The sequence below is a fragment of the Streptomyces africanus genome, from assembly GCF_002150735.1.
Taxonomy (GTDB): domain Bacteria; phylum Actinomycetota; class Actinomycetes; order Streptomycetales; family Streptomycetaceae; genus Streptomyces; species Streptomyces africanus.
This window is the reverse complement of sequence record NZ_MUKA01000225.1, coordinates 1-48256: the sequence shown is the minus strand read 5'-3', so window position 1 is coordinate 48256 and position 48256 is coordinate 1. Positions and strand designations below refer to the sequence as shown.

Here is a 48256-nt window from a genome sequence, read left to right as displayed (position 1 = left end):
GGTTTGGCGGCGGACGGGGGTGGGCTGGGTCACGCGGCCCGGGCCACGTGACCCAGCCCACCCCCGTCCGCCGCCAAACCGCGCGCTGACGTGACGTTCGTCATCCCCGCAGCATCCCGGCGGTGTCCAACTGGGGCGCATATCGCGGCATATGACACTGGCCGATGGCCCAGCGGCGTGGCTCACACCATTCCAATGGGGCGCCGACACCCGCTATGGTCCCGGTCGGTGGGTCGAGGTCCCTCGCCCCCGCCATGCCCTCGGGGGGAGGGAAGGAACCCAAGACGATGCCCGTACCCATACCGCGGCAGAGAGCGATCCCGGCCGTGGAGAGTGGTCAGGCGCAGGCCGAGTCCCGCTGCGACGGCACCGCCGAGCAGTCCGCCAAGGACGCCTCGGCAGCCGCCCCGCGCACGCCGGACACCGCCGGGAACATCACGGACAAGGTGGAGAACAACACCGCCCACACGAATCTGACCCTGCTGCTGATCGAGGACGATCCGGCCGGGTCTCCGATCGTGCCCGACATGCTCGATCAGGCAGGCAAGCCGATCCGCGTCCGCACGGCCCGCAACCTCACCGAGGCCGGGCGGCTGCTGACCGACGACGTCCACTGCATCCTGCTGGACCTCGCCCTGCCGGCGCCGGGCCGCAGCGACTCCGACGACGAGCTCGCCGTGCTCAAGCACGTGCTGGAGCTCGCGCCCCGGCACGCCGTCCTGGCGCTGACCGCCTCGGGCGACGCCGAGCGCGGCGCGGAAGCGGTGCGCGTGGGCGCCCAGGACTACCTCTTCCGCGACGAGCTGGACGGCCGGCTGCTGAGCCGGGCGATCCGCTACGCGGTGGAGCGCAAACGCTCCGAGTCGGCCGAGCGCCGGCTCGCCGAGGGCCGGCTGCGTGCCCAGGAGAACCGCCGCCTGGAGCGCGGTCTGCTGCCGACCCCGCTGCTGGACGGCTCCCCGCTCCGGTTCGCCGCCCGCTACCGCCCGGGCCGCTCGCGCGCCCTGCTCGGCGGCGACTTCTACGACGTCGTGCGCACGCCGGACGGCACCGTCCACGCCATGATCGGTGACGTCTGCGGTCACGGCCCGGACGAGGCCGCCCTGGGCGTGGAGCTGCGGATCGCGTGGCGCGCGCTGACGCTGGCGGGCCTGTGCGGCGACGAGCTGCTGGGCACGCTCCAGCAGGTGCTGGAGCACGAGCGGGCCGACGACGAGATCTTCGCGACCCTGTGCACGGTGGACATCGCACCGGACGGCCGCCGCGCCGGCCTGTGCCTGGCGGGCCACCCGTCGCCGCTGCTGGCCCGCCCGGGCAAGCCGGCCCGCCTGCTGCCGTACGACAACAACGGACCGGCGCTCGGGCTGCTGCCGGGTGCCCGCTGGCCGCGCATGCAGGTGGAGCTGGGCGCCGAGTGGAGCCTGATGCTCTACACCGACGGCCTGATCGAGGGCCATGTCGGCGAGGGCCGGGAGCGGCTCGGCCAGGAGGGCATGACGGAGATGGTGCGCCGCCAGATCGCCGAGGGACTGCGAGGCGAGGAACTGCTGCGGGCGGCGGTGAACGAGGTGCGCAAACTCAACGGTGGCGAGCTGACGGACGACGTGGCGGTACTGCTGCTGGACCGGGTGCCGTAACCCGGCCGGCCCCGAGGTGCTGCCCGGGGAGGGCTTACCGGCCGCCGTTCCAGGGGCCGTACGGGCCGTCGCTGCTGGAGCCGCGGCGGCTGCGGCCGCCGCCGGGGAGGGCGCGGATGGCGGGGCGGACGTCGACCATGTACACGATCGTCGCGATGAGACCGATGATCGGCAGGAACGACAGGATCGGGAAGAGCAGGTTCACCACGAAGGCCAGCGCGAGGACGATCATCCAGAACGGCTTGGTCTTCTTGTCGGCCGCGCGGTAGGCGTCCTCACGCCGCACGGCGGCGTCGAACAACGCGAAGCCGCTGAAAATGATCAGGGCAATGCTCAGAAGCCACATGAACCCTGCGAAGCCCTGCATCAGCACTACGTCCACCACCTGACTCGGCTCGTCCCTACGCGGTCACCGTACCCGTACAACGGGCCGGACACCCCCAGGGTGCCCGGCCCGTTGCGGTCGCTCTGCGCCCTCGGCCGTCCTACTTGGCCGGCGGGGTGCTCTTCTTGGCGGTGCTGGTCTTGCGCGCCGGGGCCTTCTTCGCCGCGGGGGCCTTCTTCGCCGGGGCGGCCGTGGCGGCGGGCTTCGCCGGCTCCGTCCTGACCTCGACCGGCTGGGCCTTCGGCTCGACGGCCACGGCGAGCTCCTCGACGCCCTCGGCGACGTCCTCGATGCCCTCGGCGGCCTCGCCGCGCCAGGTGCGCACGGCCTGCTCGCCGTGCTCGGCGACCTTCTCGTAGGTCTCGCGGGCCTTGACGGCGTACTCGGCGGCCACGCCGACCCCGCGCAGCGCGAAGTCCTGGGCGGTCTCGCCGATCTTCTTCAGATCCGCGTCGATCGTGCTGCCGAGCTTCTTGATGTCGACGTCGATCGAGCCGATGAACTCCGTGACCTTGGTCTGGAGGGTCTCCTGCGTCTCCTTGACGCGGGCGGAGGCCTTCTCCTGGACGGCCTTGGGGTCGGTGTTGCGTACGGCGTCGATCCGCGCGGGGGCCTCGGAGCGCAGCTGCTCCACCAGGGCCGGCACCTTCTTGGCCTGCTGAAGGGCGAGGTCGGCGGTGCCTGCGGCGAAGTAGAGCGGCGTCGGGTCGCTGAAGGTCTTGCGCAGGTCGTCGGTGATGGCCATGGTGATGGTCCTCCCGGATTCTTTTTCGCTTGAGGGTTCGGCTGAGGGTGGTGTGATCCGCAGCGGTACGGCCGGTGCCCTGGTCCGGCTCAGCCGGCCGTCTGCTGCGGGTCGGTGTCGCTGCCGCCGGTGGTCTTGCGGGTCCGGCGGGCGGCGGACGTACCGCCGGTGGTCTTGCGGGCGCGACGGGCGGGCGACGGTGACGTACCCGGTGACGCGGGCGCGGCGCCGTCGCCGCCGTCGGCCGTGCGGGTCCGTGGTATCCCGGTGCCGGCGTGCGGGGCGTCCCCGTCTCCGTCTCTGTCCGCCGCGTCCTCGGCGACCACGAGGTCGACGACCGCGGAGCCGTCGCCGGTCCCGAACCCGTTCTCCTTGCGGAAGGACTCGTAGATCTGCAACAGCACCTGCTTCTGCCGCTCGTTCAGCGTCGGGTCCGCGAGGATGACCGCACGCGTCTCCACCTCGTCCCGGTCCCGCTCGGCGTCGAGGATGCCGGCCCGGACGTACAGCGTCTCGGCGGAGATCCGCAGGGCCTTGGCGACCTGCTGCAACACCTCCGCGCTCGGCTTGCGCAGCCCGCGCTCGATCTGGCTCAGATACGGATTGGACACCCCGGCGGCGTCGGCGAGCTGCCGCAGCGACAGCTGCGCGTTGCGCCGCTGTTCGCGCAGGTAGTCACCGAGATTGCCGACGTTGAGCGATGCCATGACTCCACAGTGCCGCACCCCGCTAACTATTGCAAGCACCTGCTTGCAATAGTGCGCCACACCACCCTGACAGCCGCCTGAGGCGGGGACGCCACCCCGGCGTCCCGTCAGCCCGTGGCGAGCAGCTCAAGCGTGTCGATCACGCGGTTCGAGAAGCCCCACTCGTTGTCGTACCACGCGACCACCTTGACGTGGCGGCCGTCGACGCGGGTGAGGGCCGAGTCGAAGATCGACGAGGCGGGATTGCCCGTGATGTCGGACGACACGAGCGGGTCCTCCGAGTACTCGAGGACGCCGGCGAGCGGCCCCTGAGCCGCGGCGCGGTACGCGGCCAGCACGTCGTCGCGTGTCACGTCGCGGGCGACGGTCGTGTTGAGTTCGACGATCGAGCCCACCGGCACCGGGACGCGGATCGAGTCGCCCGACAGCTTGCCGTCGAGGTTCGGCAGCACCAGGCCGATCGCCTTGGCGGCGCCGGTCGTGGTCGGCACGATGTTGACGCCGGCGGCCCGGGCACGACGGGCGTCGCGGTGCGGACCGTCCTGCAGGTTCTGCTCCTGCGTGTAGGCGTGCACCGTCGTCATGAACCCGTGCTCGATACCGGCGAGGTCGTCGAGCACCTTGGCCAGCGGCGCGAGCGCGTTGGTGGTGCAGGAGGCGTTCGAGACGACCGTGTGCACGGCCGGGTCGTAGGCGTCGGTGTTGACGCCGAACGCGAGCGTGACGTCGGCGCCGTCCGACGGGGCGCTGACGAGTACCTTCTTCGCGCCCGCGTCGAGGTGGGCCCGGGCGGCCTTCGCCGAGGTGAAGCGGCCGGTGGCCTCCAGGACGATGTCCACGCCGAGTTCGGCCCACGGCAGCTGTGCCGGTTCGCGCTCGGCCAGCACGGCGATCCGGCGGCCGTCGACGACGAGGGCGTCCCCGTCGGCGGTCACCGGGCGCCCGAGCCGGCCGGCCGTGCTGTCGTAGGCGAGCAGCCGGGCGAGCGTGGCGGGCTCCGTCAGGTCGTTGACGGCGACGATCTCCAGGGCGCTGTCGCGCTCCAGCAGGGCGCGCAGCACATTGCGTCCGATGCGGCCGAATCCGTTGATGGCGATGCGAGTCATGAGCGATGTCCCTTCCCTCCCCACCAGGCTCGCCCGCGGCCGGCGCCCCTGACAGTGGCGGGATCGCCACGGTTCAAAAGGATCCCGCCACACGCTGCCCCGGGGCTACTCGCCCCGGGTGAAGGTGCGCCGGTACTCGCTCGGTGTGGTGCCGAGGATGCGCTGGAAGTGCAGGCGCAGGTTCGCCCCGGTGCCGAGCCCGATGTCGGCGGCGATCTGCTCCACGCTGCGCTGCGAGCGTTCGAGCAGTTCGCGGGCCAGGTCGATGCGGGCGCGCATCACCCACTGCATCGGCGTGTAGCCGGTCTCCTCGACGAAGCGCCGGGAGAACGTGCGCGGTGAGACGCCGGCCTGCCGCGCCAGGATGTCGAGGGTGAGGGGCTCGCCGAGCCGGTGCAGCGCCCACTCGCGGGTGGCGGCGAACCGTTCGCCGAGCGGCTCGGGGACGCTGCGCGGCACGTACTGGGCCTGGCCGCCGCTGCGGTAGGGGGCCGCGACCAGACGGCGGGCCGCGTGGTTGGACGCGGCCACGCCGAGGTCGCCGCGCAGGATGTGCAGGCACAGGTCGATGCCGGAGGCGGCGCCGGCCGAGGTGAGCACGCTGCCCTCGTCGACGAACAGCACGTTCTCGTCGACCTTGACGAGCGGATGCCTGGCCATGAGCGCCCGCGTGTAGTGCCAGTGCGTCGTGGCGCGCCTGCCGTCGAGCAGGCCGGTGGCGGCGAGCGCGAAGGCGCCCGTCGAGATGGCGGCGAGCCGCGCGCCCCGGTCGTGGGCGGCGATCAGCGCCTCGACGACGGCCTGCGGCGGGTCGTCGCGGTCCGGGAACCGGTAGCCGGGGACGAAGACGATGTCGGCCCACGCGAGCGCGTCCAGCCCGTGGGCGACGGAGTACGCGAGGCCGTCACCGCCGGTCACGAGGCCGGGTGTCGCCCCGCACACCCGCACCTCGTACGGCATGCTCGCGCGGGTCGTGAACACCTGCGCGGGAATGCCGACATCGAGCGGCTTCGCACCCTCCAGCACGAGGACGGCGACGCGATGCAGGCGGGGCGCGGGCACAGGAAGAGGTTACGTGGATGTGCCTTGGACACGCCCGTCAGCCGCTAGCGTGGGGCCGCATGATCGTATGGCTCAACGGCACCCACGGCGCGGGCAAGACGACGACCAGCGCGCTCGTGCAGCGGCTGCTCCCGGATTCGCGGGTGTTCGACGCCGAGAAGGTCGGCGAGACACTCATGGACATCAAGCCGGGGCTGCCGGAGACGGACAACTTCCAGCACTGGCCGCCGTGGCGGCCGCTCGTGGTCGAGACCGCCCGCCGCGTCCTCGACTACACCGGCGGCACCCTGGTGATACCCATGACGGTCCTGGTCGAGCAGTACTGGCGCGAGATCAGCGAGGGTCTGGCCGAACACGCCATCCCGGTACGGCACTTCGTCCTCCACGCCGACCAGGACACCCTCCGCGCGCGCATCGCCGGCGACACCGTGGTCGGCCCCAACTCTTCGTTCCGTCTCCACTACCTCGAGCCCTACGCCGAGGCGGCCCGCACCTGGCTGCACGCCGAGGCGGAGGTCGTCGACACCACGCACCGCACGCCCGCCGAGGCCGCCCAGCTGATCGCGGAGGCCGTCAAGAACTGACACGCCGGCCTCAGCCTCCGACGATGCAGAAGGGGTGCCCCGCCGGATCCGTGAGCACGCGCCATCTGCTCTCGTTCGGCTGCTGCTCCGGCCGGCCCGCTCCCAGCTCCAGCAGCCGGGCCTCGGCCTCCTCCAGATCCGCGACCCGGAAGCAGCAGTGCAGTTGCTGGGGCACGTCCTGACCGGGCCAGTCGGGAGCCCGGTAGTCGTCGACCCGCTGAAAGCCGAGGGAGAGCCCGTCCCCGCCGCCCAGTGAGGCGAACTCGGCGTTCGACCTCGGGTGCGGTTCGAGGCCGGTGGCCGCCTGGTAGAACGCCGCCAGCGCGAGCGGATCAGCGCAGTCCAGGGTTATGGCGCTCAACTTCATCTGTACGGACATGCCGCCTCCTGGCCGATCATCGGGTGGACACACGCGATCACCTTAGAAGCGTCACCGCTCCAAAATCGTTCGACTGACACGCCGTTCACGGCCATGATCCGCACCCATGACGATGTCACCGCGGTTCCTGGTCCGGGCCGCCGCCCGCAACAACGCCGAGTGGTGTGCGGCGATGTGCCGGGCGCACGGCGTGGCGGGTGAGTTCGGGGAGGAGGCGTGGGCCGCGGCGGGGCGGGCGCCGGTCCACTACCCCGACGCGGTGACGCTTGAGCCGGGCGTCGACCCGGACGCGCTCGTGGCACGGGTCGACACGGGCGCGCCCGGTGCCTCGGTCAAGGACAGCTTCGCCGATCTCGATCTGACGGGGGCCGGTTTCCGGGTGCTGTTCGAGGCGCGGTGGATCCGTCGGCCCGGGGGTGCGGCCACGCCCGCCCGCACCCCCGGGCCGACGGATCTCGCGTGGGACGTGGTGCGCGACGCCGGCGCCCTGCGTGCCTGGGCGCCGGCCTGGGACGACGGCGCCGGGCACGCGGGCCTCTTCCGGGACGGGCTGCTCGCCGACCCGCAGACCTTCGTGATCGCGGGACGGTCCGGTGACGGGCGCGTCGTCGCCGGGGCGGTGGCCACCCGTAGCGCGCACGTGGTCGGCGTCTCCAACGTCTTCGGGCGGGACGGCGGGCCCGACGCGGCCTGGCCGGGCGTGCTGCATGTGCTCGGCCGGCGCTTCCCCGCCCTGCCCGTGGTCGGGTACGAGAGCGGCGACGACCTGGAGACCGCCGTCCGGCACGGCTTCGAGCCGGTCGGCCCGTTGCGGGTGTGGCTGCACGGCGCGTAGCGGCGGGCCCGCCCGCGGCTACCGCGGCTTGTACGCCAGGAACGTGCCAATCTGCCGCTTGGTCCCCTCCTCCGGCTCCTGCACCACACGCGTCGTGACGACCAGCCCGGCCCGGTGGAGCAGTTCGGCGATCCGGTCCGGCGGCAGCAGGTACGACTCGTAGGACACCGGGTGGTCGCCGTAGGCGTGCGAGGGGCGCAGGTGCTCGCCGCCGCCCACCGGGCCGGCCAGCATCAGCCGGCCGCCGGGCGCGAGGGTGCGGTGGAACTCGGCGAACACGGTCGGCAGCCACTGCGGCGGGGTGTGGTGGGTGGAGTAGTACGCCAGGATGCCGCCGAGTTCGCCGCTGCCGGTCTCCAGTGCGGTCATCGAGCCGACGGTGAAACGGAGATCCGGGTACGCCTCCCGGGCCAGTCCGACCATCTCCGGCGACACGTCCACGCCGAACACCGGCACGCCCAGGGCGGCCAGATGAGCCGTCACCTTGCCCGGTCCGCAGCCCAGGTCGGCCACCGGCCCGGGGTGCGGCGGCCGGACGAGCTCGGCGAAGGCGGCCAGCATCGCGCGCGACACCGGGTCCAGCTCGGCCGGCTCCTTGACGAGCCGGGCGTAGTCGGCGGCGACGGTGTCGTAGGACTCTCGTACGGCGGTGAGGTGGGAGGGCTCGGTCATGCCGCGAAGGTAGACGACGGGGCTGACAGGGCCGGGCCGTCACGCCGAGCGAGCACCTGCCGGTCCCCCGCCCGTACTCCGACGCCAGTACGCCGCTTTACTCCTGCCGTCAGACGCCACCGCCACCCCCCGCCCGGCACGGTGGCAGCGTGAAGCCGAAGCAGAAGTCCCCCTCGATTCCGACACTCGGCCGCCCGGCGCGCAGGGCCGTTCTCGTCGTCCACGTCACCGCCTCCGCGGCCTGGCTCGGGCTCACGCTCGGGCTGCTCGCCCTCGGGAGCACCGCGGCCTCCACCGGGTCCGCCGTGACCGTGGAGTCGTCCGTGCGGGCCATGAAGCTCTTCGCCGACTGGCTCCTGCTCCCCGTCGCGTTCCTCACGCTGCTCAGCGGACTGGTGCTGTCCCTGGGCACGCCGTGGGGACTCGCCCGGCACCGCTGGGTCTGGACGAAGTTCTGGCTGACCCTCGCCACGACCACCGCCACGGTGTTCGCCCTGCGCCCCGCGGTGAACTCGGCGGTCACCGCCGTCGCCGCGGGCGGGCCCCTGCCCGATGCCGGTGACGTGCTGTTCGGGCCGGTCGTCTCGCTGTCCGCCTACGTCTTCATGACGGTGATCTCCGTCCTGAAGCCCTGGGGTCCGACCAGGCGGGGCAGGAGGCTGCGGGCACCCGTCGGGCGTCCTCTCCAGGACGCCTGAGCCAGCATTCGACCTTCCTAACAGCACTGAGATTTGCCTAATACTCTTAGGCAAGTGCACACTACCTTCTGGCAGAAGGGAGTGGCCGTATGGCGCGCGTAGGACTGACACCGGAACGCCTGACACAGGCAGGTGCCGAGCTGGCCGACGAGGTCGGCTTCGATCAGGTGACCGTCTCGGCGCTCGCCCGCCGGTTCGACGTCAAGGTCGCGAGTCTGTACTCGCACGTGAAGAACTCCCAGGACCTCAGGACCCGGATCGCCCTGCTCGCGCTCACGGAACTCGCCGACCGGGCCGCCGACGCCCTGGCCGGGCGGGCCGGCAAGGAAGCCCTGGCCGCCCTCGCGAACGTCTACCGCGACTACGCCCGGGAGCACCCCGGTCGTTACGCCGCCGCCCAGCTGCGGCTCGACCCGCAGACGGCGGCGGCCAGCGCGGGCGTCCGGCACGCGCAGATGACCCGGGCGCTGCTGCGCGGCTACGACCTGACGGAACCGGACCAGACCCACGCGGTCCGGCTGCTGGGCAGCGTCTTCCACGGGTACGTCAGCCTGGAGATGGGCGGCGGGTTCAGCCACAGCGCTCCCGACACCGACGACACCTGGGCCCGGATCCTCGACGCCCTCGACACGCTGCTGCGGAACTGGCCCGCACCCCCCACCGACCCCCGAGGCTGACACCATGCACTCCGAGCACGACTGGATCACCACCCCCCTCACGGCGGACCTGCTGCGCGGGGCCCTCGACCTGGAGCGCACCGAGCACGGGCTGCTCCCGCACCGGCTGCCCGCCCGGGCCCGCGCGCAGAACACCAACGCCCAGCTGGCCATGGCCGAGGCCCAGCCGTCCGGCGTACGGCTGGCGTTCCGTACCGCCGCGACCGCCGTCGAGCTGGACACGCTGCGCACCAAGCGCGACTACGCCGGCTTCCCGCCCCGCCCGGACGGCCTGTACGACCTGCTCGTCGACGGCCGCCCGGCCGGCCAGGCCACGGGGACGGGCGGCAACGTCCTCACGATCGACATGGCCACCTGGGACGGCGAGGTCACGCAGGGCCCGGTCGGCACCGTCCGCTTCACCGGTCTGCCCGCGCGGGAGAAGGACGTCGAGATCTGGCTGCCGCACAACGAGACCACCGAGCTCGTCGCCCTGCGCACCGACGCGCCCGTCGAGCCCGTGCCGGACCGCGGGCGCAGGGTGTGGCTGCACCACGGCAGTTCGATCAGCCACGGCTCCGACGCCGCGAGCCCGACCGCCATCTGGCCCGCGATCGCCGCGTCGCTCGGCGGTGTGGAACTGGTCAACCTCGGTCTGGGCGGCAGCGCGATGCTCGACCCGTTCACCGCGCGCGCCATGCGGGACACCCCGGCCGACCTGATCAGCGTGAAGATCGGCATCAACATCGTCAACGCGGACGCGATGCGGCTGCGCGCGTTCGGTCCGGCGGTGCACGGTTTCCTCGACACGATCCGCGACGGGCACCCCGACGCCCCGCTGCTGGTCGTCTCCTCGATCCACTGCGCCATCCACGAGACCACGCCCGGCCCCACGGCCCCGGACATCAACGCGCTCGGCGAGGGCCGGCTGCGGTTCGCCGCGATGGGCGACCCGGCGGAGGTGCCCGCCGGGAAGCTGACGCTCGGCGTCATCCGGGAGGAACTGTCCCGCATCGTCCGGCAGCGCGCCGCCGACGACCCGAACATCCACTACCTCGACGGCCTCGACCTCTACGGCGCGTCCGACGCGGCCCGGCTCCCCCTCCCCGACGAGGTCCACCCGGACGCCGCCACCCACCGCCACATCGGCGAATGCTTCCACGCACTGGCCTTCACCGAGGACGGCCCCTTCGCCCAGCGCTCCTGACCTCCCGCGACGGCGTCCCCACCCTGGGGACGCCGTCGCGCCCGGCGGGTCAGAACGGCAACGGCCGCCCCCGCACCACGTCCAGCCGTGTCACCGCCCGCGTCAGCACCACGTAGAGCCGGTGCAGCCCCCGTTCCTCCGCCTCGGCGATCGCCGCCGGCTCGACGGCCACGACGTGGTCGTACTCGAGGCCCTTGACGACGCTCGCCGGTACCAGGGACACCCGCGCACCGAGTTCCTCGGGTCCCGCCGCGTCGAGGCCGGCCGCGTCCAGGGCCGCCCGGATCCGGGGCACGTCCGCGTCCGCCGCGACGATCCCGACCGAGCCCTCCCGCCCCACTGCGTCCCGGACCGCGTCCACGACCGCGCGGGGCACCCCGTCCGGGTCCGTCTCGCGCATCCGCAGCTCCCCGTCCCCGCGCAGCGAACGGGCGGCCGGTACGTCCACGTCCAGCCGCTCCAGCAGCCGGTTGGCGAGGCCGACGACCGCGCGCGGCACGCGGAAGCCGGTGGTCAGCTCGACCACGGCCGCGTCCGGTTTCCCCAGGTGCGCCAGGACGGCCCGCCACGACCGGGCCGCCCACGGTGTCGTCCCCTGCGCCAGGTCGCCCAGGACCGTCAGCGAACCGAAGGGCGCCCGGCGGGCGATGGCCCGGCACTCCATCGGGGACAGGTCCTGCGCCTCGTCGACGACGACATGCCCGTATCCCTCCGGGTGCTCGATCAGCCCGGCGACCTCGTCGAGGAGCACCAGATCGGCGGCCGACCAGCGCGCCGACTTCCACGACCGGGGCGGTTCGTGCCACAGCAGCGCCCGCTGCTCGCCGGGGTCCAGCAGCCCGTCGGCGGCCTCCGCCAGCGCCCCGGGGTCGCCGAGCAGTGCGGCCACGACCTCTTCGGGCCGCACCCGGGGCCAGACGGCGTCGACGTACGCGGACACGGGCCGCGCCCGCTCGATCCGGCGCACCCAGGCGTTGGGGGGCGGCCCGGCCCGCCGTTCGGCCTGCTCGCGCAGGCACCGCACGATCCGCGCCCGCACCCGCTCCCGCCCGACCCCGTACGGCGGTTCCTCCTCCCGCACGTCCGCCACGATCCCCTCCAGGGTCCGCGCCGGCACCCGCCAGCGGTACGACCCGTCCGGCACGGCGAGGGAGCCGGCCCCCTCGGCGCGGACGCGCGCGTACAGCGCCCGCCGCAGCACCTCGGCCATCCGGGCGTCGTGCTTGACGACGGCGGCCGCCGGCTCGTCATGGCCCCTGACCGGATGCCGCGCGATCTCCTCGGCCGGCGTCGACTGCCGCACACCGGTCTCGCCGAGGGACGGCAGGACCTCCGCGATGTACGACAGGAAGGTGCGGTTGGGCCCGAGGATCAGCAGACCGCCGCGCCGGATGCGCTGCGGGTGCGTGTAGAGCAGATACGCGGCCCGGTGCAGCCCGACGGCCGTCTTGCCGGTGCCGGGCGCCCCCTGCACGCACACCGACGCCGCCAGGTCCGCGCGTACGAGGTCGTCCTGCTCGGGCTGGATGGTCGCGGCGATGTCCCGCATGGGCCCGACGCGTGGCCGTTCGATCTCCCGGGCGACGATGTCGCTGGTCCGCGTCTCGCCCTGCCCCAGGTGCTCGTCCTCCAGGCCGGTGAGGTCGGCGGAGTCGCCCCGGCTGCCGGGCGCCCACCCGAACCGGCGGCGCACGGCGACGCCCTGCGGGTCGCGGGCCGAGGCCTGGTAGAAGGCGCGCGAGACGGGCGCACGCCAGTCGACGACGAGGGGCGGCTGTGCCGGATGCTCGGAGATCCGCAGCCGCCCGATGTGCAACTGCCCGTCCTCCCCCCGCAGGGCCCCGAAGAACAAGGGCCCCTCGGGCAGTTCGCGCAGCGCCTTGGCCTGGCTGCGCAGCCGGTACCCGAGCACCTCGGCATCGGCGCCGGACGCGGAGACGTCCTCCCCGATGACGACCTGCTCGTCGGCCCCTTCGACCATCGCGGCGAGGGCGGCCCGGCAGCGGTCGTGGTGGGCGCGTTCACGGTCGAGGACATGCTGAAGGGCAGGCTCGGTCGACGTCATTCCACAGAGCGTACCGGGAAAACGCAACCAAGTTAAATTTATTACTCGGTATCACCCCTGAGACTGGGCGGCAGCCCGGCCGCCAGCCACCCGAACGCCCGCTCCGCCGCCGCCACCGCGTCCGCCCGTACGTCCTCCACCGGCTCCCCCGCCGCGATCCGCCGCCAGTTCTCCATCGCGAGGATCCGCCGCACGGCCATGATCTGACCGGCCGCGAGCCGCGCGTCCAGATCACCCCCGAGCGCCTCGGCGAGCGCGGCCTCGGACCGCTCCTGGTGCGTGTGCGCCCGGGCGACCAGGGAGGGCGTCCCGTAGAGCAGCCGGTGGAAGGCGAGCACCCGGGGATCGTCGTTGAGCCCGGTCACGGGATCGCACCGCTCCAGCCCCTGAAGGAAGTGCCGCCGCAGCGCCTCCACGGGCTCGTCCTCCGCCTCGGCCACCACCCGCGCGGCCTCGCCCTCGTGGTCGGCGATCCGGTGCAGCACCAGATCCTCCTTCGCCGGGAAGTACCGGAACAGCGTCGGCTTGGAGATCTCGGCCGCCGCCGCCACCTCGGCGACGGACACCGCGTCGAACCCCTTCTCCAGGAAGAGCCCGATCGCGATGTCCGACACGACCTGGTACATCCGCTGCTTCTTGCGCTCCCGCAGCCCGATCTCACTCATGCGGCGAGCCTACGCAGAAGGACCCTGGACCGGAGTCCGCCTCAGGACGTCTGCCAGCGGATCAGCGCGGCGATGATCTGCGAGCGGCTCGGCACCTGCGCCAGGCCGAGCGGCCGTGCGGCGGCGGTGAGGATCTTCTGGAGCTTGCCGGCCGCCACGGGCAGGGCCACCCAGTTGAAGGCCGCGTCCTCGCGCAGGGACAGCGAGACCCGGATGACATCGGTGAAGACCGACTGCGCCCGCTTGAAGTCGAGGATCAGCGGCAGGTCCCGCTCCCACCCGGCCGAGCTGCCCGGCCGGATCCCCTCGACCAGGTCGCACCACTCACGGACCATCCGGTTCTCCTGATCGCCCGGGTAGCGCATCAGGTACAGATGGGTGGCCAGGTCGTAGAGCGGATCGCCCAGCATGGCCAGCTCCCAGTCGATGGCCCAGAGCCGGCCCTCCGGGTCGAGGACGAAGTTCTCCCGGTGCAGATCCGCGTGCAGGAGACAGAACGGGCGCTCCTGGAGGCCCAGGACGTGCTTCCTCAGGAGGGTGAACGATTCGTCCGAGATACCGAGCGCGTGGAACAGGCCGGCGAACTCCGTGTGGTTCTTCCGGTAGACCTGCTCCTCGACGAAGACGATCAGACGCTCCAGAAAGCCGTCGCTGTCCCCGTTCTCGGCCCGGTCGCGGTCCTCGCAGCGCCGCTCCACCCGCAGCATGTCCGGCGTGACCCGCACCATCTCCCGGAAGAGGTCGACGATCTGCGCGAACACCGGGTCGGGAACGCGCCGCCCCGGCCGCCGCTGCTCACCGAGCGTCCGCCCCTCGATGAAGCCCTGGAATCCCATACCGGCGACATCGACGATGGCGGGGACGCGGCTGATGTGCTCCTGGAGGGCGCGCAGCAGCGCCTCCTCCGACCTGAAGCACCTTCGGTCGAACCACAGGATCTCGGAGCGCGGCTCGCGGACCTTGACGGTCCGTGTCCCGCCGGGGAGCGCGAGGACATAGGTCTCGTGGTGGTACCCCTTGAGCGGCCCCGTGACCAGGCTCGGGTCGCCGCTCATCTCGACTGCTCGCTGCCGAGCACCGGAGACCGATGGGGGTGTCATTGGGTGGTTCAGCCTGCCCCGGTGGTGCGGATGGTGTAAGGGGGAAGGCACGTTACTCCACCGGACGCCGTGATCAGGGGAGAACCGGGCTATCGATCCGAACTCCCCCCTCCCAGGTGAACACCCCTAGCCGCGCAGCACCCGCAGTACGGGCTCCAGGGATTCGATCACGGTCTCGGCTCCCGCTTCCTTGAGGATCTTGGCCTTCCGCGGGTTGCTCGCGTACCCGAGGAACGGCACTCCGGCCCGGGCGGCGGCCTCGTGGTCCGGAGGGGTGTCGCCGATCATCAGGGCGTCGGCCGGGGCCGCGCCCATGGCGTTCAGCGCCCGGTTGAGGCAGTGGGGGTCCGGCTTCAGGTGGTGGAGTTCCTGGGTGCGGCCGTAGATGTGCGGGGCGAAGCAGCCGGCGATGCCCCGGCCTTCGAGGTACGTGCGCACCACCCGCGGGGAGTTGTTGGTGGTGATCGCGAGTCCGGAGCCCACCGCGGACCAGGTGCGTATGAGCGGATCCGCGTACGGGGTCGGCATCGCCGAGGACGCGGCCCGCAGCTCTTCCTGGGTGAGACGTTCCTCCAGCTCCGCGACGAGGTCGCTGCCGGGGTGCCGGCGGTCCACGGCGCGCAGGACGACCTGCGGGTCGAGCGACTCGCGTTCCTTCTCCGTCAGCAGGCCGTGCAGGCCCCGGCCCTCCAGCCAGGACACCAGGTCGCCCGCCACCCCGGCCGCCGAGTGCCGGGCGAACAGCCGGCAGATGGGACCGTCGAAGTCCCACAGCACGACACGGGCGCCTTTGATCAGAGTCGGAAGGTGGTACTGATCGTTCTCGTTCTCGACTGTCGTCGAACCAGTCTGTGTCGTATCAGGAGTCACTAGGAGAGTGTCAGGTCCGTGGTGATGGTTTCCCAGAGGGCGTCGAACCACTTCTGGGATTCCTGGACGAACGCCGCGTCCCGCAGGCCCGCCCGTTTCACGAAGGAGAAGAGGAGCGACTGGGAGCCGAGGACGTCGTACATGTCCAGCGTCTGGCTGCCCCATTCCTCCGCGCGCCTGGTCAGCATGTAGTAGCCGATCAGCGCCTCCTCCTGGTTGAGCAGGTACAGCTTCACCGGCGGGGTGAAGGGCAGCGCGCGGAACGTGACGTGCACGTCGATGCCGTGCGTGGAGCGCAGGGCGAGCAGGTTGTGCTGGAGGACCTGACCCTGGGCGTTGCGCATCGTCAGCCAGCGCTTGTGGACCGGATTGTCGTCGCCGTGCGCCTCCACCGGTACCGGGAAGGCCAGCTCGATGTCCCGGGAGGGCACCAGGATGCGGACGTCGATCGACTCGGGGTGGATACGGCCCTCGTGGATCAGGCGGAGCGGCTCGCCGATGGCGACCATCAGGGTCTCCGCGGTGTGGCAGACGACGTCGACACGGACCCGGCGGGCCGAGAAGGCCTCGGTGAGCCGCGGTGCCAGGCCCACCATCGTCGGCTGGGGCTCGCCGCGGGCCGGGGCGGGCGCGGCGATCCGCGGCGGGCTGCCCTTGCTGACGTTGGTGAGCAGGCCGTCCTCCTGGAGCGCCCGCAGGGCCTGACGCACGGCGCCGCGTTCCACGCCGAACTCCTCCGCCAGTTCGGCCTGGGTGGGCAGGCGGTCGCCCGGCTTGAGCTCCCCGGCGCGGATACGTTCCCGCAGGATGTCGGCGATCTTCTGGGGCGACTGCCTGCTGCTGCCGTTCACTGCCACGCTCTCCTGAGTCACGACCAAACGCTACAACTTTGATCCATCTGGCGGGAGTTGCTTGAAAGTTGTTTATTACTAGTAGCCAAGTGGGGACAACTTAATCAGAGTTGGTTGCCAACTTGCTTGAGTTGGCGGAAGTTTTGCTTCCGAAGGGGGAACCCAGATGCCCGCCCTCGCTCTCCTCTCCGCTGCCTTCGTCGTCGCCTTCGAGCAGCTCGTCCAGTGGAAGTACGGCCCGGCCGGAATCGTCGGGCTGATCCTTCTCACCGTGGGCATCAAGGCCAAGAGCCCGGCCGTCAGCTCCGCGGGAGCGGTCGTGCTCGCGCTGCTGATGACGGGCCCCGTCCGTTGACGTCAGCTCGTCAGCTCGTCAGCACCAGCTCCGAACTGATCGTCTCCCACAGTGCGTTGAACCACAGGTGCGACTGCTCGACGAACGTCGTGTCGCGCAGGCCGGGGCCCTGCTGGAAGGAGAACAGCATCGACTGGGTGCCCTGGGCGTCGTACATCTCCAGGTGCTCATGGTCGATCTCGGCCTCCCGGCGCATCAGCGTGTAGTACGCGAACAGCGCCTCGGTGTTGTTGAGCAGGTACAGCTTCACCGGCGGGGTGAAGGGCAGCGCGCGGAACGTGACGTGCACGTCGATGCCGTGCGTGGAGCGCAGGGCCAGGAGGTTGTGCTGGAGGACCTGGCCCTGGGCGTTGCGCATCGCCAGCCACCGCTCGTGCACCGAGTCGTCGCCGTGCCCCCCGACCGGCACCGGGAAGGCGAGGTCGATGTCCCGGCTCGGCAGCAGGACCCGGACGTCGACCTTGGCCGGTTTCAGCCGTCCGGCGTGGATCTGCCGCAGCGGCTCACCGATGGCGAGGGTGAGGGAGATGGCGGTCAGGCACACGGCGTCGATCTCGACGTGCTCCGCCGCGAAGGCCGTCGCTATCCGGGGCGCGAGGGCCACCGTGGTGGGCAGGGGCGGGGCTTGTGGGCCGGTCAGCGCCCTGGCGGGATCGGGGGCGACGGTCGCCGGGCTGCCCTTGGACACGTTGGTGAGCAGCCGCTCGGACTGAAGGGTGCGCAAGGCTTGGCGGACGGCACCGCGCTCGACGCCGAACTCGTGTGCCAGCTGGGCCTGGGTGGGCATGCGTTCACCCGGCCGCAGCGCTCCTGACCTGATCCGGGCGCGCAGTTCGTCGGCCACCTCGTGATGTGTCCTCTGTGGCCGTTGCGACCTCTTCCGTCCAGTGACGGGGGCGTGTTCCGGGTCCACAACCAAACAGTACAACTTCCCGCCATCTTCCGGCAGTTCATCACTAGGTGGTTATGAGCCGCTTCCAAGCGGAGATAAGTACAGTGAAGTTGGTCACCAACTTGGGTGACATGGTCAGGCCTTCACGAGGTTGGCCATCCATCATGGGGCTCCCTTCCGGAGGGGAGCCGGGAGCCCCGGACAGCTCGCTACGGATGCGGGATCCCTGTCGCCGGCGGAAGGAGGGCAGCTCAGAACATGTCCGGGCACCAAGGCCGCCTGGACGTACGCAGCAGGGCGTCGGCCTTCCGGGCGGCGCCCGCTCGTTCTTCCTGCACCCGGCCCAGCGCCGCCAGCCGCACCGCCGACTCGTCGCCGAGCCACAGCGCCGCCAACTCCCCCAGTCCAATTACCACGTCCGCGCTCCGCGTGGTCGGCGCACAGGACGCCCCGGCCGCCGAGGCCTCCAGACGGTAGCGCCCCCCGGTCAGCCCGTCCACGCTGGCGACCTCCAGCACCAGCGCCCCCTCCCCCTCGTACGTCCGCGCCTCAAGCGCCCGTTGGACGTCGAGGATCCGCACCCACAGCCAGTCCGCCAGCGAGGTGATCCTGGCCGCCCGCGGATCCGGCAGGAGGAGCGGGAGCAGGTCGTCGGGCGCCCGCCAGCCGCTCTTGACCGTCACGACCCAGTCGATGGAGCACAGGTACCGCCACAGGGCGTGCTCCGCGGCCGGTGTCGCGCCGAGCAGCCACTGCACGGTGGCCGTGTTCAACGGCTGCTTGGCGTCACCCCAGTTGTCGTCGACCTCGTAGGCGGCCATGCCCTCGACCTCGCCGGACGCCGAGCGGTACACGGCGAAGAAGGGCAGCTTCCACGACGGGTCGAACCGCAGGGCGCCGGTGTTGAGCTGCCACCACATCTCGTCGCGGGTGATGACACCGGGCCGGGTGCGGCGCAGCCGCTCGTGCAGCTCCGGGCCGAGCTTGCGGACGTCCTCACCGTCCACCAGGTCGATCCGCCCGCCGTCCGCCGGGCCCGCCCAGCGGGCGTCGAGACCGGCGCGCGGCACGTCGACCGTCCACTCGGACGTCCAGGTCGCCGGCCCGAAGCCGTACCGGCCGTATATCGGGTACTCGGCGGCGATCAGCGTCGCGACGACGTCCCCGCGCTCCTTCGCGGCCGCCAGGTCCTGCGCCATCATGCGGCTGAGCAGCCCGCGGCGGCGGTGCGTGGCGGTGACGGTGACGCCCGAGACGGCGTCGGCCGGGACACTCGCCCCGCCCACCACCGTGAGCTCCTGGTCGAAGGACCGGAAGGTCGCCACACACCGGCCGCCGTCGAAGGCGCCGAGGTAACGGCCGGGGACGAACCGCCGGCGACGCCCCTCGATCTCCTCCTCGGACAGGGCCGACGCCCGCAGGAAGCCGGTGTTCACGGCACGCAGCCAGTCGGCGAACTCGGCTTCCGTAACGGGGCGTACGTCGATGCCGTCGGCGCGGGGAGCGGTGGTCATGGCATCACGCTAGGCGGAGGGCCGGTCGGTGTCGCGTCAATATCCGACCGGCCCTCCCCGGACACCCCCCGGCACCTCATACCAGCAGGTCGTCGACCTGGGCCTCCCCCTCGCGGTACCGGCGCGCGATCTCCGCGCTGCACTCGTCGGCCGTGCGCTGGAGCCGCTGCCGCCGCCGGGAGACCTGCTGCTCGTAGCGCACGAGCCGGCCCATCGCGGTGTTCAGCTCCAGGTCCGTGCGGGCGTCCAGGTCGGACAGCTCGACCTCGGCGAGCATCTCCGCGGCCAGCCGCCGGTACTCCTCGCCCTGCGGTGTCCCCAGGGTCAGATGACGGGCCGAGGAGCGGTGCCGGGCCGGGGCGTCCCGCAGGATCTCCGCGAGCCGCTCGACGACGGACGCCTCCGCGGGTACGGCGACGGAGGCCGCGCCCACCGGGGTGCGCCGGGCCAGCTCCGCCCGCAGGATGTCGATCCGCCCCTGGAGCAGCCGCCGCACGTAGCTGAGGTCGGCTTCGTCGCGCTGGGCGTCGCGGCGCAGCGTGCGCAGTTCGGGCAGGCTCAGCGTGGTCAGACCGTGCTCGGGAGCGTCCGAGGGCAGCGGCGGGCTGTCGGTGCGCTGTGTGGGCGGCCGGTGGTACTCCGCCCCCGTGTGGCTGGACCAGACGGTCCCCCGCGGATGTCCGGTACTGGATGTGCTCATGTGCCTCAACCGTCCCCTCGACCGGTGTGTGAAAGCATCGTGCCACCCCAAGTGGCCGCTATGGGAACGAGTGCCCCCGATAGACCCCAGATGGGCGGTTAAGCAGCAAAATACGGCCGTGCGCGGCCTGTTGGCCTCCGGGCAAACCACCCTTTCGGGCCATGCGCGAACCGCGCGAAGCGCGAAAGTCACCGCCCTGCATGATGGACGTATGCGAGCAGTGGTGCAGAGGGTGGACGGCGCGAGCGTCGTCGTGGACGGCGAGACCGTAGGGGCGATCGAGGGCGAGGGGCTGTGCGTCCTCGTCGGCGTCACGCACGAGGACACCAAGGAGAAAGCGGCCCAGCTGGCCCGCAAGCTCTGGTCGGTCCGCATGCTGCACGACGAGAAGTCGTGCAGCGACATCGACGCCCCACTGCTGGTGATCAGCCAGTTCACCCTGTACGGCGACGCCCGCAAGGGCCGCCGCCCCACCTGGAACGCCGCCGCCCCCGGCGATGTCGCCGAGCCGCTGGTCGACGAGGTGGTCGCCCAGCTGCGCGCGCTGGGCGCGACGGTGGCCACGGGCCGTTTCGGAGCGGCGATGCGTGTATCACTGACGAACGACGGCCCGTTCACCGTGCTGATCGAGATCTGACCCGAAAGAACGACAAGCCTTACGGCTCGACGACGACTTCCTGGGCCGCGGCGGTGTCGCCGGCTACGAGCGGGGCGTCCACGGCCACGTTCCGCTTCACCAGGGCGAGGGCGACCGGGCCCAGCTCGTGGTGGCGTGCGGAGGTCGTGATGAAGCCGACCTTCCGGCCGTCGGGTCCGTCGTCGGCGAGCCGGACCTCGGTGCCGGCCACCGGCAGGTGGACCTCGCTGCCGTCCAGGTGCAGGAAGACCAGCCGGCGCGGCGGCTTGCCCAGGTTCTGCACCCGGGCCACCGTCTCCTGACCCCGGTAGCAGCCCTTCTGGAGGTGCACCGCCGAGCCGATCCAGCCCAGCTCGTGCGGGATGGTGCGGTGGTCGGTCTCGAAGCCGAGCCGGGGCCGGTGCTGCTCCACGCGCAGCGCCTCGTAGGCGAGGATCCCGGCGGGCGGCCCGGCCTGCTCGGCGTACGCCTCCAGGCCGTCGCGGGGCAGGAACAGGTCCCGGCCGTACGGCGTCTCCCGTACGACGACGCCCTCGGGCACCTCGGTGATGGAGCCGGCCGGCAGGTGCACGACCGCGATGTCGGCCGTCCGGTCGGCGACCTCGACCTTGTAGAAGAACTTCATGGACTCCAGGTACGCGATCAGCGCGTCCTGGGTGCCCGGCTCCACATGGGCCCAGACGGTCTCGCCGTCGTCGACGAGGTACAGCGCGTGCTCGATGTGGCCGTGCGCGGAGAGGATCAGCGCCTCGGTGGCCTGGCCCGCCGGGAGGTCGCTGACGTGCTGGGTGAGCAGCAGGTGCAGCCAGGCGAGCCGGTCCTCGCCGGTGACGGCGACGACCCCCCGGTGCGAGAGGTCCACGAAACCGGTGCCGTCGGCGAGGGCACGCTGCTCGCGGAACAGATCCCCGTAGTGGGCGGCGACGCCTTCGTCCACGCCCTCGGCGGGGACGGCGCCGGGCAGGGTCAGCAGGGGGCTCTTCATATCCGTAAGCCTACGACTCGGTAGTTGAAGCCTTGAGCGCGCAGTCCTCGCACCGGCCGAAGATCGCGAAGTGCTTCATGTCGGTGTCGAACCCGAACGTCTGCCGCAGCTTCGCGGTGAACTCGGCGGCCACGGAGACATCCGCCTCGATGACGTTCTGGCAGTCACGGCAGACCAGGTGGAGGTGATGGTGCCGGTCCGCGAGGTGGTACGTCGGCGCCCCGTGCCCCAGATGGGCGTGGCTGACCAGGCCGAGCTCCTCCAGCAGCTCCAGCGTCCGGTACACCGTGGAAATGTTGACCCCCGACGCCGTCTTCCTCACTTCCACGAGGATGTCGTCGGGGGTCGCGTGCTCCAGGGTGTCCACGGCTTCGAGCACGAGTTGCCGCTGCGGGGTCAGCCGGTAGCCGCGCTGCCGCAGATCGCTCTTCCAGTCGGTGCTCACCACACCGGCCAGTCTAGGACTACTTGAAGAAAGCGATCCCGTCGTCGGGCATGTCGTCGGGCAGGGCCTTCGCCCAGCGCTCGACCTCCTCCGGGGTGACGACCTTCTTCAGGTGGGCCGACATGTAGGGGCGCAGCTCCACCTCGGGGGTCTGCTTCTCGCCCACCCACATCAGGTCGCTCTTGACGTAGCCGTAGAGCCGCTTGCCGCCGGTGTACGGCTGGGAGGCGGCGGTGCGGGCCACCGCGTCCGTCACGAGGTCGATCTGCGGCTTCTTGTCGGCCAGCTCGCCGTACCAGATCTCGATGACACCGTCGTCGCGGGTCATCGTCACCTCGACCTTGCGCTCGGCGTCGATCCGCCAGAAGCCGTGCTCGGACTCCAGCGGCCGGACCTTGTTGCCGTCCTTGTCCAGCACCCAGCTGTGAGAGCGGTACTCGAGGAAGTCCCGGCCGTCGTGGGTGAAGGCGACCTCCTGCCCGAAGTTGCACTTCTCGGAGCCGGGGAAGTCGTGCACACCGGCCCCGGCCCAGTTGCCGAGCAGGAAGGCGAGCGGGACGAGGTCCTTGTGGAGGTCGGACGGGATCTCGATCATGGGAACTTCCTAGACGTGGGTCAGCGCTGGCCCTGGTACAGCTTCTTCACGGTCAGTCCGGCGAAGGCGAGGACGCCGACGGCGACCAGGACCAACAGGATTTCGAAGAAAAGCTCCACGGGGTGCTCCTTGAGCGGGGTGCGGTTGTGTGCACAGGGCCGCGCCCAGCTTACGCGGGCGCTTTCGGCACTACGATTCCGGCTATGGCGAAGAAGCTGGTGATCAAGGTGACGGCGGGGGCGGACGCCCCCGAGCGGTGCTCCCAGGCGTTCACGGTGGCGGCGGTGGCCGTCGCCAGCGGCGTCGACGTCTCCCTGTGGCTGACCGGCGAGTCCGCCTGGTTCGCCCTGCCCGGCCGCGCCGCCGAGTTCGAGCTGCCGCACGCGGCCCCGCTCCCCGACCTCCTCGACTCCGTCCTGGCCGCCGGCCGCGTCACCCTGTGCACGCAGTGCGCGGCCCGCCGCGAGATCACGGAGCAGGACGTCCTGAAGGGCATCCGCATCGCGGGCGCCCAGGTCTTCGTCCAGGAGGCCATGGCGGACGAGACGCAGGCGCTCGTCTACTGAGACGCCTCCGTGGCCTCCGTGTAGAGGCAGAACGGATGGCCCGCCGGGTCGAGGAGCACCCGGACATCGGCCTGCGGCTGGAAGGCGGCGAGACGGGCCCCGGCGGCGACGGCCCGCGCGGTCTCGCGTTCCAGGTCGTCGACCTCGATGTCGAGGTGGATCATCATCTGCTGCCGGTCCGGCGTGCTCGGCCAGACGGGCGGCCGGTAGCCGGGCTCGGTCTGGAAGGACAGTCCGGTACCGCCGTCCGGCGGCCGGATGTGCACCCAGTCCGGCCCCTCCTCCCCGCGCCACACCCGCCACCCGGGCAGCAGCCGCAGGTAGAAGGCGGCCAGCTCACGGGCGTCCGGGGCGTCCAGAGTCGCCGCCGTCAGGCGCACGGTTCCTCCCCCACGTGCCTTCAGTAACGGCGCCTCTTGCCGTCCAGTTCGTCCCACCACTCGTCGGACTTGGGGTCGCCGGACGGGTCGTCCCACCAGCGGTCCTCCGGCCCCCGGCGGTTCGCGACCATCGCGGCGACGGGCGGGATGACCATGGCCACCACGCACATCCCCACGGCCACGGGGATGGACCACAACCGCACCACACCCCAGGCCAGGACGAAGAGGCCGATGCAGAGGCCCATCATCGCGAAGTACGTATGCCGCCGTCGTGCGTACATACGTCCAGCGTAGGTCCGGGCAGGCCGAAGGGCCGCACCCCAGGCGTCCAACCCGTGGGATGCGGCCCCTCCTGGCACTGTCGCCGTCAGACGGCGATCGCGACCTCCGCCAGGCCGCCCTGCTGGGCGACGACCGTGCGGTCGGCGGTGGCGCCGGGCACGAGGGCGCGGACGGTCCAGGTGCCCTCGGCCGCGTAGAAGCGGAACTGTCCGGTCGCCGAGGTCGGCACCTCGGCCGTGAACTCGCCGGTCGAGTCCAGCAGACGCACGTAGCCCGTCACGGGCTCGCCGTCCTTGGTCACCTGACCCTGGATGGTGGTCTCACCGGGCTTGATCGTCGAGGCGTCCGGGCCGCCGGCCTTCGCTCCACACATGTCGTACTCCTGAAGAGAGGTCTTGAGAGGTCGGTCGGTTTGCTTACTTGTTGGCGCCGAGCTCGATCGGCACGCCCACCAGGGAGCCGTACTCGGTCCAGGAGCCGTCGTAGTTCTTGACGTTCTCCACACCGAGCAGCTCGTGCAGCACGAACCAGGTCAGCGCGGAGCGCTCACCGATGCGGCAGTAGGCGATGGTGTCCTTGGCCAGGTCGACGCTCTCCGCGGCGTAGAGCTCCTTGAGCTCCTCGTCCGACTTGAAGGTGCCGTCGTCGTTGGCGTTCTTGGACCACGGGATGTTGCGGGCGCTCGGCACGTGGCCGGGGCGCTGGGACTGCTCCTGCGGCAGGTGGGCCGGGGCGAGCAGCTTGCCGGAGAACTCGTCGGGCGAGCGCACGTCGACGAGGTTCTGCGAGCCGATGGCCGCCACCACGTCGTCGCGGAAGGCACGGATGGACGTGTCCTGCGGCTTGGCCTTGTAGTCGGTCTTCGCACGCTCCGGCACCTCGTCGCCGGCGACCAGCTCGCGGGCGTCGAGCTCCCACTTCTTGCGGCCGCCGTCGAGGAGCTTGACGTTGTCGTGGCCGTACAGCTTGAAGTACCAGTACGCGTACGAGGCGAACCAGTTGTTGTTGCCGCCGTAGAGGACCACGGTGTGGTCGTTGGCGATGCCCTTCTCCGACAGGAGCTTCTCGAAGCCCTCCTGGTCGACGAAGTCACGGCGGACCGGGTCCTGGAGGTCCTTGGTCCAGTCGATCCGGATGGCGTTGCGGATGTGGTTCTTCTCGTAGGCGGACGTGTCCTCGTCCACCTCGACGATGGCGATGGTCGGGTCGTCCAGGTGCTCCTGGAGCCAGTCGGCGTCGACCAGGACGTCGCTGCGGCTCATGCTCTTTCTCCTCCGGGGCAGTTACGGCGGGGCGTGCGAGGTCTGCGGGGCGCGCCCATGACGAGGGCGGCGCACGGGTGCCCTTGGTACGGGGCGGCGGGGATGCGCGCGCCGGCGCATGGGCCGACGCGGTCGCTCAGAAGGTGCGACAGAGCATGGCGGCGACGCGGCACAGGTCTACTGCCCGCCGCTTCGTGAGATCCGCCTGTCGCTTCATGTCGTCGATCGTAGGGACGGTCGGGCACGCGTGTCACCGGGGTGTCGCATGCTGAGACGAGAAAATCCACGATGTGGGATCACGGACGTTCGCGGAGGTGCGGGACAAGGCTTGTGCCCCCATGTATCCGCCGTCACAGCTGCGCTACGGACATCGCCGTCTCGCCCACCGGACATGCCGGGCCCGGTCCGTCTGGCGGCTTGCCTACCCGGCCAGGCGGACGTTGGAACCCTTCACCGTGATCTCGACGCCGTTCGGCGCGGCCTGGACCTTGTCCAGCTGGATGCCGCCCGGCAGGCCGTCGATCTTCTGCTGGAAGTCGGTGATGGCCCGGACGCGGGACTCGGCGATCTCGACGCCGCCGAACTTGGGCAGGCCGTCGGCCTTCACCCGCACGGTGCCGTCGATCACCGTCACCGAGCTGAGCACGGAGACCGGTTCGGGCAGCTTGGTGCCGAGGACGGTGGCCTCGACGGTGACCTTGATCTTGCCGTTGCCGCCGTCGGAGAGGCCGACGACGTTGGCGGTGACGCCCGGGGCGACCTGGGTGGGCTCGGACTTCGCCGTCTTCAGCAGCTCGTCGTAGGCGATGGTGGCGGTGCCGGTGGCGCTGGTGGCGGTGGCGGAGCTGTAGTCGCCGGAGAACTCGACGCCCTGCATGTCGGCCTGGAGGTCGTCGATACGGATCTTCTGGGCGTCATTGCCCGCGGCGGCCTCGTAGTTCTTGATCCCGACCTCGATGTCGTCCAGGGAACCGCCGACGACCTGGGTGAGGAACGGGAAGCCCTTGATGGACACGTCCGGGGTGGCGGAGAGGTTCTCGGTGGTCTTCAGGCGGTCGGCGGCCTCGCCCTCGGCGAAGTTCACGGCGACGCGGTCGGCGATCACGAAGAGCCCGCCCAGGATCACGACGACGATCAGCAGTATTCGCAGTGCGCGCATGCGGTGTTTCCCCCACCTAGGCGGTTGGACGGCGGTCCGGCGTTCGACGACCGAGCGGCCGTCCATGCGTGAGGGTAACTCCGTGGGGGGCGGGGGCTCCGGATTTGTCGATCATCTGTGACAGCTCAGACGCCCGGCGTCGGTGCCGGGGCCGGGGCGTAGCGCCACCCGGCGGAACGGGGTGCCGCTGCGCCCACCCGTGCCGCCTGGGGGCACCTCCCAGGCCCTTAAGGCACTGGGGGAGGCACGACTGCCCGCAGCTCAGCGGACCCCCGCGCGCTAGACCAGGGCCCGCCCCAGTACGTAGACCACCGGAGCCGCTGCGGACAAAGGCAGGGCTACACCCGCCGTGAAATGGACGAAGCGGGACGGGTAGTCGTAGCTGGCGACGCGGTGGCCGATCAGGGCGCAGGCTGCCGCGCCCGCGCCCAGGAGGGCGCCCGACGTGCCCAGGCCCGTCAGGGAGCCGGCCGCGACGCCGCCGCCCGCCCCGGCGAGCAGCGCCACCACCACCGACACGGGGGTCGGCAGCGGCAGGGCGCGGGCCAGGACCGCGACCGCCACCGCGATCGCACCCACGGTCACCGCGTCCGCCTCGGCCGCCAGGTACCCGCCCGCCACGATCGCCAGCGCCGACGCCGCGACCGTCGCCATCAGGCCGTACATCCGCTCGTCCGGGTCGGCGTGCGACCGCAGCTGGAGCACCAGCGCCAGCAGCACCCACACCCCGAGCGTGCCCAGGATCGCCGAGGGCGAGCGGTCCGACGCCAGCAGCGCCGCGTCCGCGGCCAGCGCGCCCGCGAAGCCCAGTGCGATGCCCTGCCGCGCCGGCCACATCCCGTTCAGCCGGAACCAGCCCGCCGCGGTGACGGCCTGCAGGACGACGAGCGGCACCAGCAGCGCGTACGTGCCGACCGCCGCCGCGCCCGCCAGCAACAGCCCCAGCAGCGCCGTCAGCGCGGCCGGCTGCATCCCGGGCTCGATGATCGGCGACCGCCCCTCCGCCCGCGCCCGCTGCGCGTCCGTGACCCGCGGGTTCCCGGCGACGGTGGCCGGGCCGTAATCGGCGGCGGGAGGAGCGGAAGCAGGGGCCGCCTCGGGAGGAGCCCCGTAGCCCTGCGGCGGCAGATACGCCGTCTCCTCCGCCGCCGTCACCTGCGCGGACACCGGCGACTGCGTCTGCGTCTCCCAGGTCTGCCCCTGCCACTGCTGCGTGTACTGCTGAGCGGCGTACGGATCGTCGTAACCCTGGTGCCCTTGCGGGTAACCCTGGTGCCCTTGCTGGTACCCCTGCTGCCCGTAGCGGTCATAGCCGTCGTAGCCCTCGTAGCCGTCGTACGGCTGATTGGTCGGCTGGTCGGTCATCGCTCACCCTCCTGCGAACGGCGGGAGCACCTCGACCGTGCCGCCGTCGGCCAGCCGTACCGTCTCATGTCCGCGGGTGCCCACGGGGTCACCGTCCACGAGGAACGAGCATCGCCGCAGCACGCGCTCGAGTTCGCCGGGGTGTCGCTCCCGCACCCCGGCGAGCGCCTCGGCGAGCGTGGCCGCCTCGTACGGCTCCTCGGCCACCCCGGCCGCGGCCTTGGCGGCGGCCCAGTAGCGCACCGTGACCTTTGGCATCTGCTTCCTCGATCTGCTTGTCGGTGAACCCCGTCAGGCTAGCCCGCCCGGCCCACCACCCACTCCCCGATCCGCCCCAGCAGTTCGTCATCCGCCGCGTTCTCGGCATGTCCCATGCCCGGCTCCAGCCACAGTTCGCCCTGATCGGCGGCGGCCGCGGCCAGCATGCGGGGATGATCGACGGGGAAGTAGCCGTCGGCGTCGCCGTGCACGATCAGCAGGGGCGTGGGCGCGATCCTCGGCACCGCCTCCACGGGCGAGAGCGGGACCGGGTCCCAGTCGCGGTGGTGGATGCGCGTACGGAGGCCGTAGCGGCTCACCACCCGGCCCTCCGGCCGCGTCACCAGCCAATGCAGCCGGCGCATGGGTGCGGTGCCCCGGTAGTACCAGCGGGCCGGCGCGCTCACCGACACCACCGCGTCCGTCTGCCGTGGGTGCAACGCCGCGTGCCGCAGCACCACCGAGCCGCCCATGGAGAACCCCACCGTCCCCACGCGCGCGTGCCCGAGCTCCCGGGCCCACTCCACCGCCGCCGCGAGGTCCAGCACCTCCCGGTCCCCGACCGTCGACCGCCCGGAGGACGCCCCGTGGCCCCGGAAGGAGAACGTGACGACGGCCCCGTACCGGGCGAAGGCCCCCGCCACCCGCCGCACGTGCGGCCGGTCCACGGCGCCGGTGAATCCGTGGGCGACGACGAACACGGGGTGATCGGCAGCCGTCCGGGAGGTGTCGTATACAACCGCACCCGGGTCGTATACGGCGTCGATGGCCACGCCGTCTGACGTGCGCAGAAAGGTCCGCAATCGCGTCCGCACAGGCGTTCCCCGGGTCGTCTCGGAGTGCGGACGATCGGTGGAACGCGCCACATGACCTGCCGGTCCAGTGCTCATGTGGGCTATTCTGCTGGGCAGAGGACTCGGGCAGCGTAGCCCCCGGGTCCTTTTGTGCTTTCGGAAGCGTTGTATACGAGGCGGGAAACCGCAGGTGTACGGGGCCTTCGGGATCGCAGAGCTGTGCTGTGCCAACAAACGTCCTCGCAGGGACCGAGGAGGAACCAGACGTATGAGTTCTCTGCTGCTCCTGACCAACGCCCTCCAGCCGTCGACGGAGGTGCTCCCCGCCCTCGGCCTGCTCCTGCACAACGTGCGAGTGGCCCCCGCGGAGGGCCCCGCCCTCGTCGACACCCCCGGCGCCGACGTCATCCTCGTCGACGGCCGCCGCGATCTGCCGCAGGTCCGCAGCCTGTGCCAGCTGCTGCGCTCGACCGGGCCCGGCTGCCCGCTCGTCCTCGTCGTCACGGAGGGCGGTCTCGCGGCCGTCACCGCCGACTGGGGCATCGACGACGTCCTGCTGGACACCGCCGGACCGGCGGAGGTCGAGGCGCGCCTGCGTCTGGCCATGGGCCGCCAGCAGATCGTCAGCGACGACTCCCCGATGGAGATCCGCAACGGCGACCTGTCGGTCGACGAGGCGACGTACTCCGCCAAGCTCAAGGGCCGCGTCCTCGACCTCACCTTCAAGGAGTTCGAGCTCCTGAAGTACCTCGCGCAGCACCCCGGCCGCGTCTTCACGCGCGCCCAGCTGCTCCAGGAGGTCTGGGGCTACGACTACTTCGGCGGTACGCGCACGGTCGACGTGCACGTACGGCGGCTGCGTGCCAAGCTCGGCCCCGAGCACGAGTCGCTGATCGGCACCGTCCGGAACGTCGGTTATCGATTCGTCACGCCGGAGAAGGTCGAGCGCGCCGCCGAGGAGGCGAAGGCCAAGGCGGCCAAGGAAAACCCGGACAACGCGGACGAGTCGGTCGCTCTGGACACCGCCGAGTCGCGCAGCAAGGCGTAAATCGTACCGAAGCTCCTTTACGCCCTGCCCAGAGCGGGTATATCCGCGTAGACTCCGCGCGTGGCCAAGGTGACTCGGGATGATGTGGCGCGGCTGGCAGGGACTTCCACTGCCGTGGTCAGTTATGTCATCAACAACGGACCCCGGCCGGTCGCCCCGGCCACGCGCGAGCGCGTCCTCGCCGCGATCAAGGAGCTGGGGTACCGGCCCGACCGGGTCGCCCAGGCGATGGCGTCCCGGCGTACGGACCTCATAGGCCTGATCGTCCCGGACGCCCGCCAGCCCTTCTTCGGGGAGATGGCGCACGCGGTCGAACAGGCCGCGTCCGAGCGCGGCAAGATGGTGCTCGTCGGCAACTCCGACTACATCGCCGAGCGCGAGGTCCACTACCTGCGCGCCTTCCTGGGGATGCGCGTCTCCGGACTGATCCTCGTCAGCCACGCCATGAACGACCTCGCGGCCGCCGAGATCGACGCCTGGGACGCCCGCGTGGTCCTGCTGCACGAACGGCCCGAGGCCATCGACGACGTCGCCGTCGTCACGGACGACCTGGGCGGCGCCCAGCTCGCCGTACGCCATCTGCTGGAGCACGGGTACGAGTACGTCGCCTGTATGGGCGGCATAGCGGAGACGCCCGTGGTCGGCGACCCGGTCTCCGACCACGTCGAGGGCTGGCGGCGCGCGATGGCCGAGGCCGGGATCTCCACGGAGGGCCGGCTGTTCGAGGCGCTGTACAGCCGCTACGACGCCTACCAGGCGGCCCTCAAGATCCTCTCCGGGCCGGACCGGCCGCCCGCGATCTTCTGCTCCACCGACGACCAGGCGATCGGCCTGCTGCGCGCCGCGCGCGAGCTGCGCATCGACGTGCCGGGCGAGCTCGCGGTGGCGGGCTTCGACGACATCAAGGAGGCGGCGCTGGCCGACCCGCCCCTCACCACGGTCGCCTCGGACCGGCCGGCCATGGCCCGCGCGGCGGTGGACCTCGTCCTCGACGACGGACTGCGCGTGGCGGGGGCCCGGCGGGAGCGGCTGAAGGTGTTCCCGTCGCGGCTGGTGGTACGCCACTCCTGCGGCTGCTCCTAGCCCTTTCCGGGGGCGCCTTTATATCGGGCATACGAGGTTCTGTCGGGCTTCTCAGGGTGCACTCAGGAAGCTCTCATGGTCGGGATCCAAGCTCGAAGACATGACCGAGAGCTTCCACCGCAGTGGCGAGTACCAGAACCCTTACGAGGGTCAGCAGCAGGCCCCGGTGAACCCCGAGTGGCCGCCTCCGCCGGCGTACGCCCCGGCACCCGCTCCGAAGAAGCGCAAGCGTGGCCCGGTCGCCCTGCTCGCCGCCGTGGCGATCGTCGCCGCGGCGATCGGCGGCGGCACCGCCTACGGCATACAGGAGCTGACGGGCAACGACACCGTCGCCTCCAGCTCCACCAGCACCAACGTGGTGCCGTCCGCCCAGAAGGGCACGGTCGCCGGGGTCGCCAAGGCGGTCAGCCCCAGCATCGTCGAGATCAGCGCCGCCTCCAACGCCGGTTCCGCCACCGGCTCCGGCGTGGTCATCACGAGCGGCGGCGAGGTCGTCACCAACAACCACGTCGTCGCCGGTGCCTCGCAGATCAAGGTGACGACCAGCGACGGCAAGTCCTACTCCGCGAAGGTCGTCGGCACCGACAGCAAGAAGGACCTGGCGCTGATCAAGCTGGAGAACGCCTCCGGCCTGAAGGCGGCGACGCTCGGCGACTCCTCGGGCTTGCAGGTCGGCGACCAGGTCGTGGCGATCGGCTCCCCCGAGGGCCTGTCCGGCACGGTCACCAGCGGCATCATCTCCGCCCTCGACCGTGACGTCACGGTCCCGACCGACGAGGACCAGGGCCAGCAGCCCCAGCAGGGCGACGGGTGGCCATTCGAGTTCGGCGGGCGGCAGTTCAACGGCGACACCGGCTCGGACACCACGACGTACAAGGCGCTCCAGACCGACGCGTCCCTCAACCCGGGCAACTCCGGCGGGCCCCTGCTCGACGCCAAGGCCCGGGTCATCGGCATCAACTCGGCCATCCGATCGGCGGACAGCGGCTCCGAGCTGGACGGCGGCCAGGCCGGCTCGATAGGCCTCGGCTTCGCCATACCCATCAACCAGGGCAAGCGCGTCGCCGAGGAACTGATCAACACCGGGAAGGCGACGCACCCGGTCATCGGCATCACCCTCGACATGGACTACACGGGCGACGGCGCCCGCGTCGGCACCGAGGGCAGCGAGGGCGGACCGCCGGTGACCGTGGGCGGTCCGGGTGCCAAGGCCGGCATCAAGGCGGGCGACGTCATCACGGAGGTCGACGGCCGGCGCGTCCACTCCAGCGAGGAACTGATCGTCAAGACCCGTGCCCGCCGTCCCGGCGACCGGCTGGAGCTGACCGTGGAGCGCGCCGGCAAAAAGCGGACGGTGTCGCTCGTCCTCGGGTCCGCCGGTGGCAGCTGAGTCGCGATGTATGGCACATACAGGGACGAAGAAGGCAAACATTCGGGAAAGCGCTCCCACTCCCCGCACTCGGAGGTCTCGGGACGGTACCGGTCGGACAGGATCGCCGGGTACCGTGGGTCCGGCCCGGACCACGGCAAGACCCGCATGACCACCGAGGGCCGAGGACCGAGGACATCGCAAGGAGCTTCAGGTGTTCAATGACATAGGACCGCTCGAGCTGGTGACGCTCATCGTCCTTGCCGTGCTCGTCTTCGGTCCGGACAAGCTCCCGAAGGTCATCCAGGACGTGACGCGCACGATCCGGAAGATCCGTGAGTTCTCGGAGAGCGCCAAGAACGACATCCGGGAGGAGCTGGGCCCGGAGTTCAAGGACTTCGAGTTCGAGGATCTCAACCCCAAGACGTTCATCCGCAAGCAGCTGGACAACGAGGACCTGGGGCTCAAGGAGATCCGCAACGGCTTCGACCTGAAGAAGGAGATGGCCGAGGTCACCGACGCCATCCACAGCCGGGACTCCGACACGTCCTCCTCCTCGTCGTCCTCCGGCTCGTCCGGCGGCCGTATCGACATGACGAAGAAGCCCGAGATCTCCGGCCAGGACGACCGGCCGCCCTTCGACATGGACGCCACCTGAGGCGACACACCGGGGTGCGCCCCCGGCGCGCGTGACGCGTTTCATACTCCGGTCGGGCTGTGTACGGCCTGAACCAGGCGCCCGTGCGGCCCACTCGCCGGGCGGTTTCCCTGCTGCTCGCAGCGGTGTGGCTATGCTGCCGAGTTGATGGGCGGGCCGTACTGGACCAGCAACGCCGCCCGAAGGGGGGCGGGCCGTTCCGGCCCGACGAGAGCGAGGAGGCGTCCGGGCATATGGAGACGACGAGTCGGGCGGTCGCACAGGCGCCGGCCGCGGAGGGCGGACAACAGGTCCCCTCCGCCCGGCGCACGGTCGACGGCTACCTGCGCGCGCCCTTCCCGTGGTACGGCCTCGACGAGGCGTTCACGGGACCGCGCTGGCTGATGCAGGTCGGCACGACGGCCGACGGAGCCGTGGAACACGGGTCGATCGGGCACGGTGACGAGCCCACGGTGCGCAACGAGCATGCCGCCGGCGGCGACCGGGAGTCCAAGGAGAAGTTCGCGGTCGTGGTGACCGTGGCGGCGCATCCCTCACGGCGCAGTGCGGACGGCACGGGACTGCTGGAGGCGACGTCGGTGTCCTCGGCGGCGTGGCTCGCGGGTGTGGGGCTGCTGTCCTTCACGTGGCCCGGGCAGATGGACCACTCCCTGCGGGACGACTGGCTGGAGCAGCAGACCGAGACGGCGTGGGCGCTGGCGGACGACCTGGACGGGGCCGACTGGTCCACGTTGTCGCTGCCGGTGGACGGTGTGCCGACGGTGTTCCACTACCGGGAGTCCGAGTTCGGGTGGGTGCTCGCAGGTTCCACCACGGCCGGGGTTCATGTCGGGGCGTACGGCAGGGGCATGAGCGCGTATGGGCTCGGCTTCGCCGTGGTGAAGGACATCGCCGCTTACGCGTGAGTGTGGGGCGCCGTGGGATTGCGGCGCCCCTTCGCCGTGGACGTACAGCTTTCAGGGGCGGCTGCGGCCGCGATGTGGTTGATCGCGCAGTTCCCCGCGCCCCCAAAAAAGTAGGTCTAGAACTTGTTCCTCGGAGTGATCCCCAAGGACAGGCCCGACAGGCCCCGCTGGCGTCCTCCCAGCTTCCCCGCGATCGCGCGCAGGGCCGAGCCCGCCGGGGAGTCCGGGTCCGTCAGGACCACCGGCTTGCCCTCGTCGCCGCCCTCGCGGAGACGGACGTCGATGGGGATGTTGCCGAGGACCGGGACGTTCGCGCCGGTCGTGCGGGTCAGGCCGTCGGCGACGACCTGACCGCCGCCCGTGCCGAAGACGTCGACCATCTCGCCGCAGTGCGGGCAGGGCAGGCCGGACATGTTCTCGACCACGCCGACGATCTTCTGGTGGGTCTGGACGGCGATGGAGCCGGCGCGCTCGGCGACCTCGGCGGCGGCCTGCTGCGGGGTCGTGACGACCAGGATCTCGGCGTTCGGGACCAGCTGGGCGACCGAGATCGCGATGTCGCCGGTGCCGGGCGGCAGGTCCAGCAGGAGGACGTCCAGGTCGCCCCAGTACACGTCCGCCAGGAACTGCTGGAGGGCGCGGTGGAGCATTGGGCCGCGCCAGACGACCGGGGCGTTGCCCGGGGTGAACATGCCGATGGAGATGACCTTCACGCCGTTCGCCGACGGCGGCATGATCATGTTCTCGACCTGGGTCGGACGGCCGTCGGCGCCCAGCATGCGCGGCACGGAGTGGCCGTAGATGTCGGCGTCGACGACACCGACCTTGAGGCCGTCGGCCGCCATCGCCGCCGCCAGGTTCACCGTCACCGAGGACTTGCCCACGCCGCCCTTGCCGGACGCGACCGCGTAGACGCGGGTCAGGCTGCCCGGCTTGGCGAAGGGCACCTCGCGCTCCGTCTGGCCGCCGCGCAGGGCGGACGCCAGCTCGCGGCGCTGCTCGTCGCTCATCACGTCGAGCGTGACGTCGACGCTGGTGACGCCCTCGACACCGGACACCGCCTCGGTCACGCGCTGCGTGATCGTGTCCCGCATCGGGCAGCCCGAGACCGTCAGGTACACGGTGACCGCGACCGCCCCGTCCGCGCCGATCTCCACGGATTTGACCATCCCGAGTTCGGTGATGGGCTTGTGGATCTCGGGGTCGTTCACCGTCGCCAGTGCCTCGCGCACCGCGTCTTCCGTAGCCATAGGACGATGGTACGGCGCTGTACCGGTGCGTAGGAAAGCGTCTCAGCGGTCGTCTGCGTCACGTCCCCGCGACCGTTCCGCCGGGAATACGACCGGGTCGTGACGGTGGCCGTTGTGCCGCTCCTCCAGTTCCTTGACCACGTCCTGGAGTTCCGAGCGGATCCAGTCGCGGGTGGCGACCTCGCCGAGGCCGATGCGCAGGGCGGCGATCTCGCGGGTCAGGTACTCGGTGTCCGCGATCGACCGCTCGTTCTGCTTGCGGTCCTGCTCCAGATTGACCCGGTCGCGGTCGTCCTGCCGGTTCTGCGCGAGCAGGATCAGCGGGGCGGCGTAGGAGGCCTGGAGCGACAGCATCAGGGTCAGGAAGATGAACGGGTACTCGTCGAAGCGCAGGTCGCGCGGGGCGAGGCTGTTCCACGCGACCCACAGGATGATGACGGCCGTCATCCAGACCAGGAACCGTCCGGTGCCGAGGAAGCGCGCGATGCGTTCCGACAGCCGTCCGAAGGCCTCCGGGTCGTACTCGGGCAGGATCCGGCGCTTGGGCACGCCGGGCTGGTCCAGGCGGGCGGTGCGCGGCCGGCCCGCGGCCGTCGAGCCGGACGGTGTGCGCTCGCGCAGGGTCTCGCGCTCAGGAACCATCGCTCGCCACCTCCTCGTCGGGCAGGTGGAACTCCGTCTCCCGCCAGTCCTCCGGGAGCATGTGGTCGAGTACGTCGTCCACGGTCACCGCGCCCAGCAGCGAGCCGGCCTCGTCGACCACGGGCGCCGCGACCATGTCGTACGTGGCGAAGAACCCGGCGATGGCGGGCAGGTCCGCGTCGGGGTCGAGCGGTTGCAGGTCGCTGTCCAGGATCGAGCTGACCAGGGACGGCGGTGGCTCGCGCAGCAGGCGCTGGAAATGGACCGTGCCGAGGTACTTGCCGGTCGGCGTCTCGTCCGGTGGCCGGCAGACGTAGACCTGGGCGGCCAGGGCGGGGGAGAGGTCGGGGTTGCGGACGCGGGCGAGGGCGTCGGCGACGGTGGCGTCCGGGCGCAGCACGATCGGCTCGGTGGTCATCAGACCGCCCGCCGTGCGGTCCTCGTACGACATCAGGCGCCGCATGTCGGCCGCGTCGCCGGGCTGCATCAGGCTCAGCAGCCGCTCCTGCTCGTCCGTCGGCAGCTCGCCCAGCAGGTCGGCCGCGTCGTCCGGGTCCATGGCCTCCAGGACGTCGGCGGCGCGCTCCTCCTTCAGCTTGCCGAGGATCTCGATCTGGTCGTCCTCCGGAAGCTCCTCCAGCACGTCGGCCAGCCGGTCGTCGTCGAGGGCGGCGGCGACCTCGGCCCGGCGCTTGGGGGAGAGGTGGTGCAGGACGTTGGCCAGGTCGGCGGGGCGCAGCTGCTCGAACGTGGCGAGCAGGTTCTCGGCGCCCTGCCCCTGCTCCTCCAGCGAGAAGCCGGTGACGGCGGTCCACTCGACGGTCAGCGCCTCGCCCTTGGCGCGCCGGAAGGCACTGCCCTTGCGGCCCTTGCGGACGAAGACCCGGTCGATCTCCCACTCCCGGCGGGCCGGCAGCTGATGCACCGACAGATCGAGGACGGTGACCTCCTCGCCGGTCTCGGTGAGCGTGACGCGCCGGTCCAGCAGCTCCCCGAAGACCAGCCGCTCGGTGGGCCGCTGCTCGAAGCGCCGGACGTTGAGCACGCCGGTGGTGATGACCTGACCGGACTGGATGGCGGTGACCCGGGTCATGGGCAGGAAGATGCGGCGGCGCGTGGCGAGTTCGACGACGAGGCCGAGCAGCCGCGGCGGTCGCTGCCCCATCCGCAGCATGACGACCAGATCGCGGACACGCCCCACCTGGTCGCCGGCGGGGTCGAAGACGGCGACACCGGAGAGGTGCGATACGAAGATCCGGGGGGCGCCCGCTGGCATGGCCGCGGCTCCTTTTCGTGCGGGGTGTTCCGTGGTGCCTGACTGGGTGTCTGTCTGGGTGTCTCTCTGTGCGTCTGTCTGTGTGCCTGTCTTTTCCGAATTGCCCGCTCGGGTGGGCTTCAGGCTAGCCCGTCCTGATCGGGGACGCGTCGGCGGGCGCTCCGGACGGACTGGCTCCGACCTGCCCGCATGTCCCCGGTACCCTGCGGTACGCCGTTCAGGTCTCCCGTCAGAGAGGCAGCCCCACCTGTGACTCCGATTCGCCAGGGCCGCAACCACCGTGCCGCACTCGCGAGCGTGACATGCGTACTGGCCGTGACCGGAACGGTGCTCACGGGCTGTGCGGAGGATCCGAACGAGGGCACCAACGGGGTCGGCAGACTGCCCGCCGAGAAGATCCAGGCCAAGACCCGTACGGCCGCCGAGTCCGCCGGGGCGGTCCGGGTGCACGGCAGCGTCGTCAGCGGCGGGCGCTCCTACGCGCTCGACATGCGGCTGAAGACCGACGGCGGCGAGGGGTCGGTCACCACCGAGGGGACGACCTTCCGGCTGCTGCGCGTCGGCGAGCAGCTCTTCGTCAAGGCCGACGCGGAGTTCTGGAGTCATGGCGCGGCCCAGGGCGGGGGCGGCAAGGCGGACGCCGCGGCGGCCGCCAAGCTCGGCGGCAAGTTCGTGAAGGTGCCGCAGGGCGACCCTTCGTACAAGAAGTTCAGCGGTTTCACGGACAAGGGTGTCCTCCTCGACGGTCTGCTGACCCTGCACGGCAAGCTCGCGACCGAAGGCCACGACGAGCAGGCGGGCATCCACACCATCCGCATCTCGGGCGACAAGGGCTCCGGCGGCACCCTGGAGGTGTCCCTGGAGGGCAAGCCGTACCCGCTGCGCCTGGAGCGGGCCGGTGAGGCGGGTACCCTCACGTTCTCCGCATGGGGGCAGGACTTCTCCCTGAGGGAGCCGGAGAAGAACGAGACGGTCGACTACGGCAGGCAGCTGCCGTCGTCGTAGGCCGTCAGGTCCGTTTGCGCTTCTTCAGCAGCAGACGGGGCAGGCCCGCCGGGACCGGACGGCGGGTGGTCGCCGGCGTCGGCAGGGGCGGCTCGGACAGGGAGTCGTCGGGCAGTGGCGCCGTCGCCCCGGTCGGCTCCAGGCGCAGCACCCGGCACTCGCGGGCCCAGCGCTCGGTGATGGCCTCGGCGTCGGGCGTGTTCAGCCGTTTGCCCTTGAGCTCGGCGACGGCCGCGTCCCACGCCTCGGAGCCCGGTGCGAGCTGGGTGACCCGGGCCGTCCAGGAGACCAGCCGGCCCCCCTTGTCCTTGCTGCGGACCGTCACCCGGGCCTCGGTCCCGTCGGCCAGGCCCGGCAGCGGCTGCTCGCCGGGACCGTCGCCGACCAGGCACGCGGCGCCCTCGTGCCACACGTGCCACAGCGCACGCGCAGGGCCGTCGGGGCCCTGGACCCAGACGAGGCCGGACTTCTTCGTGGCCTCCTCGACGAGGGCCTGGCCGAGCAGCTCGCTTGTCATGGCCCCCAGCCTATCCACGCTGTTCACAGCCAGCCGTTCCGCTTCAGCGTGCGGTGGATGCCCAGGCAGATGACCACCGTGATGCCCATGATCACCGGGTAGCCGTACCGCCAGTGCAGCTCCGGCATGTGGTCGAAGTTCATGCCGTACACCCCGCACACCATCGTCGGCACGGCGATGATCGCGGCCCACGAGGTGATCTTCCGCATGTCCTCGTTCTGCGCCACGGACGCCTGCGCGAGGTTGGCCTGGAGGATGGAGTTGAGCAACTCGTCGAAGCCGAGGACCTGCTCCTGCACCCGGGCCAGGTGGTCGGCGACGTCCCGGAAGTACTTCTGGATGTCCGGGTCGATCAGCCGCATCGGCCGCTCGCTCAGCAGCTGCATGGGACGCAGCAGCGGCGACACGGCCCGCTTGAACTCCAGCACCTCGCGCTTGAGTTGGTAGATCCGGCCGGCGTCCGAGCCGCGCGGGGAGCCCTTGCGCCCCGGGGAGAACACCTCGGTCTCGACCTCGTCGATGTCGTCCTGCACGGCGTCGGCGACCGCGATGTAGCCGTCGACGACGTGGTCGGCGATGGCGTGCAGCACCGCCGAGGGGCCCTTGGCGAGCAGCTCGGGGTCGTCCTGGAGGCGGTGCCTGAGGGCCCGCAGGGAGCCCTGCCCGCCGTGCCGGACGGTGATGAAGAAGTCCCGCCCGGTGAAGCACATGACCTCGCCGGTCTCGACGACCTCGCTGTTGGCGTCGAGCTGGTCGTGCTCCACGTAGTGGATGGTCTTGAAGACCGTGAAGAGGGAGTCGTCGTAGCGCTCCAGCTTGGGCCGCTGGTGGGCCTGGACGGCGTCCTCCACGGCCAGCGGGTGCAGTCCGAACTCGCCGGCGATGCCGGAGAATTCGGCCTCGGTCGGCTCGTGCAGGCCGATCCACACGAACCCGCCGTCGCGGCGCACCAGGCGCACCGCCTCGTGCGGCGTGAGCGGGTTCTCGGTCTGGATGCGGCGGCCGTCCCGGTAGATGGCGCAGTCGACGACGGCGGAGGCCGTCGCGGGGCTGCGGGTGGCGTCGTACGTCCCGCCCTCCTTGCGCAGCGACACGCGGGACGGACGGACGACGGCGCGCAGGTCGCGGATCATCGACATGGCGGGCTCCTTCGCGACAGGCAACGAAAGGCGCCGGACCCGACAGGTGGAACTACCCGGAATGAGGACGTTGGGACCGATGATGTTTGGCACGTCCACAAAGCGGGGAGCACCGCACCGTCGCGGTGGCGAGTCTCGTTACTGATTCAGCTACTGAGGCAGATCAGGCAAAGCGAAACGAAGCGCTCTTCCGCGTGGAGCGAGTGCGAGAGGTGGCGACCAGCCAGAGCCAGAACAGCTACGTCAGCGGCGGGAAGAGCGTGGTGCTACTGCACGGTCGACTTCGGTCCATTGCAGTCCCACCTCCTCCGGCCGGTCCCTCGTAAGGGAGTTCCTTCGGCGTCGGGGCTTGATCGCGACGCTTCTGCGTGCTGCCCCGAACCACCGGGCAAGAGTATCAGCCGCCCGACGTGTCAAGGCCCTTGTTTGCCCGCTACTGACGAGTTCTATGCTCGCCGCATGGCAAATGTTCTTCCTCTGGTCGAGGCCCGGTTGCGCAGCGCGCTGGGCGAACCGGACGGGCGCGCGGCGGTCACCTTCCTGGGCACGGACCGCATCGAGGTGCTCCGCTTCCAGGAGGGAGAGATCGTCCGCTACGCCACGCTCGGTATGTCCGCGCAGCCCATGACGGAGCCCACGGCGGTGGTCGCCGACCCGGTCAAGGGGCCGCGCGCCGAGCTGGTCCTCTCGGTGCGCGCCGGGCTGGCCGACACCGACAAGGTGCTCCGCCCGCTCGCCGTACTCGCCGCGTCTCCGCAGGTGGAGGGCCTGGTCGTGGCCCCGGGGGCCTCGCTCGACGTCGGTGAGCCGCTGTGGCCCGGCGCCCCCTTCACCTCGGTTCTTGTCGCCGAGCCGGGCGGCCTGGTCGAGGACCTGGAGCTCGACGAGCCCCTCGACCCCGTGCGGTTCCTGCCGCTGCTGCCGATGACGCCGAACGAGGCCGCCTGGAAGCGCGTGCACGGTGCCCAGGCGCTCCAGGAGAGGTGGCTGAACCAGGGGACGGACCTCCGGGATCCGTCCCGGAAGTCCGTCCCGCTGGAGTGAGGAAGCTCACCAACCCCTGGTCGTGAGGCGTCAGTTGGCGAAGACGGCGACACCGTCCTCGGTGGCGTGCTTCGGCTCCAGTTCCTCGGCTTCGTGCGTGAGCGCCTTACGCCGTACGACGACCACGAGCGCGCCCACGACCGCGGTGACCGCCGCCACCACGAACGGGATGTGCAGGTCGGTCCACTCCTCGATCTTCGGCGCGAAGTACGGGGCGGCGGCCGCCGCGAACCAGCGCACGAAGTTGTAGCCCGCGCTCGCCACCGGCCGGGGCGCGTCCGAGACGCCGAGGGCCAGCTCGGTGTAGACGGTGTTGTTCACGCCGATGAAGGCGCCGGACAGGATCGTGCAGACGACGGCCGTGGTGTGGGAGCCGTAGCCGAGCACGAGCACGTCGGCCGCGAGCAGCACCAGCGAACCGCCGAGCACCTTCAGCGAGCCGAACCGCTTCTGCAGCCGCGGCGCCACGATCACCGAGAAGACGGCGAGCAGCACGCCCCAGGCGAAGAACACCGCCCCCGACCGGTACGGGCTCATGTTCAGCACGAACGGGGTGAAGGCCAGCACGGTGAAGAACGTGTAGTTGTAGAAGAACGCCGAGACCGCCGCCGAGGCGAGGCCGCCGTGGCCGAGGGCCTTGACCGGGTCCAGGAGCGAGGTCTTGCGCGCCGGCTTCGGCTGCTCCTTCAGGAACACGGCGATGCACAGGAAACCGACCGCCATCAGGAACGCCGTGCCGAAGAACGGGTAGCGCCAGCTGGCGTCGCCGAGCAGGGCGCCCAGCAGCGGACCGCACGCCATGCCGAGGCCGAGGGCCGACTCGTACAGCAGGATCGCCGCCGCGCTTCCGCCGGCCGCCGCGCCGACGATGACCGCGAGGGCCGTCGAGACGAACAGCGCGTTGCCGAGACCCCAGCCGGCCCGGAAGCCGACCAGTTCGCCGACGGATCCGGAGGTGCCCGCGAGCCCGGCGAACACCACGACGAACGCGAGGCCGAGCAGCAGCGTCTTCCGGCCGCCGATCCGGCTGGAGACGAAGCCCGTCACCAGCATCGCGACGGCCGTGATGAGGAAGTACGAGGTGAAGAGCAGGGAGACCTGGCTGGCCGTGGCGTGCAGACCCTGGGCGATGGACGGCAGGATCGGGTCGACGAGTCCGATGCCCATGAAGGCGACGACCGACGCCCCGGCGGTCGCCCACACGGACTTGGGCTGCTTCAGGAGGCCGCCCGCTCCGGCGTCGAAGGGGTCCATTGCTTGCTCCCTTTCCCGAACGGAAGTAGTTGGTATATACACATACTAAGTTAGCTAGGCTAATTAATGCAAGGGGCACCCAGTGTGGGAGTGAAGGGTTCCGTCCGGTTGGGTGATCGTCCTTGACGCGACGGGGCGCGGGTAGGACCGTGGGGCCCTATGAGGGGCGAACCCAGTTGCCCGAAGTGCGGTGGCCGGGTCAGGGCTCCCGGCCTCTTCTCCGACTCGTGGCAGTGCGATGTGCACGGCACCGTCCATCCGGTGCAGCCCGTGATACCGCCCAGCGTCGACGCCCTCAACGTCGTGGTGCACCGCACCCAGGTGCCGGTGTGGATGCCCTGGCCGCTGCCGGTCGGCTGGCTGTTCACGGGTGTCGCCTGCGCGGGGGACGACCGCACGGGCGGCCGCGCCACGGCCGTGGCCTGCACGGGGCCCGGGCCGCTCGGCGGGATGGGGGAGCTGATCCTGGTGGCGGAGGAGCTCGGCGTCGGACTCGGTGCGCGGTACGCGGGCATGGAGGGTCCGGACCCGGGGCCGTACATCGACGTCGGGAAGCCGGCGCAGGCGAAGGTGCTCGCCGCCGGGCGTCCGACGCCGCTGTGGCATGTGTCCGGTGCGCCGGACGATCGTGCGGTCTTCGCCGGCGAGGCGCTCGGGATGTGGCTGTGGGCGGTCGTGTGGCCGGAGCAGTCGGGGTTGTTGATGTACGACGAGCTGGTGCTGGCGGATCTGCGGGAGGCCGGCGCGGAGGTGGAGCTGGTGCCGTGCGGGGCTCTGTCGCCGCGATTGCTCCAGTCATAGCCCGGGGCGGGGGGCTTCGATTGTGCGGGTGTAGGGGGCGCTTGGGGGGTTCAGGTGTGACAGGGGCTGTCGAAAATGCGGTTATCCTGGTGCAGCCCTGCTCGTCCCGTCCGTGTCTGGAGTCCGCGTCGTGCGTATCGATCTGCACACCCACTCCACCGCTTCCGACGGTACGGACGCTCCCGCCGAGCTGGTGCGGAAGGCCGCAGCCACCGGGCTGGACGTCGTCGCGCTGACCGATCACGACACCACCCGCGGCCACGCCGAGGCGATCGCCGCGATGCCCGAGGGGCTCACTCTGGTCACCGGCGCCGAGCTCTCCTGCCGGCTCGACGGCATCAGCATGCACATGCTGGCGTACCTCTTCGACGCAGAGGAGCCGGCGCTGCTCGCCGAGCGCGAGCTGGTCCGCGACGACCGGGTGCCCCGGGCGCAGGGCATGATCGTCAAGCTTCAGGAGCTGGGCGTGCCCGTGACCTGGGAGCAGGTGGCGCGGATCGCCGGTGACGGGTCCGTCGGGCGTCCGCACGTGGCGACCGCGCTCGTCGAGCTGGGTGTCGTGCCGACCATCGATGACGCCTTCACCGAGGACTGGCTGGCCGACGGCGGCCGGGCCTTCGTGGAGAAGCACGAGACCGACCCCTTCGAGGCGATCCGGCTGATCAAGGGCGCGGGCGGGGTCGCGGTGTTCGCGCACCCCGGGGCGAGCAAGCGGGGGCGTACGGTGCCGGAGGCCGCGATCGCCGAGATGGCCGCGGCCGGGCTGGACGGCATCGAGGTCGACCACATGGACCACGACACGGACACGCGTGCGCGGCTGCGGGGGCTGGCGAAGGAGCTGGGGCTCCTTGTGACCGGGTCCAGCGACTATCACGGCAGCCGGAAGACGTGCGTGCTCGGGGAGTACACGACGGATCCCGAGGTGTACGGGGAGATCACGCGGCGGGCCTTCGGGGCGTTTCCGGTGCCCGGGGCCGGCGGGGTCTGAGGTTTCTGTTCCGTAAGTCCGTTTGAAGGCACCCGGCGTTGCTGGCTGTGCCCACCCGTTCCTCCCCCAGTGCCTTAAGGGCCTGGGGGGACCCCCAGCGGAACGTCTGCCCACAGCGGTAGCGGTAGCGATACGTCGCTGCGCTGTCCGCCGCGTTCTTTCACCCACCCCGCAAGGCCATCACTCTCATGTTCGACCTCGCCGTTTTCGGCTCCCTGTTTCTGACCCTCTTCGTCATCATGGATCCTCCCGGGATCACCCCGATCTTCCTTGCGCTCACCGCCGGACGGCCCGGCAAGGTGCAGAAGCGGATGGCCTTCCAGGCCGTCTGTGTCGCCGGTGGTGTGATCACCGTGTTCGGGCTCCTCGGGCATCAGATCCTGAACTACCTGCACGTGTCCGTTCCCGCGCTGATGATCGCGGGCGGGCTGCTGCTCCTGCTGATCGCGCTCGACCTGCTGACCGGCAAGACGGACGAGCCCAAGCAGACCAAGGACGTCAACGTCGCCCTCGTGCCGCTGGGCATGCCGCTGCTGGCCGGGCCCGGGGCGATCGTGTCGGTCATCCTCGCCGTGCAGAAGGCCCACAGCGTCGCCACGCAGGTCTCCGTGTGGACGGCGATCCTCGCCATCCACGTCGTGCTGTGGCTGGTGATGCGCTACTCACTGGTGATCATCCGGATCATCAAGGACGGCGGTGTGGTCCTGGTGACGCGGCTCGCGGGCATGATGCTGTCCGCGATCGCCGTGCAGCAGATCATCAACGGGGTCACGCAGGTGATCCAGGGGAGCTGAAGCACCGCCGCGTCAGGGGCGGGTGAGGACGGTACCGATCTCCCTGGCCGGTCCCGGGTGGGCGAGGTACTCATCGATCTTGTGCACGCGATCCCGGCCGTTCTGGACGGCCAGCTGGGTGAGCTTGCCCCACCGCTCGTCCTCCAGGGGGCAGCCGACGGCGACCGCGTCGGTGGGGCACCAGACGTTGACCCAGTCGCGGACCTTCGGCGGCCGGTGCGGGCCGTGGGCGAGGAGCCGCTCGTTGACGCCGTCCAGCCCGAGCGGACTGCCCGCGGTGACCAGCAGGACGGGGTCGAGTCCCGCCGGGAGCCGGGTCAGGAGGTCCACGCCGACGACCGTGCCCAGGCTGTGCGTGACCAGCACCAGTTCGCCGGTGGCGGGCATCGTCTCCAGGACGCTGTCCAGGACGGCCTGCCGCACGGCACCGTCGCCGAGATACAGGTCGACGTCCCGCAGGAACGTGGCGATGGTCCACTCGTCCAGGTCGGACCGGGCGGCGAGCCAGCTCAGCGGCCGGTGCAGCGCGCCGACCAGCCCCGCCCCGAAGCCCTCCGTGGCCGCCGGCCCGTTCTGGGGCATGCCGGCCCGGGCGGCGGCCTCGTAGAGCAGCTGCTCATAGGAGCCGGTGGGCGATTCGGCGGCGAAGACCTCGGCGGCAGCGGCGGCGCTCACCTCGTCTAGTCCGACGGGCTGTGCCGTGCTCTCCCGGCCGCTCACGAGGTCGGCCAGTCTCGTGCCGTAGAACGGGAACCACACGTCCTCGGGGTCGACCGTGGGCAGTGCCGCGAGCGTGAGGCCCCGGTTCAGGCCGGACGTCCACTCCCGGCGGAGGTCCTCGGGCACCTTGCCCTGCTGGTCCCTGCCGTGCAGGAAGACCAGGTGCCGACGGCCGCCGAAGGCGGTACTGCGGGCCGGGCGTCCCTTCTTGGGGCCCGGGGCCCCGGGCGTCCGGGTCTCGCTCTCGGTCATGGCCACCCTCACGGGGGCGTCCGGGACCGACGGGGCCGTGACGCCGGGTACGCCCGGCGTGCTTCTCACCGGCTGGGGTGCGAGAGCTGCCGTGCTCTGGTCCAGGCCGGAGTCCGGGCCCATCTCGGCCAGCAGTGCGCGGTGCCCGGGGTCGAGGTCCAGCTGCGCCAGATGCTTCAGGATCGAGCTGATGCGGACGCCCTCGTTGGCGACCCAGTCGATCGCGTCGTCGCCGTCGCCCTGACTCCAGGGCCGGCCGTCCTTCCGCAGCACGCGCCCCTGGTCGTCCTTCTTCGGTACGCCGCTGTGGTGCAGGGCGACGACCTCCCACTGGTCGTTGTAGACGGGGGAGCCCGAGTTTCCGGGGCGGGTGTCGGTCCGGTACTGGACGAAGTCGTCGAGGCGCACCAGCACCGCGTTGTCGCGCAGAACGATTTCCTTGAGGCGCCCGTCCGGGTGACCGATGATGTTCACCTTCTCGCCGAGCACCACCTTGCCCTGCTGCACGCTGAGCCGGTTCCAGCCGAAGACCTCGCCCGGCGGGCGGCCGTCCTGGGTGGGCGTGACCGCCACGAGGGCGAAGTCCAGCCGCTGGTCCGCGGCGAAGAAGGTCCCGGGGTCGAGCTCCATGCGGACGGCGGCGTCGGGCACGTTGTCGATCGTGACCTGCGCGTTGAACTCCGCGAAGCACTGGCGGGCGAAGCCCTCGTCGGGCAGTACGTGGTGGTTGGTCATCAGCAGCCGCGGCGAGACCAGGAAGCCGGTGCCGTGCGGAAGCTCGCGGCCGTCGCGGCGCAGGGTGATCCGGGCGACCGTGGCTCCGGCCCTGACCCCGCGCGGCAGGAAGCTCCAGGCCTGGAGCTCGTTCGACAGGTCGATGATGCGTTCGTGGGCCTGGGGCAGGTCCATGGCCTCGCCGCGGATGTCCGCCACCACCGCCGAGGGCGACAGACCGCCCCGGTCGAGGATCCGGTCGGCGCGCACGGCGAGCGCGTCCGGGCTGTCCGGGAACCGCACACCGGCCGCGATCCGGCCCTCGACCCGCTCGCGCTCCGCGGCGGAGTCCTCGTATCGCCGCGCGGCTTCGGCTGTGGCCCGCTCGTGCAGTTCCTCGTTCGACCGGCCCGTCACGGACATGCCGTCCACCGTCCTGTTCTCGCTCTCGCCGTCCCCCTGAGCCAGTACGCCCCCCGCCACGGAGGTCCGCAACAGCAAAGCCCCCGCACGGCCGATGCCGTGCGGGGGCTCGAAGTGTGGGAGAGCGGCGCGCGTTATGAGGCCGTGGTCCCGGCCGGGCGGATCCAGAGGCGCTGCCCTGTGGCGGCGGCCTGCTGAACGATGCGGTTGACGGAGGCGGCGTCCACGACGGTCGTGTCCACGGGCGTGCCGTCGACGTCGTCGAGGTGCATGATTTCGAAGCGCAAGGGCTTCTCCCTTCGTCTGGTCATCCTCCTGAGGAGAACTACTCGGTGGTCGGCCCACGAGGCAGCGGTGCCCGGTGTTCCATATGGGTCAACCGCACAGGGCGGCTGAAACATTCCCTACGCTAAGGAAATTTTTCGACCGGCTAATTACTGAGCCGTAAGGCTGTCGTTACGGGACCGACCGGGACCGGTTGTGTTCGCAGCGTGACCGCCGGGACAATGGAGGTGATGAACGACGACCTCGCGGCCCTGAGCGCCCGCATCGACCGCACCAACGAGCTGCTCCAGCGCATGCTCGCCGAGGTGGCGAAGACACCCTCGACCCATGCGATCTTCGTCGATGCCGGGTACCTGTACGCGGCCGCTGGACGTCTCGTCGCGGGTACGGAGGACCGCCGGGCCTTCGATCTCGACGCCGAGGGCCTCATCGACGCGCTCATCGACACGGCCCGCACGATCTTCGCGGACAGCCGCCTGCTGCGGGTCTACTGGTACGACGGCGCCCGCCGCCGCATCCACACGGCGGAGCAGCAGAGCATCGCGGAACTGCCGGACGTCAAGGTGCGCCTGGGCAACCTGAACTCCAACAACCAGCAGAAGGGCGTCGACTCGCTCATCCGCAGCGACCTGGAGTCCCTCGCCCGGCACCGCGCCATCAGCGACGCGGCCCTGCTCGGCGGCGACGAGGACCTGGTGTCGGCGGTGGAGGCGGCCCAGGGGTACGGCGCCCGCGTCCACCTCTGGGGCATCGAGGCGCCCGAGGGCCGCAACCAGGCGGAGCCCCTCCTGTGGGAGGTCGACAGTCAGCGCACCTTCGACCTCGACTTCTTCAAGCCCTACGTCTCCCGCCGCACGGCCCCCGTCTACGAGGCGGCCGCGGGCCGGCCCACCCGTGAGGACGTGCGGTTCGTGGGCGCGCAGATCGCGGCGAAGTGGCTGGCGGCCCGCGGCCGGGACACGCTGGTCGAGCTGCTGCCCGGCCACCCCTACCTGCCCGGCTCGGTGGACCAGGACCTGCTCGTGGAGGCGGAGGGCCTGTTGCAGTACTCGCTGCGCGGTCAGGCGGACCTGCGGCGCGCACTGCGGGACGGCTTCTGGGAGCACCTTCAGACGCAGTACTAGGCCAGACGCAGAACTAGGCCGGGCGGGTGTCCCGGGGGAGTCTGTCCCAGAAGTCGGCGAGGGCATGGGCGGTCGGCAGGGGCTGGTCGGCGTTCGGGGAGTGCTCGGCTCCCGCGACGACCGTGCGGTGCGCGTTCAGCCGTACGGCCATGTCGTCGAGGATCGCCACCGGCCAGGTGTCGTCGTGCGCGCCCGACAGGACGTGGAACGGCAACGGTACGGCGGCGAGTTCGTCGACACGGTCCGGCTCGGTGCACAACTGGCGTCCGGTCGCGAGAAGTTGGGCGGGGCTGTGGCCCAGCCAGCGGCGGCGCAACTGCTCCGCGTCGCCGAGGCCGCGAGCCGGTCCGCCGACCTCCTCCGGCGGTCCCATCGCCTGGATGGCCTCCCACACCTCCTCCATCGACCGCATGGCGAGCGCGTCCCGCAGCAGCTTCACGCGCTGCTGCTGGGAGACGGAGATCTCCGCCGGGCCGGACGAGACCAGGGTGAGGGAGAGGAAGGGGGAGTGGTCCAGCAGCACGGCCGCCCGCGCGATCTGCCCGCCGAGCG

56 protein-coding genes and 1 pseudogene are annotated in these 48256 nt (G+C 71.1%); 21 read left to right on the top strand and 36 right to left on the bottom strand.

Features of this window, described 5'->3' with window-relative positions; translation table 11 throughout:
• The first annotated feature begins 287 nt into the window (after nucleotides 1-287).
• Nucleotides 288-1637: a PP2C family protein-serine/threonine phosphatase gene (locus CCL05_RS26485; RefSeq protein WP_086562997.1), complete on the top strand. Its 1350-nt coding sequence runs from the start codon at nucleotides 288-290 to the stop codon at nucleotides 1635-1637.
• 34 nt (nucleotides 1638-1671) lie between these two features.
• Here the strand turns inward: CCL05_RS26485 and CCL05_RS26480 are convergent, their stop codons facing one another.
• From CCL05_RS26480 to CCL05_RS26460, 5 genes are all read right to left on the bottom strand, one after another.
• Nucleotides 1672-2004, bottom strand: a complete 333-nt coding sequence (locus CCL05_RS26480; protein ID WP_208641625.1) for a DUF2516 family protein — start codon at nucleotides 2002-2004, stop codon at nucleotides 1672-1674.
• Nucleotides 2005-2122: 118 nt separating this feature from the next.
• A complete protein-coding gene (locus tag CCL05_RS26475) occupies nucleotides 2123-2767 on the bottom strand; it encodes a hypothetical protein (protein ID WP_086562996.1) in 645 nt (214 codons plus the stop codon).
• A gap of 89 nt (nucleotides 2768-2856) precedes the next feature.
• On the bottom strand, nucleotides 2857-3474 hold the full coding sequence (locus tag CCL05_RS26470; RefSeq protein WP_086562995.1) for a helix-turn-helix domain-containing protein: 618 nt from the start codon (nucleotides 3472-3474) through the stop codon (nucleotides 2857-2859).
• A gap of 107 nt (nucleotides 3475-3581) precedes the next feature.
• Entirely contained in the window at nucleotides 3582-4580 is a 999-nt protein-coding gene (gene gap / locus CCL05_RS26465; RefSeq protein ID WP_086562994.1) for a type I glyceraldehyde-3-phosphate dehydrogenase, read from the bottom strand.
• A 105-nt stretch (nucleotides 4581-4685) separates the two neighbouring features.
• Nucleotides 4686-5642: a GlxA family transcriptional regulator gene (locus CCL05_RS26460; protein ID WP_086562993.1), complete on the bottom strand. Its 957-nt coding sequence runs from the start codon at nucleotides 5640-5642 to the stop codon at nucleotides 4686-4688.
• 59 nt (nucleotides 5643-5701) lie between these two features.
• On the opposite strand from CCL05_RS26460, the gene CCL05_RS26455 reads away from it, so the two are divergent.
• Nucleotides 5702-6226, top strand: a complete 525-nt coding sequence (locus tag CCL05_RS26455) for an AAA family ATPase (RefSeq protein ID WP_086562992.1) — start codon at nucleotides 5702-5704, stop codon at nucleotides 6224-6226.
• 10 nt (nucleotides 6227-6236) lie between these two features.
• Here CCL05_RS26455 and CCL05_RS26450 read toward each other — a convergent pair whose 3' ends face one another.
• Complete coding sequence (locus CCL05_RS26450) at nucleotides 6237-6605, bottom strand: VOC family protein (protein ID WP_086562991.1); 369 nt, start codon at nucleotides 6603-6605, stop codon at nucleotides 6237-6239.
• Between the two features lie 106 nt (nucleotides 6606-6711).
• Here CCL05_RS26450 and CCL05_RS26445 point away from each other — a divergent pair, with 106 nt between their 5' ends.
• Entirely contained in the window at nucleotides 6712-7440 is a 729-nt protein-coding gene (locus CCL05_RS26445; RefSeq protein ID WP_086562990.1) for a hypothetical protein, read from the top strand.
• An 18-nt stretch (nucleotides 7441-7458) separates the two neighbouring features.
• Here CCL05_RS26445 and CCL05_RS26440 read toward each other — a convergent pair whose 3' ends face one another.
• Nucleotides 7459-8112, bottom strand: coding sequence for a class I SAM-dependent methyltransferase (locus tag CCL05_RS26440; protein ID WP_086562989.1), 654 nt, complete (start codon nucleotides 8110-8112; stop codon nucleotides 7459-7461).
• Between the two features lie 149 nt (nucleotides 8113-8261).
• Here CCL05_RS26440 and CCL05_RS26435 point away from each other — a divergent pair, with 149 nt between their 5' ends.
• From CCL05_RS26435 to CCL05_RS26425, 3 genes are all read left to right on the top strand, one after another.
• Nucleotides 8262-8810, top strand: a complete 549-nt coding sequence (locus CCL05_RS26435; protein ID WP_208641624.1) for a DUF2269 domain-containing protein — start codon at nucleotides 8262-8264, stop codon at nucleotides 8808-8810.
• A gap of 89 nt (nucleotides 8811-8899) precedes the next feature.
• A complete protein-coding gene (locus CCL05_RS26430) occupies nucleotides 8900-9487 on the top strand; it encodes a TetR/AcrR family transcriptional regulator (protein WP_059418811.1) in 588 nt (195 codons plus the stop codon).
• Nucleotides 9488-9491: 4 nt separating this feature from the next.
• Nucleotides 9492-10673, top strand: a complete 1182-nt coding sequence (locus tag CCL05_RS26425; protein WP_086562988.1) for a GDSL-type esterase/lipase family protein — start codon at nucleotides 9492-9494, stop codon at nucleotides 10671-10673.
• Between the two features lie 49 nt (nucleotides 10674-10722).
• Here CCL05_RS26425 and CCL05_RS26420 read toward each other — a convergent pair whose 3' ends face one another.
• From CCL05_RS26420 to CCL05_RS26400, 5 genes are all read right to left on the bottom strand, one after another.
• Entirely contained in the window at nucleotides 10723-12738 is a 2016-nt protein-coding gene (locus tag CCL05_RS26420; RefSeq protein ID WP_086562987.1) for a HelD family protein, read from the bottom strand.
• Nucleotides 12739-12779: 41 nt separating this feature from the next.
• Nucleotides 12780-13403, bottom strand: a complete 624-nt coding sequence (locus tag CCL05_RS26415) for a TetR family transcriptional regulator (protein WP_086562986.1) — start codon at nucleotides 13401-13403, stop codon at nucleotides 12780-12782.
• Between the two features lie 41 nt (nucleotides 13404-13444).
• A complete protein-coding gene (locus tag CCL05_RS26410; protein WP_086562985.1) occupies nucleotides 13445-14458 on the bottom strand; it encodes an aminoglycoside phosphotransferase family protein in 1014 nt (337 codons plus the stop codon).
• Between the two features lie 171 nt (nucleotides 14459-14629).
• Nucleotides 14630-15280 (bottom strand): HAD family hydrolase, encoded by a 651-nt coding sequence (locus CCL05_RS26405; RefSeq protein WP_244204416.1) that lies wholly within the window; start codon nucleotides 15278-15280, stop codon nucleotides 14630-14632.
• 92 nt (nucleotides 15281-15372) lie between these two features.
• On the bottom strand, nucleotides 15373-16251 hold the full coding sequence (locus tag CCL05_RS26400) for a winged helix-turn-helix domain-containing protein (RefSeq protein ID WP_086562983.1): 879 nt from the start codon (nucleotides 16249-16251) through the stop codon (nucleotides 15373-15375).
• Nucleotides 16252-16390: 139 nt separating this feature from the next.
• On the opposite strand from CCL05_RS26400, the gene CCL05_RS26395 reads away from it, so the two are divergent.
• Entirely contained in the window at nucleotides 16391-16579 is a 189-nt protein-coding gene (locus CCL05_RS26395) for a hypothetical protein (protein WP_020273448.1), read from the top strand.
• A gap of 10 nt (nucleotides 16580-16589) precedes the next feature.
• On the opposite strand, the gene CCL05_RS26390 is transcribed toward CCL05_RS26395, so the two are convergent.
• The 3 genes from CCL05_RS26390 to CCL05_RS26380 all read right to left on the bottom strand — a co-directional run bounded on the left by CCL05_RS26390 (nucleotide 16590) and on the right by CCL05_RS26380 (nucleotide 19685).
• Nucleotides 16590-17498: a FadR/GntR family transcriptional regulator gene (locus tag CCL05_RS26390; protein WP_086562982.1), complete on the bottom strand. Its 909-nt coding sequence runs from the start codon at nucleotides 17496-17498 to the stop codon at nucleotides 16590-16592.
• A 224-nt stretch (nucleotides 17499-17722) separates the two neighbouring features.
• Nucleotides 17723-18985 (bottom strand): GNAT family N-acetyltransferase, encoded by a 1263-nt coding sequence (locus CCL05_RS26385; protein WP_086562981.1) that lies wholly within the window; start codon nucleotides 18983-18985, stop codon nucleotides 17723-17725.
• A gap of 76 nt (nucleotides 18986-19061) precedes the next feature.
• Nucleotides 19062-19685 carry an RsiG family protein gene (locus CCL05_RS26380; protein ID WP_086562980.1) on the bottom strand — a complete coding sequence of 208 codons (624 nt, stop codon included), beginning with the start codon at nucleotides 19683-19685 and terminating at the stop codon, nucleotides 19062-19064.
• 211 nt (nucleotides 19686-19896) lie between these two features.
• Here CCL05_RS26380 and dtd point away from each other — a divergent pair, with 211 nt between their 5' ends.
• Nucleotides 19897-20322: a D-aminoacyl-tRNA deacylase gene (gene dtd, locus CCL05_RS26375; protein WP_086562979.1), complete on the top strand. Its 426-nt coding sequence runs from the start codon at nucleotides 19897-19899 to the stop codon at nucleotides 20320-20322.
• Nucleotides 20323-20341: 19 nt separating this feature from the next.
• On the opposite strand, the gene ygfZ is transcribed toward dtd, so the two are convergent.
• Genes ygfZ through CCL05_RS26360 form a run of 3 tightly spaced genes read right to left on the bottom strand, consistent with a single transcriptional unit; the run spans nucleotide 20342 to nucleotide 22347 of the window.
• A complete protein-coding gene (ygfZ, locus tag CCL05_RS26370; protein ID WP_086562978.1) occupies nucleotides 20342-21307 on the bottom strand; it encodes a CAF17-like 4Fe-4S cluster assembly/insertion protein YgfZ in 966 nt (321 codons plus the stop codon).
• A 10-nt stretch (nucleotides 21308-21317) separates the two neighbouring features.
• On the bottom strand, nucleotides 21318-21755 hold the full coding sequence (locus tag CCL05_RS26365; protein ID WP_086562977.1) for a Fur family transcriptional regulator: 438 nt from the start codon (nucleotides 21753-21755) through the stop codon (nucleotides 21318-21320).
• 16 nt (nucleotides 21756-21771) lie between these two features.
• Nucleotides 21772-22347, bottom strand: a complete 576-nt coding sequence (locus CCL05_RS26360; protein WP_010036187.1) for a heme-binding beta-barrel domain-containing protein — start codon at nucleotides 22345-22347, stop codon at nucleotides 21772-21774.
• A gap of 203 nt (nucleotides 22348-22550) precedes the next feature.
• On the opposite strand from CCL05_RS26360, the gene CCL05_RS26350 reads away from it, so the two are divergent.
• Nucleotides 22551-22913, top strand: a complete 363-nt coding sequence (locus CCL05_RS26350; protein ID WP_086562976.1) for a DsrE family protein — start codon at nucleotides 22551-22553, stop codon at nucleotides 22911-22913.
• Here the strand turns inward: CCL05_RS26350 and CCL05_RS26345 are convergent.
• From CCL05_RS26345 to CCL05_RS26310, 9 genes are all read right to left on the bottom strand, one after another.
• Entirely contained in the window at nucleotides 22907-23293 is a 387-nt protein-coding gene (locus tag CCL05_RS26345; protein WP_086562975.1) for a VOC family protein, read from the bottom strand. The two genes, CCL05_RS26350 and CCL05_RS26345, sit on opposite strands and share 7 nt — an antisense overlap.
• Before the next feature lie 20 nt (nucleotides 23294-23313).
• Nucleotides 23314-23574, bottom strand: coding sequence for a DUF3099 domain-containing protein (locus CCL05_RS26340; RefSeq protein WP_086562974.1), 261 nt, complete (start codon nucleotides 23572-23574; stop codon nucleotides 23314-23316).
• 86 nt (nucleotides 23575-23660) lie between these two features.
• On the bottom strand, nucleotides 23661-23948 hold the full coding sequence (locus CCL05_RS26335; protein WP_054243838.1) for a DUF1416 domain-containing protein: 288 nt from the start codon (nucleotides 23946-23948) through the stop codon (nucleotides 23661-23663).
• A 43-nt stretch (nucleotides 23949-23991) separates the two neighbouring features.
• Nucleotides 23992-24837, bottom strand: a complete 846-nt coding sequence (locus CCL05_RS26330; protein ID WP_086562973.1) for a sulfurtransferase — start codon at nucleotides 24835-24837, stop codon at nucleotides 23992-23994.
• A 136-nt stretch (nucleotides 24838-24973) separates the two neighbouring features.
• Nucleotides 24974-25054: a putative leader peptide gene (locus CCL05_RS47570; RefSeq protein ID WP_350310325.1), complete on the bottom strand. Its 81-nt coding sequence runs from the start codon at nucleotides 25052-25054 to the stop codon at nucleotides 24974-24976.
• Nucleotides 25055-25258: 204 nt separating this feature from the next.
• A complete protein-coding gene (locus tag CCL05_RS26325; protein WP_086562972.1) occupies nucleotides 25259-25996 on the bottom strand; it encodes an LmeA family phospholipid-binding protein in 738 nt (245 codons plus the stop codon).
• 279 nt (nucleotides 25997-26275) lie between these two features.
• Entirely contained in the window at nucleotides 26276-27361 is a 1086-nt protein-coding gene (locus CCL05_RS26320; RefSeq protein WP_086562971.1) for a hypothetical protein, read from the bottom strand.
• Between the two features lie 3 nt (nucleotides 27362-27364).
• Nucleotides 27365-27619, bottom strand: a complete 255-nt coding sequence (locus CCL05_RS26315; protein WP_059418772.1) for a MoaD/ThiS family protein — start codon at nucleotides 27617-27619, stop codon at nucleotides 27365-27367.
• Nucleotides 27620-27657: 38 nt separating this feature from the next.
• Nucleotides 27658-28509: an alpha/beta hydrolase gene (locus tag CCL05_RS26310; RefSeq protein ID WP_208641623.1), complete on the bottom strand. Its 852-nt coding sequence runs from the start codon at nucleotides 28507-28509 to the stop codon at nucleotides 27658-27660.
• Nucleotides 28510-28681: 172 nt separating this feature from the next.
• Here CCL05_RS26310 and CCL05_RS26305 point away from each other — a divergent pair, with 172 nt between their 5' ends.
• The 6 genes and pseudogenes from CCL05_RS26305 to CCL05_RS26285 all read left to right on the top strand — a co-directional run bounded on the left by CCL05_RS26305 (nucleotide 28682) and on the right by CCL05_RS26285 (nucleotide 33476).
• Nucleotides 28682-29461, top strand: coding sequence for a response regulator transcription factor (locus CCL05_RS26305; RefSeq protein WP_086562969.1), 780 nt, complete (start codon nucleotides 28682-28684; stop codon nucleotides 29459-29461).
• A gap of 60 nt (nucleotides 29462-29521) precedes the next feature.
• Nucleotides 29522-30544 (top strand): LacI family DNA-binding transcriptional regulator, encoded by a 1023-nt coding sequence (locus CCL05_RS26300; protein WP_086562968.1) that lies wholly within the window; start codon nucleotides 29522-29524, stop codon nucleotides 30542-30544.
• Nucleotides 30545-30644: 100 nt separating this feature from the next.
• A pseudogene (locus tag CCL05_RS26295) lies at nucleotides 30645-31601 on the top strand (S1C family serine protease); the annotation flags it as partial.
• Nucleotides 31602-31667: 66 nt separating this feature from the next.
• On the top strand, nucleotides 31668-31934 hold the full coding sequence (locus CCL05_RS46400; protein ID WP_244204417.1) for a PDZ domain-containing protein: 267 nt from the start codon (nucleotides 31668-31670) through the stop codon (nucleotides 31932-31934).
• A 193-nt stretch (nucleotides 31935-32127) separates the two neighbouring features.
• Nucleotides 32128-32571, top strand: a complete 444-nt coding sequence (locus tag CCL05_RS26290; RefSeq protein WP_086562966.1) for a sec-independent translocase — start codon at nucleotides 32128-32130, stop codon at nucleotides 32569-32571.
• Between the two features lie 233 nt (nucleotides 32572-32804).
• Complete coding sequence (locus CCL05_RS26285) at nucleotides 32805-33476, top strand: hypothetical protein (protein ID WP_208641622.1); 672 nt, start codon at nucleotides 32805-32807, stop codon at nucleotides 33474-33476.
• Nucleotides 33477-33592: 116 nt separating this feature from the next.
• Here CCL05_RS26285 and CCL05_RS26280 read toward each other — a convergent pair whose 3' ends face one another.
• From CCL05_RS26280 to CCL05_RS26270, 3 genes are read right to left on the bottom strand one after another with little or no spacing between them, the layout of a single operon-like run.
• On the bottom strand, nucleotides 33593-34726 hold the full coding sequence (locus CCL05_RS26280) for an Mrp/NBP35 family ATP-binding protein (RefSeq protein ID WP_086562965.1): 1134 nt from the start codon (nucleotides 34724-34726) through the stop codon (nucleotides 33593-33595).
• A 42-nt stretch (nucleotides 34727-34768) separates the two neighbouring features.
• The gene (locus tag CCL05_RS26275) at nucleotides 34769-35368 is read right to left on the bottom strand and encodes a DUF1003 domain-containing protein (RefSeq protein WP_086562964.1); all 600 of its coding nucleotides are present in this window, start codon (nucleotides 35366-35368) and stop codon (nucleotides 34769-34771) included.
• Nucleotides 35358-36644, bottom strand: coding sequence for a magnesium transporter MgtE N-terminal domain-containing protein (locus CCL05_RS26270; protein WP_086562963.1), 1287 nt, complete (start codon nucleotides 36642-36644; stop codon nucleotides 35358-35360). The genes CCL05_RS26275 and CCL05_RS26270 overlap by 11 nt, the downstream gene beginning before the upstream one ends.
• 249 nt (nucleotides 36645-36893) lie before the next feature.
• Here CCL05_RS26270 and CCL05_RS26265 point away from each other — a divergent pair, with 249 nt between their 5' ends.
• A complete protein-coding gene (locus CCL05_RS26265; RefSeq protein ID WP_086562962.1) occupies nucleotides 36894-37649 on the top strand; it encodes a hypothetical protein in 756 nt (251 codons plus the stop codon).
• A 4-nt stretch (nucleotides 37650-37653) separates the two neighbouring features.
• Here the strand turns inward: CCL05_RS26265 and CCL05_RS26260 are convergent, their stop codons facing one another.
• Together CCL05_RS26260 and CCL05_RS26255 are read right to left on the bottom strand one after the other, a co-directional pair.
• Complete coding sequence (locus CCL05_RS26260) at nucleotides 37654-38166, bottom strand: hypothetical protein (protein WP_086562961.1); 513 nt, start codon at nucleotides 38164-38166, stop codon at nucleotides 37654-37656.
• A 23-nt stretch (nucleotides 38167-38189) separates the two neighbouring features.
• A complete protein-coding gene (locus CCL05_RS26255; RefSeq protein WP_086562960.1) occupies nucleotides 38190-39305 on the bottom strand; it encodes a magnesium and cobalt transport protein CorA in 1116 nt (371 codons plus the stop codon).
• A gap of 459 nt (nucleotides 39306-39764) precedes the next feature.
• Between CCL05_RS26255 and CCL05_RS26250 the strand changes: the two genes are divergently transcribed.
• Nucleotides 39765-40349 carry a suppressor of fused domain protein gene (locus tag CCL05_RS26250; protein WP_086562959.1) on the top strand — a complete coding sequence of 195 codons (585 nt, stop codon included), beginning with the start codon at nucleotides 39765-39767 and terminating at the stop codon, nucleotides 40347-40349.
• Between the two features lie 30 nt (nucleotides 40350-40379).
• Here the strand turns inward: CCL05_RS26250 and CCL05_RS26245 are convergent, their stop codons facing one another.
• A complete protein-coding gene (locus tag CCL05_RS26245) occupies nucleotides 40380-41603 on the bottom strand; it encodes an MFS transporter (protein WP_086562958.1) in 1224 nt (407 codons plus the stop codon).
• 159 nt (nucleotides 41604-41762) lie between these two features.
• Here CCL05_RS26245 and CCL05_RS26240 point away from each other — a divergent pair, with 159 nt between their 5' ends.
• The 3 genes from CCL05_RS26240 to CCL05_RS26230 all read left to right on the top strand — a co-directional run bounded on the left by CCL05_RS26240 (nucleotide 41763) and on the right by CCL05_RS26230 (nucleotide 44186).
• On the top strand, nucleotides 41763-42404 hold the full coding sequence (locus CCL05_RS26240) for a DUF6758 family protein (protein WP_086562957.1): 642 nt from the start codon (nucleotides 41763-41765) through the stop codon (nucleotides 42402-42404).
• Nucleotides 42405-42534: 130 nt separating this feature from the next.
• On the top strand, nucleotides 42535-43392 hold the full coding sequence (locus CCL05_RS26235; RefSeq protein ID WP_086562956.1) for a PHP domain-containing protein: 858 nt from the start codon (nucleotides 42535-42537) through the stop codon (nucleotides 43390-43392).
• A gap of 188 nt (nucleotides 43393-43580) precedes the next feature.
• Entirely contained in the window at nucleotides 43581-44186 is a 606-nt protein-coding gene (locus CCL05_RS26230) for a MarC family protein (protein ID WP_086562955.1), read from the top strand.
• Nucleotides 44187-44198: 12 nt separating this feature from the next.
• On the opposite strand, the gene CCL05_RS26225 is transcribed toward CCL05_RS26230, so the two are convergent.
• Nucleotides 44199-46295 carry a trypsin-like serine peptidase gene (locus CCL05_RS26225; RefSeq protein ID WP_086562954.1) on the bottom strand — a complete coding sequence of 699 codons (2097 nt, stop codon included), beginning with the start codon at nucleotides 46293-46295 and terminating at the stop codon, nucleotides 44199-44201.
• 134 nt (nucleotides 46296-46429) lie between these two features.
• Nucleotides 46430-46606 (bottom strand): hypothetical protein, encoded by a 177-nt coding sequence (locus CCL05_RS26220; RefSeq protein ID WP_167337993.1) that lies wholly within the window; start codon nucleotides 46604-46606, stop codon nucleotides 46430-46432.
• Between the two features lie 204 nt (nucleotides 46607-46810).
• On the opposite strand from CCL05_RS26220, the gene CCL05_RS26215 reads away from it, so the two are divergent.
• Complete coding sequence (locus CCL05_RS26215) at nucleotides 46811-47704, top strand: NYN domain-containing protein (RefSeq protein WP_086562998.1); 894 nt, start codon at nucleotides 46811-46813, stop codon at nucleotides 47702-47704.
• A gap of 13 nt (nucleotides 47705-47717) precedes the next feature.
• On the opposite strand, the gene CCL05_RS26210 is transcribed toward CCL05_RS26215, so the two are convergent.
• The coding region (locus CCL05_RS26210) for an alpha/beta fold hydrolase (RefSeq protein WP_086562953.1) at nucleotides 47718-48256 on the bottom strand (539 nt) is incomplete at its 5' end.

Coding starts and splice junctions, on each gene's coding strand:
- CCL05_RS26240 (WP_086562957.1), top strand. CDS start 41,763: ATGAGGGGCGAACCCAGTTGCCCGAAGTGCGGTGGCCGGGTCAGGGCT.
- CCL05_RS26260 (WP_086562961.1), bottom strand. CDS start 38,166: ATGACAAGCGAGCTGCTCGGCCAGGCCCTCGTCGAGGAGGCCACGAAG.
- CCL05_RS26230 (WP_086562955.1), top strand. CDS start 43,581: ATGTTCGACCTCGCCGTTTTCGGCTCCCTGTTTCTGACCCTCTTCGTC.
- CCL05_RS26320 (WP_086562971.1), bottom strand. CDS start 27,361: ATGACCGACCAGCCGACCAATCAGCCGTACGACGGCTACGAGGGCTAC.
- CCL05_RS26415 (WP_086562986.1), bottom strand. CDS start 13,403: ATGAGTGAGATCGGGCTGCGGGAGCGCAAGAAGCAGCGGATGTACCAG.
- CCL05_RS26420 (WP_086562987.1), bottom strand. CDS start 12,738: ATGACGTCGACCGAGCCTGCCCTTCAGCATGTCCTCGACCGTGAACGC.
- CCL05_RS26470 (WP_086562995.1), bottom strand. CDS start 3,474: ATGGCATCGCTCAACGTCGGCAATCTCGGTGACTACCTGCGCGAACAG.
- CCL05_RS26335 (WP_054243838.1), bottom strand. CDS start 23,948: ATGTGTGGAGCGAAGGCCGGCGGCCCGGACGCCTCGACGATCAAGCCC.
- CCL05_RS26385 (WP_086562981.1), bottom strand. CDS start 18,985: ATGACCACCGCTCCCCGCGCCGACGGCATCGACGTACGCCCCGTTACG.
- CCL05_RS26425 (WP_086562988.1), top strand. CDS start 9,492: ATGCACTCCGAGCACGACTGGATCACCACCCCCCTCACGGCGGACCTG.
- CCL05_RS26255 (WP_086562960.1), bottom strand. CDS start 39,305: ATGTCGATGATCCGCGACCTGCGCGCCGTCGTCCGTCCGTCCCGCGTG.
- CCL05_RS26315 (WP_059418772.1), bottom strand. CDS start 27,619: ATGCCAAAGGTCACGGTGCGCTACTGGGCCGCCGCCAAGGCCGCGGCC.
- CCL05_RS26220 (WP_167337993.1), bottom strand. CDS start 46,606: ATGACCAGACGAAGGGAGAAGCCCTTGCGCTTCGAAATCATGCACCTC.
- CCL05_RS26445 (WP_086562990.1), top strand. CDS start 6,712: ATGACGATGTCACCGCGGTTCCTGGTCCGGGCCGCCGCCCGCAACAAC.
- CCL05_RS26410 (WP_086562985.1), bottom strand. CDS start 14,458: ATGAGCGGCGACCCGAGCCTGGTCACGGGGCCGCTCAAGGGGTACCAC.
- CCL05_RS26395 (WP_020273448.1), top strand. CDS start 16,391: ATGCCCGCCCTCGCTCTCCTCTCCGCTGCCTTCGTCGTCGCCTTCGAG.
- CCL05_RS26485 (WP_086562997.1), top strand. CDS start 288: ATGCCCGTACCCATACCGCGGCAGAGAGCGATCCCGGCCGTGGAGAGT.
- CCL05_RS26280 (WP_086562965.1), bottom strand. CDS start 34,726: ATGGCTACGGAAGACGCGGTGCGCGAGGCACTGGCGACGGTGAACGAC.
- CCL05_RS26455 (WP_086562992.1), top strand. CDS start 5,702: ATGATCGTATGGCTCAACGGCACCCACGGCGCGGGCAAGACGACGACC.
- CCL05_RS26285 (WP_208641622.1), top strand. CDS start 32,805: ATGGAGACGACGAGTCGGGCGGTCGCACAGGCGCCGGCCGCGGAGGGC.
- CCL05_RS26475 (WP_086562996.1), bottom strand. CDS start 2,767: ATGGCCATCACCGACGACCTGCGCAAGACCTTCAGCGACCCGACGCCG.
- CCL05_RS46400 (WP_244204417.1), top strand. CDS start 31,668: ATGGACTACACGGGCGACGGCGCCCGCGTCGGCACCGAGGGCAGCGAG.
- CCL05_RS26325 (WP_086562972.1), bottom strand. CDS start 25,996: ATGCGCGCACTGCGAATACTGCTGATCGTCGTCGTGATCCTGGGCGGG.
- CCL05_RS26305 (WP_086562969.1), top strand. CDS start 28,682: ATGAGTTCTCTGCTGCTCCTGACCAACGCCCTCCAGCCGTCGACGGAG.
- CCL05_RS26440 (WP_086562989.1), bottom strand. CDS start 8,112: ATGACCGAGCCCTCCCACCTCACCGCCGTACGAGAGTCCTACGACACC.
- CCL05_RS26430 (WP_059418811.1), top strand. CDS start 8,900: ATGGCGCGCGTAGGACTGACACCGGAACGCCTGACACAGGCAGGTGCC.
- CCL05_RS26340 (WP_086562974.1), bottom strand. CDS start 23,574: ATGTACGCACGACGGCGGCATACGTACTTCGCGATGATGGGCCTCTGC.
- CCL05_RS26225 (WP_086562954.1), bottom strand. CDS start 46,295: ATGTCCGTGACGGGCCGGTCGAACGAGGAACTGCACGAGCGGGCCACA.
- CCL05_RS26350 (WP_086562976.1), top strand. CDS start 22,551: ATGGCGAAGAAGCTGGTGATCAAGGTGACGGCGGGGGCGGACGCCCCC.
- CCL05_RS26360 (WP_010036187.1), bottom strand. CDS start 22,347: ATGATCGAGATCCCGTCCGACCTCCACAAGGACCTCGTCCCGCTCGCC.
- CCL05_RS26380 (WP_086562980.1), bottom strand. CDS start 19,685: ATGAGCACATCCAGTACCGGACATCCGCGGGGGACCGTCTGGTCCAGC.
- CCL05_RS26330 (WP_086562973.1), bottom strand. CDS start 24,837: ATGAGCCGCAGCGACGTCCTGGTCGACGCCGACTGGCTCCAGGAGCAC.
- CCL05_RS26245 (WP_086562958.1), bottom strand. CDS start 41,603: ATGGACCCCTTCGACGCCGGAGCGGGCGGCCTCCTGAAGCAGCCCAAG.
- CCL05_RS47570 (WP_350310325.1), bottom strand. CDS start 25,054: ATGAAGCGACAGGCGGATCTCACGAAGCGGCGGGCAGTAGACCTGTGC.
- CCL05_RS26275 (WP_086562964.1), bottom strand. CDS start 35,368: ATGGTTCCTGAGCGCGAGACCCTGCGCGAGCGCACACCGTCCGGCTCG.
- CCL05_RS26250 (WP_086562959.1), top strand. CDS start 39,765: ATGGCAAATGTTCTTCCTCTGGTCGAGGCCCGGTTGCGCAGCGCGCTG.
- CCL05_RS26215 (WP_086562998.1), top strand. CDS start 46,811: ATGAACGACGACCTCGCGGCCCTGAGCGCCCGCATCGACCGCACCAAC.
- dtd (WP_086562979.1), top strand. CDS start 19,897: ATGCGAGCAGTGGTGCAGAGGGTGGACGGCGCGAGCGTCGTCGTGGAC.
- gap (WP_086562994.1), bottom strand. CDS start 4,580: ATGACTCGCATCGCCATCAACGGATTCGGCCGCATCGGACGCAATGTG.
- ygfZ (WP_086562978.1), bottom strand. CDS start 21,307: ATGAAGAGCCCCCTGCTGACCCTGCCCGGCGCCGTCCCCGCCGAGGGC.
- CCL05_RS26450 (WP_086562991.1), bottom strand. CDS start 6,605: ATGTCCGTACAGATGAAGTTGAGCGCCATAACCCTGGACTGCGCTGAT.
- CCL05_RS26480 (WP_208641625.1), bottom strand. CDS start 2,004: ATGCAGGGCTTCGCAGGGTTCATGTGGCTTCTGAGCATTGCCCTGATC.
- CCL05_RS26270 (WP_086562963.1), bottom strand. CDS start 36,644: ATGCCAGCGGGCGCCCCCCGGATCTTCGTATCGCACCTCTCCGGTGTC.
- CCL05_RS26310 (WP_208641623.1), bottom strand. CDS start 28,509: ATGAGCACTGGACCGGCAGGTCATGTGGCGCGTTCCACCGATCGTCCG.